The following is a 57,671-nucleotide window of genomic DNA, read 5'->3' as shown; positions in this document are numbered from 1 at the left end:
GCTGCTGCACACCTTACCTACCAGCCCCACGCGTGACCACCTGCGTATCTTCCTCAGCGAGGACGAAGGCAAGACCTGGGGCTACTCGCGCGAGCTCTGCCGCGGTGAGGCCGTCTACAGCGAGGTCGTCATCCTCGAGGACGGCACACTAGGGATCATCAGCGAGGAGAATGATCGTCCCGGCTTCGACATCTACTTCACCCGCGTCTCCCTCGACTGGATCCGCAAGGGCAAGAAGCACCAGCGCTAGCCCTCCCCCACATCTCTTACCTCTAGGGAGGCGCGCCGTGCATCACCTACACGGCGCGCCTCTCCCTTTTGCCGACAAGTAAGCGCAGGGCGCCTCGGAGCCTAGCCTTACTTCTCGGCAAAAGTCGTATCGCTCCCTTGAGGCTAGCCAAGGACAGCCGTCACATCGCTCCCTCGCCTAGGCCTCAAGCATCCTCCTCAGCGCTCCAGCAGCTAAGGAGCCCCCTCCTCCGCACAGCGCGCCTCTCGTTCCTTGGGGCTCCTCCCAGACCAGAGGACCGTATTCAACTATAGTATCCCCTGTATCCTATGACGAACGAACGCATCAAGCGCTACCTCCTCCCCGAGAGCGAGCTGCCGCGCCAATAGTACAACATCCTCGCGGAGCTCCCCAATAAGCCCCTGCCTCCCCTACACCCTGCCACCAAGCAGCCCCTCAAGGCCGAGGACCTCTACTCCATCTTCGCCGAGGAGCTCTGCCGCCAGGAGTGCAATGATACCGACGCCTGGATCGACATCCCCGAGGAGGTGCGCGAGCGCTACAAGAACTATCGCTGCACCCCGCTTGTGCGTGCCTACGCCCTAGAGGAGGCCCTCGGGACGCCCGCGCACATCTACTTCAAGAACGAGAGCGTCAGCCCCGTAGGCTCGCACAAGCTGAACTCCGCCCTGCCCCAGGCCTACTACTGCCGCCAGGAGGGCGTCAAAAACGTCACCACCGAGACGGGTGCGGGGCAGTGGGGGACAGCGCTGTCCTACGCTGCGAGCGTCTTCGGGCTGGAGGCCGCAGTCTATCAGGTCAAGATCAGCTACGAGCAGAAGCCCTACCGCCGCAGCATCATGCAGACCTTCGGCGCCCAGGTCACGCCCTCGCCCTCCATGTCTACCCGCGCGGGCAAGGACATCCTCACCACGCAGCCCCATCATCAGGGCTCGCTCGGGACAGCGATCTCCGAGGCCATCGAGCTAGCACGCACGACGCCCGACTGCAAGTACACGCTCGGCTCGGTACTCAACCACGTGACGCTCCACCAGACGGTCATCGGGCTCGAGGCCGAGAAGCAGATGGCCCTCGCAGGCGAAGATCCCGATATCCTCATCGGCTGCTTCGGCGGCGGATCGAACTTCGGTGGCCTTTGCTTCCCTTTCCTCCGCCACGAGCTCCGAGGAGGCCAGCGCCGCCGCTACATCGCAGCCGAGCCCGCCTCCTGCCCCAAGCTGACAAAGGGCAAGTTCGCCTACGACTTCGGCGACGAGGCGGGCTACACGCCGCTGCTACCGATGTACACGCTGGGACACGACTTCAAGCCCGCCAACATCCATGCGGGCGGACTGCGCTACCACGGTGCTGGCGTCATCGTCTCGCAGCTCCTGCGCGATGGCTATGTCGAGGCGGTGGACATCCCCTAGATCGAGAGCTTCGAGGCGGGGATACTCTTCGCCAAGACCGAGGGCATTATTCCCGCCCCCGAGAGCTGCCATGCTATAGCGGTGGCGATCCGTGAGGCGAAGAAGTGCACCGAGACGGGGGAGGCGAAGGTCATCCTCTTCAACCTCTCCAGTCATGGGCTCATCGACATGGCTGCCTACGACAAGTACCTCTCGGGCGACCTGGTGAACTACACCCTTCAGGACGAAGAGATCGCCAAGGGGCTGGAGCCCCTCGACTAGCCTCCACAGCTAATCCACTCTAGCTAGGCGCCCAAGGCACTACTTCGCTAGCTCTAGGGAGCCAAGCCAGCTCAAGCAAATAGCCCCAGCACCGAGTCGCGGTGCTGGGGCTATTTGCCTTAGTGTGCGGTCGCAGCCGCAGGGAGGGGCTAGAGCGTCTGGAGGACGAAGCTCAGCTCAATCTCGTCGTTGATGAACTTATCGCCGAGGCCAGTGAAGAAGCTCTTGGAGCCGTACTTCACGTTCCAGTCTGCGCGGTTGATGCGGAAGGTCTGGCTGGTGAAGCTGTACTTGCCCGTAGCGGCGTCACGCTGGATGGAGGCTACGGGGATGGTGATGTTCTTCGTCACATCCTTGAGCGTCAGGTTACCCTTGAGCTCCTTGATGTCGGCGATCTTGAGCCCTTCGGCGGGGACGTTCGTCAGCTCGAACTTAGCCTCGGGGTACTTCGCCACGTCGAAGAAGTCCTCACCCTCGAGGTGTGCCTTCAGCTTGTCGCCACCTTCCTCGGCCTTGAGGTCTTCGACGATGATACCGTTCATCTTGATGGTGACGTAGCCGCCATGCAGCACATCATCCTTGATATCCAGCTGGCCCGCGCTGATGGGGAGCTTACCGTAGTGCTCTCCGCCGGGCTTGAAGCCCTTCCAGGAAAGGGCCGAGGCCGTAGAGTCTACCGCCAGAGACTCCGCTGCTACATCGCTGACTGCAGCTGCTTCGCTAGCTGCTACACTTCCCTCACCCTTGCTGCTGCCAGAGCAGGAGGCAAGGCTGAGCCCTAGCGCAAAGATCCCGGCCAGGGCAATCGTCTGATACTTCATATTCCTTATATCCTTGTGATGCTGTGGTGCGGACAGCGCCCGCACCGATACCAATTCTTAGGCGTCCCGTTCTTGGGGCGGTGAATAAGTAACCCCTTTCCCTTGCCTTTTGTTTTGCCGAAGGGCTCAGGACAAGCAGCGTAGCGCTTGGTCGCGTTGCCTTGATCCCTTGCCCACGCCTCACAGCCCTCTGCCCTCGGGATCACGAAGAAGTCCACTTCCTCCAGTCTCCTAGGCTCCCAAGCGAAGCGCGGCTATAGACGGAGGCACTCTGAGGGATACCAGTCAGCCCGCTGAGGGACGTCCGTCACGAGGCTGAGGGATATCCCTCGGAGAAGCGGGATAAGGCGGAGAGCTTACGCCGAAGCCTTTTCCCCGCCCGCGGAGACTGCCCGCCCTAGCCTCCGAAGCCTCAGCGCTGGCTGATCCTCGGGAAAGGGCAAGGCGCTAGCTTCCTTAGCACTAAAGCAAAGAAGAGCTGCATCCTTCCCGCCCCCGCCCAAGGAGCTTAGCAGCGGGGAGTCTAGCCGCTAGCTCCCTCAGGGATAGCTAGGCACAGACGAAGCGAGGGCACAGAGGGGCGCTACAGCTGAGCCTATAATACAGCGTCCGCCCCTCCCTAGCCGAGGCTAAGGGAGAGGCGGACACTCTGTGCACCTATGGGGTGGCGAGGATATGCTATCTCTGGGGTCTAGCTGAGGAAGCTCAAGAGGATACCCGCGGCGACGGCCGAACCGATGACCCCAGCTACGTTGGGCCCCATGGCGTGCATGAGGAGGTAGTTGGTCGGGTCATACTCGAGGCCCAGCGTCTGCGAGATGCGCGCCGAGTCGGGCACTGCCGAGACCCCGGCATTCCCGATAAGCGGGTTGATCCTATTCTCTGGCTTGAGGAATAGGTTGAAGAGCTTCACAAAGAGGACTCCGCAGCAGGTGGCCACGACGAAGGAGAAGGCTCCGAGTCCGAAGATCAGCACCGAATTCCCCGTGAGGAACTCTGTAGCCTGCGTCGAGGCCCCGACCGTCACCCCCAGGAGGATGGTCACGGTGTCGATGAGCGGCCCCTTAGCCGTATCTGCCAGGCGCTTGGTGACGCCGCTCTCACGTAGCAGGTTCCCGAAGAAGAGCATCCCTAGAAGAGGGAGCGCCGGTGGGACGAGCATCGTGGTGAGCAGCAGTCCTGCGATGGGGAAGATGATCTTCTCCGTCTGCGAGACCTGGCGGGGGCGCTTCATACGCATGACGCGCTCCTTGGAGGTCGTCAGTAGACGCATGAAGGGGGGCTGGATCACCGGTACGAGGGCCATGTAGGAGTAGGCCGAGACAGCAATCGCGCCGAGTAGGTGGGGCGCTAGGCGGTTGGAGAGGAAGATAGCCGTAGGGCCATCAGCCCCGCCGATGATGCCTATAGCACCAGCCTCTGGGGGAGTAAAGCCCAGTGCCAGAGCTGTCATGTAGGCGGCGAAGATACCAGCCTGCGCAGCAGCCCCGACGAGCATGAGCTTCGGGTTCGAGATGAGCGCGGTGAAGTCGGTCATGGCGCCGATCCCCAGGAAGATCAAGGGCGGATACCAGCCCTGTCGTACTCCCTGGTAGAGGATATTCAGCACCGAACCTTCCTCGTAGATACCTACCTGCATCCCCTGCTGCATCGGGATATTACCGATGAGCATGCCGAAGCCAATGGGGATGAGCAGGAGGGGCTCGAACTCGTATTTAATCGCCAAGAAGATGAAGAGCAGCCCCACCAAGATCATGATGAGGTGGCCCATCGTTGCATTCGCCATTCCCGTGAAGGAATAGAACGTCTGCATATTCTCGACTAAGAAGCCCCAGAAGGACATAGTACTAGCCTATGATGACGATGTCCGAGCCTTCGAGGATGTTGTCCCCCTTGGCTACCTTGATCGCCGTGATGACGCCATCGCACTCAGCGTTGATGTTGTTCTCCATCTTCATAGCCTCGAGGATAGCGACGGTCTGGCCTGCCTTGACGCTGTCACCTACAGCTACCTTGATGTCGAGGATGACACCAGGCAGGGGCGACTGTACGGGCGTACCCTTACCAGCAGGTGCAGCAGGCTCAGCAGCGGGTGCTGGAGCAGCGGCAGGAGCGATGGGCTGGGGCGCGGGGGCAGCAGCTGGAGCAGGTGCAGCAGCCGGAGCGGCTGCGGGTGCTGCGGCAGGCTTAGCTGCGGGGCGAGCCACTGGGGCGCTGAAGCCCTCGTCGAGGATGTCTACCTTGTAGGAGACCCCGTTCACTTCGACAGCAGCGGTCGTACCGTCGATATCGATGATGGCTACGCTGTAGTCGTTGCCGTTGATCTTATACTTGTACTCTTTCATGAGGATGCGTTATTTGTTGGTGTGGTATATCTGTACTATCGAGTAGGCAGCACACGCATGGTGTGCGCCTTGGAGCTCCAGGCCGAGGGGACGCTGCTACGCTTGTAGGTCAGCACGTAGGACTCTTGGTCGTGATTGTGCTTACCCAGCTCCTCATGCAGAGCATAGGAGATAGCGGCGAAGACCTCGGAGAGATTCTTTTCCTGCTGCATAATGCGGGGTTTCGATTAGTGATTATAGCGTTGTAGCCCCTGGATGCGCGCATTCCACTGCGTAGGTCGGCGGCGGATGGTCAGGACGTAGCTCTCGTGGTCGTGCTGGGACTCGCGCTCGCTAGCCAGTGCCATAGCTATGGCGGCAGCTAGCTCACCCGAGGGTACCGCACTCGCTGCGCGGAGGGCGAGCGAGATGGCCACTAGAGCCTCTGGACTGGGCTTCGCTGCTCCAGAAGTGGCGGGGCTACCAGCGGCAGCCTGCGCTACGGGAGCTGTACCCTTGCCTCTGGTGAAGAGGCGGCCTAGGTACTTGAAGACCAGCACGAGCATCGTGAGGGCGAGGAAGACGACGAGGACGGCCGTGAGGGTCATGATGAGCCCTGCAGGATCCTGCTCTTGCAGGGTCTGCACCTTCGCGGAGAGCGGGGCGGTCTCGGCCGCCCACAGGCTATCCGCGGCGGCTGCTCCGAGGAGCAGGCCAGCGGACAGTGTGTATCTGCGTAGGGTATTCATGCTGCGGTAGAGCTTGAATGAGGACACGGCTGCGTCTCCAGCGCTAGACTAGAGAGGCAGGTTGTCGTGCTTCTTGGCAGGATTGATCTGCTTCTTGGTACGCAGCTGCTCGAGGGCGCGGATAATGCGGAAGCGCGTGTTGCGTGGCTCGATGACATCATCCATGAAGCCGTAGGAGGCAGCGTTGTAGGGGTTGGCGAAGGCCTTGCGGTATTCCTCTTCCTTCTGTGCAGCAGCCTCGGCGGGGTTCTCAGAGGCGGCTACTTCCTTGGCGAAGATGACCTCTACAGCACCTGCAGGGCCCATCACAGCGATCTCAGCCGAGGGCCAAGCGAGGTTGACATCCGAGCGGAGGTGCTTGGAGCTCATGACGATGTAGGCACCACCATAGGCCTTACGCAGCGTGACGGTGATCTTGGGCACCGTAGCCTCACCGTAGGCGTAGAGCAGCTTAGCACCGTGGACGATGACCCCATTGTACTCCTGACCCGTACCAGGGAGGAAGCCTGGGACGTCGACGAGCGTAACCAGAGGGATGTTGAAGGCGTCACAGAAGCGGACGAAGCGGGCAGCCTTACGCGATGCGTTGCTGTCCAGCGCGCCGGCCATGACCATGGGCTGGTTGGCTACGATACCGACGCTCTGACCGTTGAAGCGAGCGAAGCCGATGATGATGTTCTTGGCGTAGTCCTTGTGGATCTCGAGGAACTCACCGTTATCGACGATCGTGCCGATGACGTCATACATGTTGTAGCCGCGGTTGGGCTGGTCGGGGATGATGGTGTTGAGGACATCATCGACGCGGTCTACAGCGTCCGTGGGCTCTACGCAGGGAGCCTCCTCCATATTGTTCTGAGGGATGAAGGAGAGCAGGTGACGGATGAGGCGGATCCCCTCCTCTTCGTTGTCGACAGCGAAGTGAGCGACACCACTCTTGGAGGCGTGTACACTAGCACCACCGAGCTGCTCCTGCGTCACATCCTCGCCCGTGACGGTCTTGACGACCTTAGGCCCGGTGAGGAACATGTAGCTCGTGCCCTTGCTCATGATGTTGAAGTCCGTCAGAGCAGGCGAGTAGACGGCACCCCCAGCACAGGGACCGAAGATAGCGGAGATCTGAGGGATGACACCCGAGGCCAGGATATTGTTCTGGAAGATGTTCCCGTAGCCGCTCAGGGCGTTGATCCCCTCCTGGATACGAGCACCACCCGAGTCATTCAGACCGATGACAGGGGCACCCATGCGCATGGCCAGCTCCATGACCTTACAGATCTTGGAAGCGAGCATCTCAGAGAGGGCACCGCCGAAGACCGTGAAGTCCTGAGCGAAGACATAGACCAGACGACCATCGATCGTACCCGAGCCCGTGACGACACCGTCGCCGAGGAACTTCGTCTTGTCGATACCGAAGTTGGTAGAGCGGTGCAGGACGAAGGTATCGATCTCGTCGAAGCTGCCTTCGTCCAGGAGCATAGCGATACGCTCACGTGCGGTGAACTTGCCCTTCTGATGCTGGCTGTCGATTCGCTTCTGACCGCCACCGAGGTGCGCCTGGGCACGGAGCTGGATCAGCTCCTTGATTTTCTCTAACTGAACACTCATATTGATTAGCTTTTAGACTATTGCTTGTCTAGGTAGTTTGATGGGAAGTCCCGCCGCGGATCCTCTAGGCGCTCAGCCTAGGCCCCCGACAGCGAGAGGGACACAAGCGAGGATGGGATGACAGTAGCCTGTATGGTACTACTATCATCCCATCCTCATCAGATGCTTACTTGACGTCGCGGCTATCGCATAGCTCGGTCAGGACGCCCAGCGTGCTCTTGGGGTGAAGGAAGCCGATATTGAGCCCCTCAGCGCCCTTGCGCGACTGCTTGTCGATGAGCTGTACCCCCTTGTCGCCCAGCTCCTGGAGTGCCTCGTCGGTATTGGGCACGGCGAAGGCGATATGGTGGATCCCCTCGCCGCGCTTCTCGATGAACTTAGCGATCGTGCTCTCAGGCGAGGTAGCCTCGAGGAGCTCGATCTTCGTCTGACCGACCTTGAAGAAAGCCGTCTTGACCTTCTGGTCAGCGACTTCCTCAATGTTATAGCACTTCAGCCCTAGGAGACCTTCGTAGTAGGGCAGGGAGGCCTCGATGCTCTTGACAGCAATACCGAGGTGTTCGATGTGTGTAAGGTTCATAAGCTATCTGTGATGCTTTGAATAATGTTGGTGCGGGGGACGCTCCCCCGCCTGTTCCTACTGCAAATGTAAGAATATATCTCTAATCCCGGGCCATGCTCCGCACCCGAGCCTATCGAGGGCCTGCGGGCAGCCTACTCCCTAGCCTCTCGGGGTCGCGCTCAGCGAGGCCTCGCGCCGAGCTGAGCCCCAAGAGGGACGAAGCTGCAAGCTAAGGGGGAGCGGGAAAAGTAATATAAGAAACGGAGCTGAGGGCTATCAGTCAGCGCGCTGAGGGATAAGGGGGACGGCGAAAAGTAATATAAGAACTCTCGGCGCCCCCATAGGCGCAGCGTGCTGAGCTACAGCTCGCGCCTTGCCGAGGGCTCGGTTGGGGCGCGGGGAGGCCTTATGCTCCCCTTCCCGAGGGTATGCTACGTAGACAGCGAAGCCCAACTCCCCCACCCCCTCAGCGCTCCGAGAGCAGTGCGGGAGCGGCAGTCGCGAAGCAAGCGCAGTAGCTGGAGGAGGTACCTTCGGAGGCCGCTCGGAGCCGCTCCCTATACATTATTATATAGCCCCTCGCCCGAGGGGGTGTGGAGGCTCAGCAAGCGGGAGCAGGGCAGGCGGAGGAGGCTGGCAGTGGGATATTACGTAGAAAACGGCTATTTTTGTGGGCGTTATACCCCTATCCGCACAGGACCCAAAGGAATCAGATAACAATTATATAAGTAAACAGACACGATGCAAAACAAAGGATTTGTGACCTTCGTCACAGCGAGCTTGGCTTTGATCTGTGCCTTCTACCTATCCTTCTCCTTCGTAACGAACCATTACGACAAAAAGGCGGAGCAGATGGGTGAGGCTGCGGGCAAGGCCTACCTCGACTCGATGGCCAACGAGAAGGTCTACTTCGGCTACACCCTCAAGGAGGTGCGTCAGCAGCAGATCGGTCTTGGGCTTGACCTCAAGGGCGGGATGAACGTCATCCTCAAGCTCAACGCTGCCGATCTAGTGAAGAATCTCGCTGGTAATCCAGAGGACCCCAACTTCGCGAAGGCACTCGATGCTGCCTCCAAGAGTCCCTCACAGAGCAACTACATCGACCAATTCGTCACTGAGTACAAGCGACTCAGCCCCGGGGCTAACCTCGCCGTCCTCTTCGGCTCGGGCGACCTACGCGATCAGATCAACCCCTCCACGAGCGAGGCTAAGGTCATCGAGCTGCTCAAGGAGAAGTACAACAGTGCTGTCGAGGCCTCGTTCAACGTCCTACGTGTACGTATCGACCGCTTCGGGGTCGTAGCGCCCAACCTGCAGCGCCTCGAGGGCCAGGGCCGCATCCTCGTCGAGCTCCCTGGGGTCAAGGAGCCCGAGCGTGTACGCGAGCTCCTGCAGCGCAGCGCCAACCTCCAGTTCTGGCGCACCTACACCATCGAGGAGGTGGGCAACGACCTAATGGGTCTGAGCGATCGCCTACTAGCCCTCGGTGCTCCCGCACCTGCTGCAGCCCCCGCCGACAGCCTCGCCGCTGACTCCACGCGCCAGCATGTAGCTACGGCACTGGCCGCTGCTGTACCTGCCCACATCGACACGCTGGCCAAGTACCTGCAGATCGGTGGCCGTGGTGGCGCTACTGTCGCTATCGCCAACGACCGCGACCGCAGCAAGATCGACTCCCTGCTGGCCCTGGCGACAGAGCACAAGCTCCTACCCGAGGACCTCAAGCTCATGTGGGGTGCTAAGGCTATCGAAGACCCCACGACGGGTAAGGCTACCAGCCTCTACGAGCTCTACGCTATCCGCACCAACCGCAGCGGCAAGCCCGACCTCTCGGGGGATGTCGTCGTCAGCGCTAAGGCCGACGTAGACCACCAGCAGATCGGCAGCGCTCAGCCCCACGTCTCCATGACGATGAACCAGGAGGGCGCTCAGATCTGGGCACGCCTCACGAAGGAGAATAAGTACCGCTGCATCGCCATCGTCCTCGACGGTGTCGTCTACTCCGCCCCCAGCATCCGTGACGAGATCACGGGCGGGCAGTCCTCCATCTCGGGGAACTTCACCATCGAGGAGGCAACCGACCTGGCGAACGTGCTGAACTCGGGCAAGATGGAGACCACCATCGTCATCGAGCAGGAGAACGTCGTAGGGCCTACCCTCGGTCGTGCCTCCATCCAGGCTGGGATCATCTCCTTCGCCATCGCTCTGGTACTGCTGATGGTCTACATGTGCCTGGCCTATGGCTTCATCCCCGGGATGATCGCCAACCTCGCCCTCGTCGTCAATAGCTTCTTCACCCTCGGGATCCTGGCTTCCTTCAACGCCGTCCTGACCCTCTCGGGGATTGCCGGTCTTGTCCTGACCCTCGGGATGGCGGTGGACGCCAACGTGCTCATCAACGAGCGCATCAAGGAGGAGCTACGCAAGGGCAAGGGCATGACGCGCGCCATCGCCGACGGCTATGGCAATGCCTTCAGCGCTATCTTCGACTCCAACCTCACGTCCATCATCACGGGCGTAGTCCTCTTCTACTTCGGCTCGGGCCCCATCCGCGGCTTCGCCACGACGCTCATCATCGGCCTGGTAGCCTCCTTCATCACGGCGGTCTTCCTCACGCGTATGGCCTTCGAGGCGCTGGATAAGCACCACAAGCTGGACAAGGTGACCTACACGACAGCCATGACGCGCAATCTGCTGGTCGACCCCAAGTTCAACTTCCTCGGGGCACGCATCAAGGGCTACATCCTGCCTGCAGTGCTGCTCATCGCTGGGCTCATCGGCTACTTCAGCGTAGGGCTCAATCAGGGGATCGAGTTCTCGGGCGGACGTAACTACATCATCAAGTTCGACCAGAAGGTAGACAACCAGCAGGTCCGTGAGCGTCTGGCTCCCGTCCTCGACGGTAAGCTCGTCCTCACCGCCATTGGTACCGAGGGCAACGAGGTACGCGTCTCGACGAACTACCTCATCGAGAACTCGGGCGACCAGGTAGAGCAGGAGCTCGTATCCAAGCTCTACGAAGGGCTCAACGGCTTCTATAAGGTCAAGCCCAGCCAGGCAGACTTCGCCACCGAGTACATCGTCAGCTCGCAGAAGGTCAGCGCTAGCATGTCCTCCGACATCACGCAGGGTGCCATCATCGCCGTCTGCCTCGCGCTGCTCTTCATGGCCGTGTACATCCTGATCCGCTTCCGCAACGTAGCCTTCTCGATTGGGGCCTTCGCCTCGGTCACGGTCACGACGCTGCTCATCATCGCTGTGTACGCGCTGCTGTGGAAGGTAATGCCCTTCACCATGGAGGTAGACCAGAACTTCATCGCCGCCCTACTGGCCGTCATCGGCTATGCGATCAATGACGTGGTGATCGTCTTCGACCGTATCCGCGAGGAGCTGGGTCTGCGTCCGCAGGCAGAGCGCTTCGAGGTGATCAACGGCGCGCTGAACTCGACGCTCTCCCGTACGCTGAATACCTCCTTCACGACCTTCCTCGTGATGATCATCGTCTTCGGCTTCGGTGGTGCCTCGATGCGTAGCTTCACCTTCACCATCCTCCTCGGGATCGTCTTCGGTACCTACTGCACGCTCTTCGTCGCTACGCCGATCGCCTACGAGCTGCTCAAGCGCCGCAGCGCCAAGGCAGCAGTCAAGGCCTAGTCCTCCCGCCTCGGGCTCGCCCCTAGCGTAGCTCATGAGCCAGACGCCCCCAGCATCCGCCGATGGATGCTGGGGGCGTCTAGCTTTTTTGCTACCTTTGCTGAGCTGTAGCGAGGGGAGAGTCTCCCCCCACTGCAGCACCCCAAGGAACGCACATACATACCACACTCAGCAGAGCTCGCCCACCCACACGCGACAACCTTTCTCTTAATTACATATACACCCTATGAAACGTGGCATCTACCACTGTACGCTAGCCCTACTGCTAGCACTACTCCCTGCCCTCCCCAGCTGCAAGGCGCAGACCGAACTCGAGGAGACCAGCCTCACCGTCTCGACCACGACGCTCAGCTTCGCCAGCACAGCCTCCGAGCAGAGCATCTCCGTACAGACGAGCGCCGAGAGCTGGTCCTACCTCTCCCCACAGGAATTCTCTTGGTTCACCCTCGAGCAGAGCGGATCGCAGCTCAAGGTCAAGGTCAAGGCCAATACCGAGGCACGCGAGCGCACGGGCGTCATCGCCATCAGCTCGGGCGGACAGCAGCGCCGCGTGCTGGTCAAGCAGGCTGCCGCTGAGGCGACACTGACAGCCGAGCTCAACCGCATAGAGCTCCCCCAGGAGGGCGGCACGCGCACCATTCTCCTCACCAGCAACGGCGAGGCCATCAAGGCCGAGCTCGCCACCGCGAGCAACTGGCTGAGCATCCTCGAGGTGAGCCCCACCAAGCTCGTCCTCCAGGCGAGCCCCAACAAGGAGCAGGCTGCCCGCTCGGCCAAGATCAACCTCAGCCTCGGCAAGAGTCTACGTGAGCTAGAGGTCGTCCAGCAGGGTACCCTATCCTACTACCTTCCCCTAGAGATCTACCCCGCCCCCCTACACCAGATACTTAATTATGAACGCGCGCGCGGGAGTGTCCTCGCCAGCGTCGCGACGGATCAGCAGCAGGGGCGCACGGTCTACCACTTCCTCTCGACCAATCCGCAGATCGCCTCCATCGACTACAGCTTCCAGACCAAGCACCAGCACAGCTACTACACGGCCACCATCACGAGCCAGCACCCCGAGCTCTACAAGGGTAATGCGGCCTTCGCCAGCTACCTCAGCGCCCAGGGCTTCACGAAGCAGGGCGAGAAGAAGCAGGACAACATCCTGATCGAAGTCTACAGCAAGGACAAGGGCTCCTACGCCCTGCAGGTAGTCTACACGCCCACTGCTGTCACCCTCACCTTCCAGTACCTGAGCACGCAGCGCCAGAGCTACGCCACCTTCAAGACACTCCCGATGCAGCTGCAGCTCACCCGCCTCGGGAACCGCAAGATGAATATCCTCGGAGCAGCACGCAGCGAGATCGCTACCTACGAAGGTGGCCTGCAGAGCACGCTGGACAAGAATCTCGGCGTCGCCATCTATGACCGCTACTACGTCAAGCAGAGCATCGACGGCGAGTTCGTCCGCGGCTACTTCTTCTACGCAGCAGGCGGTGACATCCCCGCAGGCGACCCCCACATCGACCACATCACGGCCGTGCAGGGACTCTACGAGCAGACGAGCCTAGGCTTCTACCTTGATGACTTCGGCGAGTACCACCTGACGCAGGAGTTCACCAAGCTGCTCAGCGATGCAGGCTACAAGTACCAGTACCGCCTCCAGGGAGGGCAGCAGTTCTTCTACAACAGCAGCAAGAAGACGGCCCTCTTCGCCTCCATCACCACCCTCGACGGGGTCAAGTACGTCCTTCAGATCCAGGCCGCGCTCCTCTAGCGCGGCCCTGGCTCTGCATCGCCTTGTACCCTCCAATCAGTCGGTAACAGATGAACAAAGCATTCCTTAGCCTCACGCTACTCTCGCTCCTCAGCCTAGGGGCCTGCCAGCGTGAGCTTGATACCCCTCAGACAGCCCAGGCGCCGCAGCCCGAGCAGCTCGCTGCCCCCAATGGCAGCACCGCCACGAGCGGCCTACCCACAGCGGGCGCCGAGCCTGGCAAGCTCTATATCCGCGTCCGTCAGGGCTCGCAGCGCCTCTTCCGCGACTTTGCCTTCCAGCAGACCGCAGCCAGTAGCGCCCGTGCCCTGCAGGCGCTCCCCGAGCAGATGGCACGCAGCCTGCGTAGCATCTCCACGGAGACCCTACAGCCCGTCTTCCCCATAGACCCACGCTTCGAGAAGCGTATGCGCCGTGCGGGGCTAGACCGCTGGTACGTCGTGCACTTCGACCAGAAGCAGGAGCTACGCAGTGCCATGCGCACGCTCAGCGCCGTGCCCGAGATCGAGTACACCGAGCCCGTATACCCTATGACACGTCCCGCGGGCAAGGCTATCCCCACGGATCTGCCCGTAGCCCGACGTGCCTCGGCCGACGACATGCCCTACAATGACCCGCTCCTCTCTGACCAGTGGCACTATCATAATGTAGGGAAGTACCACGGCTCCATCGCAGGGGCAGACATCGACCTCTTCAAGGCCTGGAAGGTCGAGACGGGCAAGCCCAAGGTCATCGTCTCTATCGTCGACGGAGGGATAGACCTGACCCACCCCGACCTCGTGGACAACCTTTACGTCAACGAAGAGGAAAAGAACGGCAAGCCAGGGGTCGACGATGACCAGAACGGATACATCGATGACATCCACGGCTACAACTTCATCAAGGACGATGCCACCATCTACCCAGACAAAGAGTCCCACGGCACGCACGTAGCGGGGACGGTCGCTGCCCGCACGGGCAACGGCATCGGCGTCTCGGGCATCGCTGGGGGCAACGGTACGCCAGGCTCTGGCGTGCGCATCATGAGCTGCCAGATCTTCGGCGCCGAGAAGGAGAACGGCGACTCGCCCGCAGCCATCGTCTACGGCGCCAACAACGGTGCAGTGATCAGCCAGAACTCCTGGGGCTACCCCTACAAGGCACAGATCACCGCCATCCCCAAGGTCATTCAGGACGCCGTGGACTACTTCATCAAGTACGCGGGCTGCGATGATGACGGCAATCAGCTCCCCGAGTCCCCGATGAAGGGGGGCGTCGTGATCTTCGCCGCGGGCAATGATGGGATGGACTACTACTCCTACCCCGCAGCCTACGATGCTATCATCGCCGTCTCCTCGATGGCGCCCAACTGGACTGCGGCCTACTACAGCAACCGCGGTGACTGGGTCGACATCATGGCCCCAGGGGGGGACCTCAACTTCCCCAACGGACAAGTCCTCAGCACGCTCTCCAAGCAGATCACGGGCAAGGAGTACGGCTACATGCAGGGTACATCCATGGCTTGCCCCCACGTCTCAGGCATTGCAGCGCTCATCGTCTCGCACTTCGGCGGGCCAGGCTTCACGGCCGAGCAGTGCAAGGAGCGCCTGCTGGGATCACTGAAGTTCAAGAACATCGACGCTGCCAACCCCAAGTATGCCCGCCGTCTTGGCCGTGGCTACATCGATGCCTCGGCCGTCTTCGCGACCAACCAGCACAAGGCTCCGCAGCGCGTCTCCGCTATCCAGGCCGAGCACATCTCCTTCTCCACGGCCGACCTCTCCTGGGAGGCTGTACGCGACGAGGACGACCGTGTGGCTAGCTCCTATAAGGTCTACTTCGCCGACCAGCAGCTCACGGTGGCCAACGCCACGAGCCACCTAGTGAGCGAGATCAATGCTGCGGGCATCGAGGCAGGCAGCAAGGTCTTCTACCCCGTCGCAGGGCTGAAGGAGGACACCGAATACCACGTAGCGGTCGAGGCCATAGACCGCTGGGGTCAGAGCTCAGGCCTGAGCTTCGCCCGCTTCAAGACGAAGAAGAACACCCCTCCCTCCATCAAGTTTACCCCCGAGCGCCCGCTCCGCGTCTCTGCCCTAGAGAGGCGCACCTTCCACGTGCAGGTCACCGACCCCGACCATCAGAAGGTGAGCATCCAGCTCAGCGGTGAGCAGCGCGGTGTCAGCTACCAGCAGGAGGGCGATCTGGTGACCTTCACCCTGCGCGCCATAGCCCCCCTAGGCAAGCACGAGCTGCTGCTGACGGCGGTGGATGAGCTGGGGGCCAAGAGCGAGCTACGTATCCCCTTCGAGGTCTACGAGTACCATGCCCCGACCTTCAGCGCCTCCCTCGGCAGCCAGATCGTAGGGCTGAGTAAGTCCCGCAGCCTCGACGTGACGACGGCACTCAGCTACGATAAGGAGAGCCCCCTGAGCTTCAAGGCACACAGCGCCGACGGCAAGGTCGCCTCCGCCAGCATCTCGCCCGAGGGACGCCTGACGATCCACGGCAAGCAGAAGGGCGTGACGAGCGTCATCCTCGAGGTCTCAGACGGCATCAGCCAGCCCATCACGACGACCCTGCCCCTACGTGTCGTGAGCGACACCGAGGCCATCGTCTACTCGGTCTACCCACTCCCCGCGACGACGGAGCTCAATATCGCCCTCGACCCCACGATCAATGAGGCACAGGTAGAGCTACGGAGCCTCCTCGGCGTCCAGGTGCTGGAGAAGACCTTCCAGACCAAGGGCAGCGGCGCCATCCGCATCCTCACGCGTCGCCTCACCCCAGGCAGCTACACCCTGCACGTACGCACCGCCAAGGGCAAGTACACGCAGGCCTTCGTCAAGAACTAAGCCTTCCCTCACAGCATGATTATCCCTACCAAGCGTCTCCTCCTCGGAGCGCTCCTCGGCCTCACTGCTCTGCCGCTGACGGCACAGAAGGTCAAGCAGGTGCGTACCCTGCCGCTGCTCGAGCTCAGCACGGACGCTCGTAGTGCCGCCCTCGGCGGTAGCCACTACGGCGAGGCCAGCAGCTCGCTCCTCTACACCAATCCCACCAGCCTCCTCTACGGCTCCTCCCAGTTCCGCGGCAGTGCCTCGGCTCGCCTCATGGGCAAGCTCGAGGGCGCCGAAGGCTCGCTGCAGCTCTATCAGGCTACGGCGGGGCTGCGCCTCGGGGAGCGTCACGGCCTCTTCGCTGGCTTCCGCTACCTCGGCGGTCTCCAGTACGAGGTGGTGAACGGCCAGGAGCAGAGTAAGGGCACGCTCTCTCCCTATGACTACAGCCTCGACCTAGGCTACGCCCTGCGTCTGGGGCGCCTCTCGGCCTACGCCACCGCAGGCTACGTGCAGAGCGAGCTCGGCGACCACTCCGCCAGCACAGCCACCTTCGGCCTCGGCGCCTTCTACCGCAGCCACGCCGAAGAGCCGAGCCAAGGCTTCAGCTACCTCATCGGGGCAAAGGCACAGAACATGAGCCTGGGCTTCAAGTATGCCAAGCACGAGCGCCGCGAGCTCTACGCTCCCGTCTTCGTCGGTGCGGGGGGCGAACTGCACTACGGCCTCAGCGCGGAGCACCGCCTAAGCCTCAGTGCGGGCGCCGACGTCTTCACCTACCCCGTCAATAGCTCCTCGGTAGCCCTGCACTTCGGCGGCGAATACAGCTTCCGCCGTATGCTCGCCGCCCGCGTAGGCTATCAGTACGACACGAACGGCCTGCAGGGCTTCAGCCTCGGCCTGGGCTACCACGGCCGCCGCTTCCAGCTCGACGGCGCCTACCTAGCCCCAAGCACGAGCGGCGCCAATAGCTCCCTCCTCTTCACGGCGGGCATCTCCCTCTAGCCCTAGGGCAAGCACAGCCCCCTTACTAAAGGGTGAGCGCCGAGCCTTCCAAGCACGCAGCGCCCCCAGCCTCCCTGAGCGGAGACTGGGGGCGCTGTCTTTTTCTCCCTTCTGCAAGTTCGGCTTATCCTGAAGCCAGCACCCCGCTTGCGCCGCCTCAAACCCTCTTCCACCGCGTGCTAGGACTTTCCCTACCTTACCCCAGCTCCCGCCTCCGAACCTCGACCAAGCAGCCCCCAAAGGCACCCCCAGCAAAGTCTTCCCGCGCTCCCCCTTAGCCCTCAGCTCGCTGACCGATATCCCTCACGGCTCTGACAGGTGTCCCTCAGCTCCCTCACTGCTATCCCTCAGCCCGATCCGCCTTAGGGCTTAGCTTCATGCGTATTATCCCCGAGCTAGACCAAGACACGCGGCTGGCACCACCTTAAACTAGAGTCACGACCCTGCCAAGCAAAGGACGCCCGCGCACGAGGCTATAAAGAGCAGGCATACGGAGCCCATGAGGACGGCCTGAAGCGCGGAGCGGAGGCCGAGGCGGGCGAGAGCTGTGCGTGGCCTTTTCCTTAGCTTTAGGTCGAATAAGGAATAAATAGTACTTTTGCAGCTACATATTATCAAGACAAGAAGACTTAATCCACAAAACGACAGCAACAAATGTACTGGACCCTAGAACTAGCCTCCAAGCTAGAGGACGCACCGTGGCCTGCCAGCCGTGACGAACTCATAGACTACGCCCAGCGCTCTGGCGCACCCATCGAGGTCATCGAGAACCTCCAGGAGATGGAGGACGAGGGCGAGCTCTACGAGTCCATCGAGGACATCTGGCCTGACTACCCGAGCAAGGAAGACTTCTTCTTCGACGAAGAGGAATACTAGACTCCGCTCGCTCCCTATCTCTTAGGAGCAGGCTACGGACGCCCTCTAGGATCCCTAGAGCTAGGGCTCCGTATCCTGCTCCTACTCATTACTGCAGTCATCGACGATGAAGCGATCAGCAAGCCTTCTCCCCGCCGCCGGCCTCACGCTAGCGCTCCTACTCGGGGCCTGCGGCTCCCTCAGCCCCAGTGCCAGCCGCCCCTCTGAGGGGCGCGCCCAGCTCGTCTCCTGGAGTGAGCCCGCACCCGCAGGGATGCTCCTCATTCCCCGAGGGCACGTATTGATGGGACGCGCCGAGGCCGACAGCCTCTGGGGCGAACCGGCGCAGAGCCGAGGCATCTCGGTGGAGGCCTTCTGGATGGACCGCACTGAGGTGACCAATGCCGCCTACCGCGAGTTCGTCCACTGGGTACGTGACTCCATCCTGCGCGAGCGCCTGGCGGACCCTGCCTACGGCGGAGACGAGCGCTATCGGATCACTGAGGATCGCTATGGCGAGCCCGTACGGCCGCATCTGGACTGGTCGCGCCCGCTGCCCAGCGAGCGCCGAGCCACGGAGGAGGAGCTACGCGCCCTGCGTAGCCTCTACTATACCGACCCCGTGACGGGCGAGCGCCGCCTCGACCCGCGGCAGCTCAACTACCGCTATGAGCGCTACGACCGCCACGCCGCCACCCTCTACCGCGACCGACTGCACCGCGCCCAGACGCACACCGCCTGGGACCGCAACCCTACGGAGCGCCCCATCATCAGCAAGGATACGGCCTACCTCGATGCCTCAGGACGTATCGTGCGCGAGACGCTGACACGCCCCCTCAGCAGCGAATACGACTTCGTCAGCACCTACATCATCCCCGTGCTGCCGGACGAGACTGTCTGGGTCAAGGACTTCCCCGAGGCACGCAATGAGGGCTACAGCAAGAAGTACTTCGAGCACGCGGGCTACGATCAGTACCCCGTGGTAGGCGTCAGCTGGGAGCAGGCTACAGCCTACTGTGCCTGGCGTACTGCGATGACGCTACGCACGCTGCGCCTCCCCGAGGGGCAGACGCTCGAGGAGTATCGACTACCGACGGAGGCCGAATGGGAATACGCCGCCCAGCTCGACAAGGAGTGGGGCAAGCATGGCGTGCGCCAAGCCAAGGGTAAGGTCTGCTTCGTGGGCAACTTCAAGCCTGGCGAGGGCGACTACACCGCCGACCGTCACCTCATCACCGCGCCTGTGGCCTCCTACGCGCCCAACGCCTTCGGCCTCTACGACATGGCGGGCAACGTCGCCGAGTGGACGAGCACCAGCTGGAGCGCCTCGGGCCTCCTACAGACCAGCGACGTCAACCCCGAGCTACGCCGCAGCGTGAGCTACAGCGACCCGCTGGAGCGCACGCTCAAGGTGCTCAAGGGCGGCTCGTGGAAGGATATCGCGCGCTTCATCCAATCGAGCGACCGCAGTCCCGCAGCACAGACCGCCCAGCATGCCTACATAGGCTTCCGCTGCGTGCGCTCCGCCATCACCTTCGGCAAATAAGCCTCTGCCATGTCCCTCAGCCCACAGCCCAGCCCTCGCGGATCTCGTCTTAGCCGCTGGCTCACCTCGCCCCGCGGCCAGCTCCTGCTGCACCGCAGCTATTCCTGGGGCGCTGCGCTGGTGATCCTCGGCGCGCTCTTCAAGATCCTCGAGCTCCCCTACGCCGATGGACTGCTGCTGGTGAGCATGCTCACCGAGTGCCTCATCTTCATCCTCTCGGGCTTCGATAGTCCCGAGCAGGCAGAGACTACCAGCTCCAAGGCTGGCGCTAGCGAGCCCTCCTTCGCAAGCGCCCAGCTGCAGCAGAGCCTCGAGGCCCTAAGCAAGAGTATCGAGCAGCTGAGCCAGCAGCTAGCCACTTCGCCCAGCCTTCACACGAGCCGCCCTGAGGGCGAAGGGCTTGGCAGCAGCCTCAGCCCCGCAGGCTACCAGGAGGAGCTGAAGCAGCTCACCGAGCGCGTGCAGCAGCTACGCCTCGTCTACGAGACCAGCCTACAGGGGAGCAGCGAATTCCAGCGGCAGAATGAGCGGCTCGTCGCCCAGCTCATCCAGCTCAACGAGCTCTATGCCCGCATGATCCACAGCCTCTCGGTGAGTGCAGGCATCCCGAAGCCTTAGCCGCACGCACGCGCCTTAGCTCTCCTCCCTCACGCCTCTCCCCGCATCCCCTAGTCCCATCCCTCAGCTCCCCAGCTATGATCCTCGGCGGCAGCCATCCCTATAGGCAGCGCATGATCAACCTCATGTACCTGGTCTTCATCGCACTTCTGGCGATGAAGGTCTCGCCGCGGAAGGAGAAGCAGCCCGCCAAGGCCGAGGAACAGTCCGAGGCCGCAAAGCAGGGGGCACAGACGTCGCAGCCCGCCGCCCAGCCCTACACGAGGCCGCAGCTCGAGGCGCTCATCCTCCCCCCTCAAGGCCCCATCATCACGGGCGTCCCTACCCGAGGGCGGCTTGTCCTCGCCCTCAGAGACAGCAGCCTACACCCCGAGCTACAGCTGGGGACAACAGCTACCCCACTCGACGCTGCGGGCACCCTCAGCCTTCCGACCTCGCGCACAGGCCGTATCCAGCTCGCGGGGCGGGTCCTCGTGACCCACCCCGACGGCCGCCGCGAGCAGCTCCCCTGGCACACCGACTACGAGGTACTCGCCCCGCAGCTTAGCCTCTCCCCCACCCTCACACAGGTCGTCTACGCGGGCATAGACAATCCCCTAGAGCTCGCCGCCGCAGGGCTCAGTGCCGAGTCCCTCGTGCTCACCGCTAGGAGCGGCGGGACGCTCCGCCCGCTGGGGGCAGGACGCTGGAGTGCGCGGCCTACGCTCGGGGCGGAGGAGCTTCGCCTCGCGATCGCGCAGCGCCTCCCCGACGGTGGGCTGCGCCCCCTAGGCGAGCGCAGCCTCAGGATACGCCCCCTGCCCGACCCGCTTCCCTACCTCCAGCTCGGGGATCAGCGCTTCCGTGGCGGGCGCATCAGCCGCAGCGCTCTGCTCGCGGCGGCTCAGGTGCAGGCCGCGCTGGACGATGTCCTCCTCGACGTCCGCTACAGCGTCGAGCGCTTCCAGCTCATCGCCTTCGACGCGCTGGGCAATGCCCTCCCCGAGGTGAGCAGCGGCAGCCGCTTCAGCGAGCGCCAGCTACAGCTCATCCGCGAGACGCCACGCGGGCGCCGTCTCTACATCAGCGAGATCATCGCCCGCGGTCCCGATGGCCTCGACCGACGCCTCCCCTCGCTGGAGCTGATCCTCCACTAATAGCCCTCCCCTAGCCTATGAAATCCCTCCTACTCCTCACGATACTCGCTAGCCTTGCCCCCCTAGGACTCTCTGCACAGCAGCCCACAGGCCGCAGTCCCGAGCTACGCAAGCAGCCTGCAGCCCAGCCTCAGCGTGCCCTCCCCCCAAGCCTTGGGGCGCAGCAGTCCACGAGCGCGCGACCCGCTACAGGCCTTGCCTGGCGCCGAGGGATCTACCGCCAGCTGGAGCTCACCCAGCCGGCCAATACGCCCCTCTATGCGGAGGGCGAGGACGGGCAGAGCCTCTTCGACCTCATCATCCAGCTTTACCTCGAGGGCAAGATCAAGGGCTACACCTACGGCACGGGCCGTGAGCGCCTCGACGCTGCCCACGTACTCGAGCCGCGGGACTTCCTCGAGCGCTTCCGCATCCCCTATACCGAGGTCGCCGCTGGAGGGAAGCCCCGCTACCAGGTGCTCCCTGCCGACCTCCCCACGAGCCAGGTACGCAGCTATTACCTCAAGGAGCAGCACAGCCTCGACCGCGCCACGACGAGCTACCGACGCGAGGTAGAGCTGCTCTGCCCCATCCTCGAGACTATGGGCGACTACGGGACGGCGCCGATGCCGCTCTTCTGGCTGCGCTACAGCGAGCTCGTCCCTTACCTTCGCCAGCGCCCCACGGCACTGATGCCGGGGGGTAGCCCCGATGCGGGGACGCTAGAGGATTACTTCACCCTCGGCCTCTACCGCGGAGAGATCATCAAGGCCGACCACGACCCGCTCCTCCTCGAGCGGGCGAAGAGCCCCGAGGAGCGCGCTGCCCTCCGTCAGTGCCTCGAGGACGAACTGCAGCAGCTGCGCCGCCAGCTCTCCGTCCCCGATAGCCTCCGCTACCTCCCACCCAAGGCTAAGAGCACCAAGGCAGGGCGTCGCTAGGCCCTCACCTTAGCCACTCCCATCCTAGCCTCTAGGCACAGCTCCCACATCACCACGCTCGTATCTACAGCAGCCCTCCCCTGGTCCTCACAGCGGGAAGGAAGGATACAGAAAGGCCCTCGCCTCACAGCCTACTCCCTAGTGGAGCAGCTGTGAGGCGAGGGCCTTCTAGCTGTGCGCGAGGCAGGAGCACTAGCGCTTCATGGCGCGGTCCATCTCGCGGCGGTCGTCCTTCTCTCGCAGCGAGGCACGCTTGTCGTAGAGCTTCTTACCGCGGGCAGGGGCTATGACGACCTTCGCCAGGCCTCGCTCATTGATGAAGATCTTCGTAGCGATGATGGTGACGCCAGGCGTCTGGGCGTAGTCGGCGAGCTTGCGCAGCTCCTTCTTGTTGAGCAGCAGCTTGCGGTCGCGCCGCGCCGCATGGTTGTTGTACGAGCCGTAGAAGTACTCGCTGATATTCGCATTGTGCAGCCAGAGCTCGCCGCCATGGAAGTGGCAGAAGGAGTCTACGAGGCTGGCCTTACCGAGGCGTAGGGACTTGATCTCCGTCCCGACGAGGACGATGCCCGCCGTGTAGAGGTCGAGCAGCTCGTAGTCGAAGGTGGCGCGCTTATTCTGTATCTGCACACTGCGCGGTGCTTTGGGTTTCGTTGCCATAGGGGTAAAGGGTCGTTACTGTGGAGCCTTGCGCCAGAGGGAGAAGGAGATGAAGACGAAGAGGATATTGGGGAGCCAGGCTGCCAGCCAGGGCGCCATGATGCCCACAGTGGCGAACTGCCCCGTCAGCGTCGTCAAGAGAATGTAGCCGAAGCAGAGCGCGAAGCCGATGACGAGGTTGATCCCGAGGCCGTTCTTCATCTTCTTAGCCGAGAGGACGGCGCCGATGAAGGTGAGGATGAAGGCTGAGAAGATAGCCGCATAGCGCTTGTGCAGCTCGAGCTCGAAGATGCGCGTATTGCTCGCCCCGCGCTCGCGCTGGCGCTCCACATAGCGCGAGATCTGGTCGTTGCGCATCTTCAGCGCGTCCTTATCGTTGACGAGGAAGTCCGTGGGGCGTATCCTGAGGTTGGTATCGAGGTCGTAGCCCACGGTGTCGATGGCCTTCAGCCCTGGGAAGCGGCGGATATGGAAGGAGGGCATGTGCCAGCTGTCCCCACCCGAGTAGGAGGCCTCCTCGGCCGTGAGGCGGGAGACGAGCTTCTGCCCCTTGAACTCGTCGACGGCTAGCGAATAGGCCACCTGGCTCTGGCTCTCGTAGCTGTTGATATAGAGGTAGACGTCCTTGTCGATGGCGATCTGGATGTTGCTCGTGTACTTAGCGGAGCGGCTCTTGATGTACTCCTGCTCGAAGGCCAGACGCACCTCATTACCCGAGGGGATGATGAAGCCATTGAGCACATAGGTCGCCAGCGCGATCACCGCAGCCGAGACCATGTAGGGCCGGAGCAGGCGGCGGAAGCTCATCCCACTAGCCAGCATCGCCACGATCTCCGTATTGGCCGCCATGTTGGAGGTAAAGAAGATGACGGAGATGAAGACGAAGAGGGGGCTGAACATATTCGCATAGAAGGGAATGAAGTTCAGGTAGTAGTGGAAGACGATCTTGTAGAGCGGCACCTCAGGCTTGAGGAAGTCCGAGATCTTCTCATTGACGTCGAAGACCACCGCAATCGATAGGATGAGCGCGATGGAGAGGATATAAGTGGAGAGGAAGGTACGGATGAGGTAGCGGTCCGTGCGGCCGAGCCAGGGGCGGTATGCCTTCTTGGGTGCGGCGGGCTGGGCCTCCTCAGCGGCGGGCTCTGGGCTGTTGCCGGGCTGGAGGCTGGGCTGCTCCTCGGGAACTTCGTCGTGGGGCTTCATCGTGGGGACTGAGCTAGCAGGGAGCCTTCCACCCCTAGAGGCGGTGGTTCATCTGACGCACCATCTGCTCCTTCCAGGGGAGGAAATCCCCCTCGAGGATATGACGGCGGGCCTCACGCACGAGGCGGAGGTAGAAGGCGAGGTTGTGGATCGAGGCGATCTGCAGGCCGAGGATCTCGTCGGCACGGATCAGGTGGTGCAGATAGGCCAGGCTGTACTGGCTGTCCACGAAGGACCAGCCCTCCTCGTCAATGGGGGAGAACTCGCGTGCCCACTTAGCATTGCGGATGTTGATCGTACCGCGGCTGGTGAAGAGCTGGCCGTTGCGCCCGTTGCGCGTGGGCATGATGCAGTCGAACATGTCCACCCCGCGGGCGATGTTCTCCAGCAGATTGATCGGCGTCCCCACGCCCATCAGGTAGCGGGGCCGATCCTTGGGGAGTATGCTATTGGTCAGCTCGACCATCTCGTACATCTTCTCCGTGGGCTCACCGACAGCGAGCCCGCCGATGGCATTCCCCTCAGCGCCGAGGCTAGCGACGAACTCTGCCGCCCGCGTGCGCAGCTCGGGGTAGACGCAGCCCTGCACGATGGGGAAGAGGCTCTGGTGGTAGCCGTAGAGGGGGTCGGTCTCCTCGACACGCTGCACGCAGCGCCGTAGCCAGCGCTCCGTCAGCTCCAGCGACTGACGCGCGTAGCGGTAGTCGGCGTCCCCTGGGCAGCACTCGTCGAAGGCCATGATGATATCCGCCCCGATGACGCGCTCGATGTCCATCACCCGCTCGGGGGTGAAGAGGTGGCGCGAGCCGTCGATGTGCGAGCGGAAGGTCACGCCCTCCTCCGTGATCTTGCGGCGATGCGCGAGGCTGAAGACCTGATAGCCTCCGCTGTCGGTGAGGATGGAGCCCGACCAGCTGTTGAACTTATGCAGTCCCCCAGCCTCACGCAGCGTCTCGAGCCCGGGACGCAGGTAGAGGTGATAGGTATTCCCCAGGATGATCTGTGCCTGGATGTCCTCGCGGAGCTCCGTCATGTGGACGGCCTTCACAGAGCCGACGGTGCCGACGGGCATGAAGATAGGCGTAAGGATCTCTCCGTGGTCTGTCTCGATGCGGCCAGCTCGTGCTGAGGTCTGGGCGCAGGTCTTATGTAGTTCGAATTTGAGCATATGGATAGCCCCTAGCATCCCTCTAAGGCCGCACTAGGTGTGCTATGATGCTAGGATGTGCAAAGATACGAAGATATGCGCAAAGCCCCTCGCCGCCGAGGCAGCGAGGGGCTTCGTGTCTTGTACCGTGAGGGGAGGAAGGGCTAGAGCGCCGCGGTCTTGGTGCGCAGCCAGGCGGCCTCCTCGGGACTCAGCAGAGGCTGCAGCGTCTGGTAGACACGCTCCTGATAGGCATTGTACCACGCCAGTTCCTCGGCTGTCAGCAGGCTCTTGTCCACCAGCTGGTTATCCAGGAAGCAGATGGTCACCGTCTCGAAGCCGAAGAAGCGGCCGAACTCGGTCTCCTCACGCAGCTCCGTGACCACGAGGTTCTCGATGCGGATCCCGTACTTGCCCGAGCGGTAGATCCCAGGCTCGTTGCTGGTGATCATCCCGAGCTGCAGCTCCGTGGGGTTGACCTCGGTACGGATGTTCTGCGGCCCCTCGTGCACGTTGAGGAAGTAGCCGACGCCGTGGCCCGTGCCGTGGCCGTAGTTGAGCCCACGATCCCAGAGCGCCTTGCGCGCCAGGATGTCGATCTGGCTGCCACGCGTGCCCTCGGGGTACTTCGCCAGCGCAATCTGGATGTGCCCCTTCAGCACGAGCGTGTAGTCCGTGCGCAGCTCGGTGCTAGGAGTGCTGAGGGCGATGGTGCGGGTGATGTCGGTCGTACCGTCGAGGTACTGGCCGCCACTGTCGAGCAGCAGCACGCCCTCGGCCTTGACACGTGCCGAGGTCTCGGGATCGGCATGGTAGTGCACGATGGCGCCATTGCCCTGATAGCCGCAGATGGTGGCGAAGCTGTCGCCGTAGAAGCGCTCGCCATGGGCACGATACTCATTGAGACGCACGTCCAGCTCGTGCTCGGTGTAGGTCTCGCCACGGGCCAGCGCCTCCTCGAGCCACTTGAAGAAGCGCGTCAGCGCTACCCCATCGCGAGCCATGACGCGACGCAGGTTCGACAGCTCGGTCTCGTTCTTGATCGCCTTGAGCTGCGTGAGGACCGAGACGCCCGAGACGCGACGGCAGTGCGCAGGGATCTGGGAGGCTAGGCGGTAGGTGATACGCTTGGGGTCTACCAAGAGGCGCACCTCAGCTCCGAGGCCAGCGACGAAGCTGTCGATCGCCGTGTAGTCAAGGATGCGCACGCCATTGGCCGTCAGGTCAGCACGCACCTCATCGGTGACCTTCTCGGGGAGGGTGAAGAGCACGGCATCATCGGCGCCGATATAGCCGAAGCCCACGCCTACGGGATTGTAGGCCACGTCGTAGCCGCGGATGTTGAAGACCCAGGCCAGCTCGTCGATCATGGTCACGATGGTAGCATTGGCCCCCTGTGCCTTCAGGCGACTGCGTACCTCAGCAATGCGCTCGGCGGCGGTACGGCCTGCATACTGGGCGGGATGGAGGAAGAGGGGCTTGGAGGGGATGCCGGGGCGATCCTGCCATACACGATCCAGCAGGTCCGTATCGAGGCGGTAGCTGATGCCGTAGACCTCGAGCTGATGGCGCGTGTCCTCAGCCTCCGCCAGCGACAGGCAGATGCCATCGGCACCAACGACGGCGCCTGCACCGAGCTCCTCGGCGAGGAAGCCCTCGATGCTGGGCGTCCCTGGGACCCCCATCTTGTAGAGCTCGATCGTACTGCCCTCGAGCTGAGCTGCCCCCTGGAGGAAGTAGCGGGAGTCGGTCCACAGCCCCGCCTTGTCTAGCGTGACGACGACGGTACCCGCCGAGCCATTGAAGCCGCTGATCCAGCTTCGACCCTGCCAGCGCGAGGGGGTGTACTCGCTGAGGTGGGCATCTGAGGAGGTGATGATGTAGGCGGAGAGTCCCTCAGCCTTCATCGCTTGACGTAGGAGTGCTAGGCGCTCTTTGATTGAACTCATAGGTCAATGATATTTAGGGTTAGTGTTTCTTTAGCTTGATATAGGAGCTGGGCTAGGCCTAGGGGCTAAGCCTGATGCTCGGGCCGCAGGAGGTCGTTGACCTCCTTGACGGGGTTGAAGGTCTCCAGAGGCACCTCCACGAAGGCGGTATTCCAGTCGTGCATGGCGCCATTCCACAGCCCGGGACGCTCCAGGGCCAGGAGCTCTCGGCCTGCCTGGCTCTTGTGGGCGATGAAGGCGGTCTTGGGATTGACGTAGCGCTCTAGGTCGAAGGGCTTGCCCTGCCAGTCGCGCAGCGAGCAGACGAGGTCTACGGGATTGAAGTACTGCCCAGCCTCGAAGAACTGGCGCTGCCCTGGGTCGGCCATATTGATCTGGCTGCTCTCGAGGATCTGCAGCGAGCTGCTGCCGTCGGTCTCGCGGATGACGAAGGGTCCCCCGCCGGGCTCACCCTCATTGCGTACCATACCGCAGACACGGATGGGGCGGTTCAGCTTCTCACGCAGCCAGGGTGCCAGCGACTCATCGTCCAGCACCTCGGGCAGGCGGATGCCGAAGACGTCGCGCATGAAGGCGCTCATCTCATCCAGCTGGCTGTGGCTCACCTTGCCCTTATCCAGCTGACGCAGGTAGCCGAAGACCTGATCGCGGATGGCGACGAGGACGCCCCCGAGGTACTTCTTGTATATAACCGTCGGGCCCTTATATAGGTCGAGGACGACGTTGTCGATATTCTTGATGAAGACGATGTCGGCATCCAGCGCATTGAGGTTGCGGATCAGCGAGCCGTGCCCCCCAGGGCGGAAGAGCAGGCTACCATCCTCGCGACGAAAGAGTCCCCCCTCAGGCGTCAGCGCCAGCGTATCGGTCGCGGGCTCCTGCTGGCTGAAGCTTACCAGATAGCGCACGCTGTAGTGCTCTTCGTAGCAGTCCTTGACGCGCGCCACGAGGCTCTCGAAGTCACGCTGATGCTCGGGGGAGATGGTGAAGTGCAGGTGCACCTGCCCGCGGCTATCGCGAGCGTAGAGGGCGCCCTCGACGAAGTGCTCCTCTAGGGCCGTACGCTCGACCTTGTCGTAGCGGTGGAAGACGAGCAGCCCCTTAGGCTTGCTGCCGTAGCCCAGCCCCTTCGGCAGGAGCAGCGTCTCCACTACAGCCTTATAGTCGCCCTGTGCTAGGAGCTTGGGGATGCTCTTCCAGTGGTTACGCAGGCAGGCCTCATTGAGCAGCTCGTAGAAGGCAAAGTGGTGCAGCTCGTCAAAGAAGCGGCGCTCGGCCTCGGTACGCGGCTCGCTGTAGTCGGCGTCGAGGAAGGTGAAGAGCATCTTGAACATACGCGAGGCAGCGCCCGAGGCGGGTACCATCTTATATACCGAGGCGTCCTCGCGCTCTAGGTAGCGCTCCCAGAGGCTCATGTAGCGCTCCTCCTGACTGGGCTCATTGCTGATGATGCCGTCCTCGAGGGAGGCTGAGGCGAGGATCTCTAGGTAGGGGAAGCCCTGACGGATGTCCTCTACCTGCTGGGTGGCCTCCTCAAGGCTGATGCCTCGGCGCTGCAGTTCCTCGAGGTCCTGGGCGGTAAATAGTTCCTGCTCCATAGTGGTCGTGCGTGTATGGTGATCTCCTATAGTGATGTCGGGCAGCAGGCCGCGTGCGGGCTACCGCTCTCGTGTCGTAAAGTTAGCGAATACCCGTGGAACTACCGCACGAGCGTCCCAAGGGCTCAGCCGACGAAGCCCACAGCCACCCCCGCCCCTTGCCCCTGCTGCGAGCAGCTGGGCTCAGCGGAAGCAGTGCCAGCAAGGCCTCCCCTACCTTCCCAGCGCGCTGAGGCCGCAGGCGACAGCCAAGGCCTCCTTCCTAGGCTCTAGGGGCTAAGGAGCGAGCAAGCCCCAGCGGGGCGATGTCCCCAAAGGGGTCGGGGCTCCGCCTCTCCTAGCCTAAGCCTCCCTGACTGATATCCCTCACCCGGCTGCCTGATATCCCTCACGGCGCTGAGGGACGTCCCCCAGCGAGCTGACGGATATCCCTCAGCGCCCTCGGGGGCTAGGTCGGACGAAGGCAGGGGCCAGGGGACGTCTCAGATACATAAAGCACGAGCGCCCGAAGCAGCTAGGCTACTTCGGGCGCTCACGTCGTACTTGAGGAATCTAGCAGCGGGGCGCTACTGAGCTGCGTAGAGGTAGAACCACGTCTTCTCGTCCTTGACGCTGGAGAGCTTGTAGTAGGTCGTACCCTCCGTATCAGTCAGCGTCTCCACCTTGTAGGGAGCACGGGAGCGTAGGCGGGAGATCCAGTAGTCGGCCGTTCCAGCGTACCAGTACCAGAAGGTCGTCTCGTTGCCGTCACGCGTCAGGATGTCCAGCTGCGTCGGGTCACTGCCCACGGGGACAAAGTCCGCCTCGTAGGAGAGACGCGTGTAGCTGCCGTCCGAATGCTCGAAGATGGGCATCGTGATGAAGCTCGTCACCTGGGTATCGTTGCCCACGAGGCCTTGCTTCTGATCCGCCTCGGTATTCACCCCGAGGTAGCAGCGCGCACTCATACGCGCCTGACGGCTGCGGTAGAGGGCTGCATTGACCTGGGTGAAGTAGCTGACGATCGTCGGGGAGGCATAGCCCGTCGTGAGGTAGAGGACATAGCTCTTGGTCGCAAGCTCCAGAGGCGCCGACACCAGCGAGGTCGTGACATCCCCCTCGAGGGAGGTGACGCTCGTACCGTCGCTCGAGAGGCGGAAGCCCGAGATCGTGACCCCACCGATGGTAATAGGCTCGTAGAAGCGCAGGCCCTCGGGGGTGTAGGCAAAGGCCATCTGCTGCCGACTCGTGCTCGTCCCTTCGCCTGGGAGGACGAACTCCAGCTGGCGGTAAGTCGGGTGCAGACGTAGCTCTACCTTGCCTGCCGTGCCGATCGTGACGGGTACGAGGCCCTTGCCCTGGAACTTCTGCGCCATAGCCTGCAGGGCAGCGATCTCCGTCTTGGGATCGGTCGTCATGGGCACGAGGCTCATGAGGTTGCGGTACTTGCGCCCCTGTAGCAGGATGCTATCGCCACGGGTGCCCATCAGCAGCAGCTCGAAGTCGCCCCCGCGAGCATTGCGGAAGTATTCGGTCGAGGTACTGAAGTGGTGCAGGATATTGCTACGCGTGTCGAAGGCCAGCGTCGGCATATCGATATTGCGCACGGCGTAGGTGGAGTTGGTGGAGGCCGTCGAGAGCTCCGAGAGGGCGGTAACGCGTCCGTCCTTGAACTGCACGTACATCGAGTAGCCCCCATAGGCGCGCTTCGCGTCGGGGTAATAGGTCAGGCGCCAGTAGCCCTGATGCCCCTCGAGGCTAGCGACCGTCTCCGAGATCGCCTGCTGGGTACGCACGGCAGCCTCGGGGAGCTTGTCCAGATCACTCGAGCTGGTGCAGGAGCTCATCCAGAGGAGGGAGCCCGCCGTGAGGGCTAGGATCTTCTTGTAGTTCATTGCTGTGTCGTGGATGAGGTCATAGTGGTGAAGTCCTGCCGCGCGAAGTCAGGGTAGCGCTTCTGTAGCTGAGCGCGGAGCTTGTCCATATCGAGGCCCCAGGTATTGAGCATGTAGTCCTTGATGATGCGGATCTTCTGCTCGATGATGGAGCGCCCCGAGCGGGAGCGCCCCTCAGGGATGACGTCGGCCGAGACGAGCCTAGCCTCCCACTCCTCTGCGCTCATGATGACATAGTTCCCGAAGAGCTCGGCGAAGTCCTCGTGCGGCTCCTGGCTGGCGTAGTTGGTGATGAAGCCGTACTCGATGGACTTCTTACCCTCACGCGTCCAGCCCGAGATCCAGTCCGCCTGTCGGTAGTCTAGCGAGGTGATCTTGTCGAAGTCCGTCGTGGGCTCGACACGCTGGTGGAAGGTGTGCGCGGCCTCGTGGTACATCGTGCGGAGATAGACGTCCTTGAGGCGGTCGAGGTAGGCCGAGTTCTGCCCGTCCAGCCAGTTCTTCCACTGATCGTACTCCGACTGCACCGAGCTGTCCGTCTCCAGCACCTTCTTCAGACTATCCATCGTATGGTAGTAGTTGCCCAGCGAGGGGAAGTCGAAGCTATTGATGTTCATGAAGATGATCTTGATCCCGTTGACCGTCGAGGCACGTGTGTTGGAGTTGCTAGGCGGTGGGTTGTAGGCCAGGAGCCCCGTGAGGACGAAGGCCTGAGGCGTGAAGCGGCGCACGAAGTCCACCCCCATCACCTCGGTGTAGGGCTCGAGGAAGAGGTACTTCAGGACGTTGACGAACTGGAGGCTATTCTGCTCGTTGGCGGGCGAGGTTACCCAGTTGCGCCCGATCTCACTCTCGGTATAGCGATAGTAGATCTGTATGTTGTAGGGCGAGGTGATCTCGCGCTCGATGTACTCATCCATAGCCGTGCGGCTGGAGGCAGGGCTGAGTACGGAGCCCGAGGTAATATCTGCATCCACCTTGCGGCAGCTGCCGAGGGCCATCAGGAGCGAGCCGAGGGCCCACAGGGAGGCGTTCCTTAGAGTCATATGCATAGTGTGGTGCGCTCCGTAGAGCGAGCGGGGGATTTACTTAGTGCGGGGCGTAGGCTCCATGCCAGCGTTACGGACGTTCTGCGGGATCTGGAAGGTCGTGTGCTCATCCCAGGAGGAGAGGGTCTTGGCGACGGTGAACTTGGCACGATCCTTGGCATCATGGACGAAGCGGAAGACCTCGATCCCGTAGCGGCGGATGTCGAACCAGCGGAGTCCCTCGTGGGCTGTGGCCACACGGCGACACTGCAGCAGGTGCTGCAGGAGCATCAGCTGATCCTCTCCCCCATCGAGGGTGAAGGCTGGGTGCAGCTGCTTCTTGATCGTCGGGTTGGTCGCTGTGCTATAGTCGAGCGCCTTGTAGAAGGCGATGATCTCGTCCTTGGTGAAGGTCTTCTTCGTCGTGTTGAGGTAGGCGGAGCTCCAGGTGTTGAGGTCGGCTACAGCGGCATCGTACTGCTTCTGGATGATCTCGGCCTCGGCGCGCACCAGCAGGGTCTCCTCGGCCGTGAAGGGGACGCAGAGCGTCTTGTCCTTGTTGCTGGCGTAGTAGGGGTACTTCGACTGGTTGATGACGTCACGGTAGTTGTACGAGGACGAGACGAAGGGCACCTGCCAGTAGTCGGCCTGTGCCGTCGTCGAGCTGCGCCAGATGTTCTCCCCGAGGAAGACCTCCTCAGCCACGCGGTGCGTCATGGAGAAGCGCTTCATATTGGCGTAGGAGAAGTTCGAGACCGCCCCTGAGGTCACGGGCAAGAGGAGGAAGTTCGCCGCGACCGTCTCTCTCGTGTAGAGCTTGGCATAGGCATCCTCGGTCTTCGCGCCGACGATGGCCGCGTCCTGGAACTCGGACCAGCGGCGGGGGCTCTTACCATCGAGGGCCGTCGTAGCATGCTCGATCGCCTTGTCCCACTTCTCGTAGAAGAGGTAGAAGCGTGCGGCGAAGGCCTCGGCCGCAGCCTTGTTGAAGTGGTAGATCTTCTGGCTGTAGAAGCTGTCCGAGATGAGCGGGAGCCCCTCGGTGAGGTCCTTGTCGATGGCGGCATATACCTCGGCGACGGTATTGCGCGTGTACTTGGGGTCGAGCGTCTCCTCGGGCGCAGTCATGTAGGGCACACCTAGGTCCTTGGCGCTGGTACTGCTGTTGTAGTGCTTACCGAAGAGGTTCACGAGGACGAAGTGCGAGTAGGCGCGAATCACGAGGGCCTCTCCCTTGGCTGCCGCTAGGTCGCTGCCGCCGCCCAAGGCGTCGATGGCCTTCAGCGCAGCATTGGCGTGCTGTATGGAGAGGTAGTGGGCGCTCCACAGCGCACGCAGGCCGTCGGAGCTGCCGTACTCGGGGCCGTCGTTCCAATAGGCTAGGTCGTAGGTGAACTTGGTGAAGTGCGGGTTGTCCGTCCCGTAGTCGTCGAGGTTGTCCGTAGACATCTCGCAGGCGTAGGCGTAGGAGGTCAGTGGGTAGGCATTGACCAGGATGCGGCGTATCTTGTCGGGGCTGGTCAGGAGCACACGTTCGTCGGGCTGCTCATCCAGGAGCTTGTTGCAAGATCCCAGCACCAGGGGAGCGACGAGAGCCACAAGGGGCACGAAGAGTCTATTCATCCTATTCATCATAAGGCTATCTCGTGGGGCTTAGAGTCCGACACGCAGGGTTAGGATCAGCTTGCGCGGGGCAGTGACCGAGGAGCTGTACATGTACTCGGGGTCGTCGCCACGTAGGCGGGCATCCGAGTAGAGGAGCATGAGGTTCTGCGCCTGCAGCTTGAGGGAGAGGTTCTTCAGCGGGGTGCGACGCAGCAGCGCCTTGGAGACGGTGTACTCGAGCGAGATCTCCTTGAGGCGGACGAAGTCGGTGCTGACGATACGCGTCGTGGAGGCGCTGTAGGCATAGTAGCCATTGATCAGGTTATCCGCGCCGTACTGGTCGAAGGCATAGCTAGTCGGGAGACGAGGGATGTCGGTATACGCCTCGTCGCCAGGCTTCTTCCAGCGCTGCGTCAGCTCACGGGGGAAGGCCGAGTAGTCATCGGTATTGGTGATGCTGCGCAGGCGGGTGACGGCGCCGAACTGGTAGTTGATATTCGCCGAGAGCGAGAAGTTCTTGTAGCGGAAGGTATTGGTCAGCGTCCCTACGTCCGTCGGGTCGAGCGTCCCGCTGTACTTGAGGAAGTCGATGTCGCTACTGGAGAAGTTGAAGTCGCCCAGTGTCTCCACCCCACGCTCATTATAGAAGCGCGGCATCCCCTCATTGGTCAGCCCGAGGAAGGGAATAGAGAAGACCGAGGACAGGGGATAGCCCTCGTAGGAGAAGCCCGAGCCCGAGATCATCGTGCGCACCGTGGGGTTGCTCAGCAGCGAGGTGATCTTATTCGTCTTATGCAGGTAGGAGAAGCCCGTCGTCCAGCTGAAGTCCTTGAGCTTGAGATTAACCGTCGAGAGGGTGAACTGTAGGCCTGAGGACTGCAGCTCAGCTACGTTACCACTCTTCTGCGCTACCCCACCGACCGACTGCGTATAGATGGGCCCGACGAGGTCATAGCTGCGACGGCGGTAGGCGTCGATCTCGGCAGAAATCCGTCCCTTGAAGAGGCCGAAGCCGAGACGTGCCCCGTAGGTCAGGGTTTTCTCGTAGGTCAGGTCGTGGTTCGCGAGGTTGTGGAAGGCTAGGCCGATCTCCTTGGAGCTCGGGCGCCAGGGGATGCTGGGATAGATCTCCTCGAGCGAGTTGGTCTCTGAAGGGTTATCCGCGACCATCCCCACATAGGTCTTGAGGCGCAGCGAGGAGAGGGGACGGAGGTGGCGGAAGAAGTGCTCGCGGTCGACACCCCAGGTCAGCTCCACATTCCACGTCGGGAGCCAGCGCACGTAGCGCGAGGGGCCGAAGCGGTTGCTGGCGTCGAAGCGCAGCAGCGCATCGACGGAGTAGCGACCAGCGAAGGAGTAGCTGGCGCGCGTCAGCATCCCGATGTTGTTATTGACCTTGTTGCGTATCGTGTAGTAGTCCTTCCCCTTCTCGTAGAGGCGCTGGATGGCATCGGGGATGTAGTAGGAGTGATAGCCGAGGTCGTAGAGGACGCCGTAGTTGATGTTCCAGTTGTTCTGCACCGTGCCTTGGTTCAGCTCCACGCCCGCGGAGGCTAGGATATTGTGCTGGCCGAAGCTCTGGTGGTAGTCGAGGTCGAGCTTGAAGCTATTGATATAGTTCTGCACGATGCGACTCTCCCGTATCCCGCCCTCAGGGAGTACAGAGTAGGGCAGAGCATAGGGGTCGTTGGGGTCGGTACGCAGGTTCTTATTGCTATTGCGTATGTTGGTCGTCTGCATGGCGCGCATGCTACGCGCTAGGACAGAGTGCTCGGTATTGTCGTTGAAGGTCGTGGTACTCGTGTACTTGATGTCGGTGACGAAGGTCGCACGCAGCTGCTTGAGGATATCCCAGGTCGCTGTCCCCTGGATGCCGAGGTAGCCTAGGGTCTTGGTGCGGCGGCTCTCGCGCAGCTCGTCGAAGATGTTATAGGGGACGTAGTCCTTGGTATAGTTCTCGTGGGGCAGCAGTGCGCGGCTGGTGCTATTGGCGTACTTGACGGCCGAGGTCAAGGGGTCCTCAGAGGTCGTGTACTCGCCGATGAGGTTGAGCCCGAGCTTGAGCGTCGGCAGGAGCTTATAGTCGGCACTGATGTTACCCGAATAGGTATTAGCTCGGCTGGCGATCGTCCAGCCTGGGTCGACGCGTGTGGTGAGGGAGGCGAAGAGGTTCGTCTTACTCGTCCCGCCGTTGAAGCTCAGTGTATGGTTGTGGACGATGCTATTGCGGTAGAGCTCCTTGAACCAATTGGTATTGGCGTGCTCGGCAGCACGGAAGTAGGCCAGACGCGAAGCCTCATCGTTCGTCAGGCGTGGCTTGCCCGAGGCGTCGAGCTCGTTGAAGAGCTGGTACATACGCCCGACGAGCCCCTGGTCCTTGTTCGTCTCCAGTGTGTGTATGGGGTACATCCCACCGTCGAGCAGATCCTGGATGAGCGCCACGTGCTGCTGGGAGTTCATGACGTTGAGATCGTTGTAGGTCGGGATGGGGCGGTACATGAACTCCCCTCGATAGCTAAGGGAGGAGACCCCTGCAGCACCCGACTTGGTGGTGATCTCTACGACCCCAGCGATCCCGCGCGGGCCGTAGCTGGAGGTCTCAGAGGAGGTGGTGAGGATACGTACAGAGGCGATGTTGTCGACGCTCAGCCCGGGGACGATGCCCGCAGCTACTTGTTTGGGGTCAGCGCCAGAGAAGGACTCGAGGCTGCCGTAGTCGCTGCCGAGGACGACGCCATTGAGCACCCACAGCGGCCGCGCCTTACCTGTGATGGAGGTCGCGCCACGGCTCGAAGTCGAGAGGATGACCTCGTCCTTGCCCTCGCCCTGATGTACGGCCGTGCTATCGCTCTTGGCCTTATCCTTGTCTGGGGTAGGCAGCGTGAGCACCACATCGAGCTGTGGCTGGGTCGCTACTAAGGTCTTGAGGACCTTGCCATCGAGGATGAACTGGAGGGTCTGGCCTGCCTCGAGCTCGAGGACATATAGTCCCTGCTCGGTGGTCACCATACTACGACCGGTCTCCTTCACAACGACTTGGACCTTGGGGAGCACCGCCTTCGAAGCATTGGTAACGCGCCCTGTGACCAAGATTTTCTGCGCCGAGGCCGCGCCTCCGCTGAGGAGGAGCGCTAGGGCCAGCGCTGAGAGTCTTGTCTTCATATACTCTGTAGATATCGATTGTACTCGCGAAGATACTATTTTTACCCTAGACCATGGACCCCGCGAGTGGCGGCATTTAATTACGTTTTTAAGGAGATCCGCCCTCACCACCGCCCTGTAGCAAGCTCCCCCAAGAAACCAAGGCCAGCCTCTCACCCCGAGGAGCTGGCCTTATTCTTTAGCTGAAGGGAAGGGGCACCGCCGCGCCTCCACCCGCGTGGGAAGCAGGCGCACAGCACGGAGCAGCATCTGCAATAAGCGTCCCGAGGCAAGCACGCTAGGGAAGCGCCCCACTGAGGGCTACGCCGTGCCCCAGCCGCTTGAATAGCTCGTGAGGCTAGTCCGCCGCCTATGCCCGCACGGCACTCCTTATATATTAAGGTATGCTTCGCCCCGCATCTTGACACACCCGCGGCTTCTCCGCCCCCTTTCCTTGAATAAGCTCGCCCTACCCAAGCCTACTCGCCTCAGAGCAGCCTAACAGCAGCCAAGACGCCGCGGGCAACACGAAGTCGCCACCCACAAGGACGAGGCTCAAGGCAAAGCCCCAGCAAGGCGATAGCCTTATCCCAGCGAAGCACCACCCTTGCCTCAGCTCCGCGAGGGATACCCCTCAGCCCGCTGACTGCTATCCCTCACGCGCACCACTGACGGCACTCAGCCTCCCGACTGATGTCCCTCAGCACGGCCTCCCCTTATCCCGCACCTCGTGAGAGTTTGCCCAGCCCTTGACTTATCCTAAGAAAGGAGCATGGGTGCGGGCGACATGTGGGCTCAGCCCTAGCCTATTACGCGCGGCGGTGAGGAGGGTGCAGGCAAACTTCGGGAGGAAATCTGAGGCAGATTTTGGACGGTTTTTTGGCCAATTCAAAAAAAGGTCTTATCTTTGCAGCGCAAACGGGGCAGGAAGCCGCCCCCGAGCAATTGAAATCATAACGCGGAAGTAGCTCAGTTGGTAGAGCATAACCTTGCCAAGGTTAGGGTCGCGGGTTCGAGTCCCGTCTTCCGCTCAACTAAGGTTTCCATAGTTTTGATGTGTATTTGTTTGATGAGGCATTCTGAGATTCGATAGTAATCTTGGGATGTTTCTTCTTTTATACCCTAGCCCTCGCTCCCCCGCGAGCCCCAGCCACCTCACTACGTACACGCATGATCCTTTGCATCGCCGAGAAGCCCAGTGTGGCACGTGACATCGCCAATATCCTAGGCGCGACCCACCGCGAGGGGACGCAGGGCCTCGGATACATGGAGGGCAACGGCTACGCAGTGACCTGGACCTTCGGCCACCTCTGCACGCTCAAGGAGCCCCACGACTACCACCCCTCCTGGCGCGCCTGGAGCCTCGGCGTCCTGCCGATGATCCCCGAGCGCTTCGGCATCAAGCCCATAGAGATCGACCACTACAAGCGTCAGCTCGAGATCATCGAGCGCCTGGTCGGCCAGGCCACGGAGGTCATCAACTGCGGCGATGCGGGCCAAGAGGGTGAGCTCATCCAGCGCTGGGTACTGCAGCGCGCAGGCTGTAGCGTGCCCGTCAAGCGTCTATGGATCTCCTCCCTCACGGACGAGGCCATACGCGAGGGCTTCGCCCGCCTGCACGACGCAGAGGACTACCAGTCCCTCTACGAGGCAGGCCTGGCGCGCGCCATCGGCGACTGGCTGCTGGGGATGAACGCCACGCGCCTCTACACCCTGCGCTACGGCGGCCGCGAGCGCAAGCAGCCCCTCTCCATCGGCCGCGTACAAACCCCCACCCTAGCCCTCATCGTCGAGCGCCAGCAGGAGATCGAGCACTTCGTCCCCGAGACCTACTGGGAGCTCAAGACCCGCTACCGCGAGACGCTCTTCTCCGCAGACAAGGGGCGCTACAGCGATAGAGCCAAAGCACAGGCTGCGTTAGAGAGCATACAGGGCAAGGAGCTGGAGATCACCTCAGTGAAGAAGAAGGACGGGAAGGAGCTGCCGCCTCGCCTCTTCGACCTGACGAGCCTACAGGTGAGCTGCAACCGCAAGTTCGCCATGAGCGCCGAGGAGACGCTGGCCACCGCCCAGAGCCTCTATGAGAAGAAGCTGCTGACCTACCCGCGCGTCGACACCACCTACCTCAGCGAAGACATCTACCCCAAGGTCGCGGGCATCCTGCGCGACCTCGTGACGCCCTATCCCCAGCTGGTCGCCCCGCTGCTGAGCGGCGCGCCGATACGTAAGAGCAAGAAGACCTTCGACAACGCCAAGGTCACCGACCACCACGCCATCATCCCCACAGGGCAGCGCGCCCAGGGGCTCACGGAGCGCGAGCAGCGCGTCTACGACCTCGTGGCGCGTCACTTCATCGCGGCCTTCTACCCCGACTGCCTCATCAGCACGACCAGCGTCGAGGCCCAGGTAGAGCGGATCAAGTTCAAGGTCTCGGGCAAGGAGATTCTCTCCCCAGGCTGGCGCACGGTCTTCGCAGGCGATGCGGAGGAGGCCGAGGCCAAGGAGGGCAAGGAGGAGAGCGAGGCCGAGGCCACGCTGCTGCCGACCTTCGTCGAGGGCGAGCGCGGCCCCCAGCAGCCCGAGCTCAAGGAGCGCCAGACGCAGCCGCCCAAGTACTACACCGAGGCCACCCTACTGCGCGCCATGGAGACGGCGGGCAAGTTCGTCGAGGACGAGGAGCTGCGCGAGGCCATGAAGGAGAACGGCATAGGCCGCCCCTCCACCCGGGCCAACATCATCGAGACCCTCTTCAAGCGCGGCTACATCGAGAAGGTCAAGCGCAGCCAGATCCACGCCACCGAGACCGGCAAGCAGCTCATAGGGCTCATCAACTACGACCTCCTCAAGAGCGCCGCCCTCACGGGGCAGTGGGAGTACAAGCTCCGACAGATCGAGCGCCGCGAGCTGGAGCCCCGCTGCTTCATCGAGGAGCTCAAGGAGATGCTCCGCCAGCTGACCCTATCCGTCCTACAGCCCGAGCCATCCGCTGCACCCTCGGCCGCAGCTCAGCCTCAGCCCTCCGCCGCTGCGGATAGCCCCGTAGCTGATCCCCGCGACACAGGCCTCCACTGCCCCCGCTGCGGTGCGGGCACGCTACTACGTGGCCGTAGCGCCTTCGGCTGCTCGGCCTACAGCTCGGGCTGCAGCTACCGCATCCCCTTCGCCACCTGCCCCGAGGCGAGCAGCCCCGAGGAGCTCCAGGCCTACCTAGAGCAGGAGGCACGTGAGGCAACGGACAGCGTGCCCGAGTCCCTCTTCTAGGCACTGCCGAGCCGAGGCCAGCGCCTAGGCCTCGGGCAATGTAGGCAAATGCGTATCTTTGCGCTCATAGAGTATAAGCCCTGCTGCGTCTAGCCCGCCCCTCGGGTGCAGCCTAGCGCAGCAGGTACTATATATATAGGATATAGATGAAGGAAAAGATAAAATTAGGGCTGTGGCTGGCCTTCGGGCTGGCCTGGCTCGGGATCTTCGGCGGTATCTTCGCCATCTCGATGGGCTGGATAGGCTACCTGCCGCCCATCGAGCAGCTGCAGAACCCGATCGACAAGTACGCCTCGCAGATCCTGGCGTCCAATGGGGAGGTCATCGGCACCTTCGCCCACAGCGGCACCAACCGCACCCTCGTCGACTACAAGGACCTATCCCCTGAGCTCGTCAAGGCGCTCATCGCCACCGAGGACGTACGCTTCGAGGAGCACTCGGGCATAGACTTCAGGAGTCTGGCACGCGCTATCTTCAAGACTGGGATCCTGCAGCAGAAGAGCGCTGGCGGTGGGAGCACCATCTCCCAGCAGCTGGCCAAGATGCTCTACTCCCCACCGAGCTCCAACTTCTTCACCCGTATGATGAAGAAGCCCGTGGAGTGGGTCATCGCCGCCAAGCTGGAGCGCTACTACACCAAGAGCGAGATCTTGGCGATGTACCTCAATCAGTTCGACTTCCTCTACAACGCTGTGGGCATACGTAGCGCCGCCTTTACCTACTTCGGCAAGACGCCTGCGGAGCTCAACGTACAGGAGGCTGCCGTGCTCGTGGGCATGTGCAAGAACCCCACGATCTACAACCCCGTCCTGCGCCCCAATAGTCCCCTGCCGCTGGAGCGACGCAATACCGTCTTCCAGCAGATGCAGAAGGCAGGCTACCTGACAAGCGCCGAGGTCGACTCCCTCTCCCGCCTGCCGATACAGATCTCCTTCCACCGCGTCGACCACAAGCAGGGCATCGCACCTTACTTCCGCGAGCATCTGCGCAAGATCATGATGGCCGACAAGCCCGAGCGCAGCGACTACGCCTCCTGGCAGTACGACCGCTACCGCGACGACAGCATCCAGTGGGAGAAGAATCCCCTCTTCGGCTGGTGCAACAAGAACCGCAAGAAGGACGGCTCCCCCTACAATATCGACACCGACGGGCTGAAGATCTACACGACGATCTCCCCCGAGATGCAGCGCTACGCCGAGGAGGCTATGCGCGAGCACCTAGCGGACAATCTCCAGCCCGCACTGACTCGTGAGCGTCTGGCGCGTGGCGGCGATCCCTTCAGCACGAGCCTGACGCAGCAGCAGCGCGACGATATCCTGCGCCGCGCCATGAAGCAGTCCGACCGCTGGAAGCTCAATAAGGAGGACGGGCTGTCGGACGAGGAGATCCTCGCCCAGTTCCGCCGCAAGACTAAGATGCAGGTATGGTCGTGGAATGGTCTCCGCGATACGGTGATGACGCCCATCGACTCCATCCGCTACATGAAGGGCATCCTCCGCTCGGGCTTCATGGCGATGAACCCGCACAACGGACACGTGCTGGCCTACGTCGGGGGGATCAACTTCGGGCAGTTCCAGTACGACATGATCTCGGACGGACGCCGCCAGACGGGCTCGATCATCAAGCCCTACCTCTACTCCCTCACCATGGCCAACGGCTATTCGCCCTGTGACCAAGTGCTGCACGTACAGAAGAGCTACAAGCTCGAGAACGGCCAGTACTGGACGCCGCGCAATACCAACCACCGCCGCGTCGGTGAGATGGTCTCCATCCAGTGGGGGCTGCAGAACTCGGACAACTGGGTGACGGCCGAGCTGATGAGCCGCACCTCGACCAAGGAGTTCAAGCGTCTCTTGGAGAGCTTCGGCCTACGTGGCCCCATCGAGGAGGCTATGGCGATGTCCCTCGGGACGCCTGAGGCGACCGTCGGCGAGATGGTCTCGGGCTATACGACCTTCGTCAACGACGGCGTGCGCGTCGATCCGCTGATGGTCACGCAGATTGAGGATATGAATGGCAACATCGTGGCCACCTTCGCCCCACAGACGACCGAGGTCCTCGACCTCGACGCGGCGAGCAAGATGCTCTACATGCTCCAGAGCGTCGTCGCGGGTGGTACGGCGAGCCGCCTACGCTATGCCTTCGGCCTGGATATGCCCCTAGGGGGGAAGACGGGTACGACGCAGAACAACAGCGACACCTGGTTCGTGGGCTTCACACCCGACCTCGTGGCAGGCTGCTGGGTAGGCGGCGAAGAGCGCAGCGTCCGCTTCAACTCGATGAACTTCGGTCAAGGTGCCGCCGCTGCGCTTCCAATCTTCGGCCGCTTCCTCAAGAAGGTCTACAGCGACAAGTCGCTGGGCTACCTGACGGGTATCCCCTTCCGCATGCCGCAGGGCTTCTCCCCCTGTGGAGGCAACACGCAGGAGGCTGAGGCCGTCGAGGTCTTCGAGGGCGAAGGCGAGGGCAGCAGCTCCGACATACCTCCCGTAGAGTAGCCCCCGCCGCTCACAGACTTACTCCGCCTCACGTCCCGCCTAGAGGCGCCACTACCCGCAGCCACTTCCTCAGCTCGAGGGAGTGGCTGCTGTCGTATTGGGGGCTAGGTAAGGGAAGCCCACGCCCTGCCTTGAAGCCGCGGAAAGAGCTTCCTCCGATCTTGGTCTAAGGCTCAAGGTAAGCGCCCCTTAGCCTTACCCTAAGCCAGCACAAGTAAAGACAAGAAGCCACGCCCAAGGCCACCCAGCGAACAAGTCCGCAGAGGCACAGTGCGGCAGCGGCCTTACTCGAGCACCCTTGAGGGCTATCCCTCGCCAGCCTCACTGATAGCCCTCAGCCCCACCACGGATGCCCCTCAGCGGCCTGACTGATATCCCTCAGCACCCCTTACCCTATCCTCCAAGTGCGCCCCCTGCCTCTCGCCCCTCCACCGAGTAGCTAGGCGGAGGTAAACACGAGGGCGACACGCAGTCTCTGCGCTGCGTGGGCTGGCAGCAGCCTGCTAGTTTTCGTATCTTTGCAAGACATTGTAGCTATTATGAACATCGTACGCGCAGAAGACTATCATGTCCCCGTGATGCTCCAGGAGTGTCTCGAGGGGATGCAGCTAAGGCCTGAGGGCTGCTACGTGGATGTGACCTTCGGAGGCGGAGGACACTCGCGGGCTATACTGAAGGAGCTCCAGGGGGCAGGGATGCTCTACTCCTTCGACCAAGACCCTGACGCTGCAGCGCGTGCTCCCCAGCAGCCTTGCTTCACCTTCATCGCCAGCAATTTCCGCCACCTCGCCCGCTTCATGGACTACTACGACCGACTGGAACAGGTGGACGCTATCCTTGCGGATCTCGGCGTGTCCTCGCATCACTTCGACGCGATGGAGCGTGGCTTCAGCTTCAGGGACGAGACGCCCCTGCTGGATATGCGCATGAATAATAGGGCTGGCCTCAGTGCCCGTGACCTCCTGAATAGCTACGAGGAGGAGCAGCTGGCCGACGTCCTCTACCGCTACGGCGAGCTCAAGCAGAGCCGCAGCCTAGCCAAGCTCATCGTCAAGGCGCGCTCTGTCGCCCCGCTGCAGACGGTCGGCGATCTCATCGCTGCCCTACGCCCGGCCCTGCGCCCCGACCAAGAGAAGAAGCTGCTGGCTTGCATCTTCCAGGCCCTGCGCATCGAGGTCAACGGCGAGCTCAAGGCCCTCGAGGAGCTCCTCGAGGCTTCGCTCCGCGTGCTACGCCCCGGCGGTCGCCTCGTCGTGATGACCTACCACTCGCTGGAGGATCGCATCGTGAAGAACTTCCTCAAGGGGACGGACGACTCGGCCGAGGCACAGATCTACGGCACCGCCCGTAGCGCCTGGCGCCTCATCACCCGCAAGCCCCTCGTAGCCTCCGCCGAAGAGCTGGAGCGCAACCCCCGCTCCCGCAGCGCCAAGCTACGCATAGCCGAACGTATCCGCTAAGCCCACCCCGATCCCCGATGAACGCTACCGCCCAGCCCAGCAGCGACGAGCGCGACCAGATGCGCGCCCCCTACCTCCAGGAGCATGAGCCCTCCCTAGAGGAGTCCCTTGACGACGCCGCCGACCGCCTCTCTGGTGAAGAGGACGAGGCCGACGGCGAGATCCCCAGCTCGGGCTGGGAGACCCTCGAGGGCAACCTACTGGCACATCCGCGGGCTCGCTACTGGCTCAAGGTGGCAGGCTTCTACCTCATCTGCGGTATCGCCTGCGTCCTATGGACCTACCACTTCAGCAGCCAGACGCAGCAGCTCGACCGCCTAGAGCGCCAGCTCAAGGATATACGCTTCCGCTCGCTCTTCATCTCCTCCGAGCTCATCAAGAGCACCCACATCGACAACATCACCCAGCGCGTGACGGACTACCAGCTGCCGCTCGTACCCGCCACCAAGCCGCCCTATCAGCTCATTGACTCGGGACAGTTCCCAGTCCCCAGCCCCGAGGCGAAGTAGCCCCCTCCCCGCAGTACACTATGTGGTCCAAAGTCCTCATCTTCCTCCAGCAGCTCATCCAGCTACTCCGCAACCTGCGCGCCTGGCTCTGGGCTAGGCTCAGCCCGCTACTTGCCCGCCTGCTCGCCCCCTTCTGCCGCTACGAGGTAGAGACGCTCAAGGGGCGCCGTCTCGTCTGGGACTTCTATCCCATCGTGATGGCGGGCTTCACCCTGCTCTTCGTCGGGATCATCATCTACGTGATCCGCTTCTCCTACTCCAGCGAGGGAGCACGCTACCGAGCTGCTGCTGAGCGTGTGCAGCGTGAGAAGCGTGTGCAGGATCTCCCCCTGCGCGGCTCCATCCTCGCCTGCGACGAGCGCCCTGTGGCCGTCACGACCCCCGTATATCGCCTGGGGCTGGACTTCCTCTCTGAGCCGCTCAAGGTGCTCTACGCGCCCCTGCCCACGGGCAAGACACACCAGGACTCCCTCGAGCGTGCCAAGTACTACGCCACACGGCAGGAGCTCGACTACGGACTGGATCGCCTAGCGGTACTCATCGACAGCATCTACGACCTCAAAGCGCATGGCCTCACCCGTCAGCAGCTCAAGGCGCGCTGGCGCAAAGGGCTAGAGCAGCGTAAGCGTGGTCTACCCGTCATCAATCTGGACGTCAGCTACCAGCAGTACCAGATCCTGATGGCCTCCTCCCCCTTCGCGCCGAAGATCATCAAGAACAAGCGCGTCCCCAGCCTCCTCTCCAAGATGATCATCAGCACCGAGCGTACCAAGCGTATCTACCCTTTCGGTTCGCTCGCCTACCGCACCATCGGCCAGCTGCAGCCCTCGGGGGAGAACAATATCTCCAAGGGTAAGAGCGGCCTGGAGCTCCGCTACGACTACCTCCTGCGTGGCCGTATCGGCTCGGCACGACGCGTCTACTACGGCAATAGCTACCGCCGTATCGTCGACGAGCCCGCCCTCGACGGCGCCGACATCGTCACCAACCTCGACATGGACATCCAGAGCATCGTGGAGCACTCCCTACGCGAGCAGCTGCAGCAGCTGGAGGCCGAGAGCGGCACCGTCGTGCTCATGGAGGTCAAGACGGGCAAGATCGTCGCCATCTCCAACCTCGAGCAGGTCAAGCGCAGCCCAGGCACCTACAGCGAGTCGGTCAATATGGCCATGACCAACAAGGCCGAGCCGGGCTCGACCTTCAAGGTTGCCTCCATGATGGTGGCCCTGGACGATGGGATCGTCCGCCCCAATGACACGATAGACGTCGGCAACGGCCTCTGGCCGCATGAGGGCCGCGTCGTGCGTGACCACAACGCTGACAAGGGCGGCTACGGACGTATCTCCGTGGCGCAGACCATCATCAAGTCCAGCAACGTAGGGGTCGCCAAGATCATCGTCAAGGGCTATAAGGACAAGCCCGACGAGTACGTCGAGAAGATCCGCAGGCTCGGCTTCGGCTTCAACTTCCAGAAGGAGGTCGACCTGCAGGGCGTGGAGCGGGCCTCCGTGCGCAAGCGCTCCGACAACCCCAACCGCTGGTACAACACCACGCTGGCGTGGATGTCCTACGGCTACGAGACGCAGATCCCCCCGATCTATACGCTGGCTTTCTTCAACGCCATCGCCAACGGTGGACGCTACATGCGCCCCTACTTCGTCTCCGAGATACGCCGCCGCGACAGCCTCACCCAGCACATCGAGCCCAAGGTGCTCAAGGAGCGCATCTGTAAGCCCGAGACGCTGCAGGCGATCCAGGAGATGCTGCGCCGTGTCGTCACCGAGGGCACGGGGAAGAAGGCGCGCTCGGCCTACGTCGCCATCAGCGGCAAGAGTGGCACGGCTCAGCTCTCGGGCAAGCACGGCTACCGCGACTCGCTGGGGCAGGTGCGCCACCAGGTATCCTTCTGCGCCTACTTCCCCTCCGAGGCACCTCGCTACTCCTGCATCGCCGTGATTCGTGCTCCATCGCCTCGCTACAGCGCAGGTGGGGGGGTAATGGCCGCCCCCATCATCCGCCGCATCGCCGAGAGCCTCGTAGCGCTGGAGAAGCCCCGCCCGCTGGACTCCCTCCCCCGCTCGGCCTCGCCTCTGGCCTATACGCGCCATATCGCCGCAGGCCGCACGGAGCCCCTCCTGGAGCTCCTCGAACAGATGGGACTCCCCGCCCCGCAGCTCGGGGCGAAGGCTCCCGCCTACATCCGCATTGATTCGGCTGCTCGCATCTCGGCGCTGCCACTAGCGGCGCAGGGCATCCCTGACCTCAGGGGCATGAGCGCTATGGACGCCGTCTACCTCCTGCGCAGCCGCGGCTACCGCGTGCAGCTCATCGGGGCGGGGAACGTCACGGGCCAAAGCATCCCAGCAGGTACAGCCGCAGCCCGAGGCAGCGAAATCGTCCTCCAGCTCGGCTACGAGGCCTAGCCCAGCGCCGCCTCTCGCCCTCCGAGCAGCCGTCCTCACTTGCCCTCTCCGAAGGGCCTCACAATAGACAGACCAAGCATCAGATGATACTCTCCCAGCTACTGGCGCACCTCGACTACCGTACGAGCGCCAGCCCCGAGCAACTCGAGACGCTCGAGGTCACTAGCGTCACCGACGACTCCCGCAGCGTCATCCCAGGCAGCCTCTTCGTCGCCCTGCAGGGCGTTCACGTCGATGGCAATAGCTTCATCCCCAAGGCGGTGGAGGCAGGCGCCCGCGTCTGTGTCGTCCAGCAGCTCCCCGCCGAGCAGCTCCCCGGCGTCCTCTACATAGAGGTCGCTTCAACCGCTGAGGCCCTCGGCCTCCTCTCCGCAGCCTGGCACGGCTACCCTGCCGAGCAGCTCCAGGTCATCGGCGTCACGGGGACGAATGGCAAGACGACCATCGCCACCCTCCTCTGGCGCCTCTTCCGCAGCCTCGGCTACAAGGCCGGCCTACTGAGCACCGTGTGCAACTACATCGACGCTGAGCCCGTCCCCTCGACCCACACGACGCCCTCGGCACCGCAGCTGCAGGCGCTCCTGGCGCGTATGCTCGCCGCAGGCTGTACGCACGTCTTCATGGAGGTCAGCTCCCATGCTATGGCGCAGCGCCGCGTAGCGGGGATCCCCTTCCGCGGCGGGATCTTCACGAACCTCACCCGCGATCACCTCGACTACCACGGCAGCGTGCAGGAATACCTCAAGGCCAAGAAGAGCTTCTTCGATGGACTGCCCAAGGGTGCCTTCGCCCTAAGCAATGCCGACGACAAGAACGGCTCCGTGATGCTGCAGAATACTGCCGCTACGCGCTACAGCTACGCCCTGCGCGCCGCTGCCGACTACCGCAGCCGCATCCTCGAGAGCTACCCCTACGGCACGCTCATCGAGCTCGAGGGACAGGAGCTGCTCGTCCAGCTGGTCGGCGAATTTAACGTCTACAACGTCCTGGCCGTCTACGCCGCAGCGCGCCTCCTGGGCCTAGAGCGCAGCGAGGTGCTGGTGGCGCTCAGCCAGCTCACGGCTGTCGACGGGCGCTTCCAGACGCTGCTCTCCCCGCGCGGCTACGTCGCCGTCGTCGACTACGCCCACACGCCCGATGCTCTACTGAATGTGCTCGAGACCATCGAGGAGCTGCGGCCTAAGGGCGCCCGTATCCTCTGCGTCGTCGGCTGTGGCGGTGACCGCGACAAGGGCAAGCGTCCCCAGATGGCTCAGGTAGCCGCCCAGCACTCCGACCGCCTGATCCTCACCTCCGACAATCCCCGCAGTGAGGACCCGCTAGCTATCCTGGCGGATATGAAGGCAGGCCTCAGTCCCGAGGATCTGGCCCATACACTGGTCATCGCCGACCGTGCCGAGGCCATACGCACAGCCACGATGCTCGCCGAGCCCGGGGATATGATCCTCGTCGCGGGCAAGGGGCATGAGACCTATCAGGAGATCGCGGGCGTACGTCATCACTTCGACGACAGAGAGATCCTGCAGGGACAGTTCGCCACCGAAGCATAAGCCACACACCTACTCCTCTAAGCATTTAGCCTATGATTTATCACCTCTTTGCCTACCTCACGAGCCAAGGCTACAGCTCGACGATCGCACGCCTGATGAGCTATGTCTCGGTACGCGTAGGCCTAGCGGTCATCCTCGCACTCCTGATCAGCACCATCTGGGGGGGGCGTATGATCAAGTACCTCCAGCGCAAGCAGATCGGTGAGCTGGTACGTGACCTCGGCCTCGAGGGCGAGCAGCAGAAGAAGGGCACCCCCACCATGGGCGGTATCATCATCCTGCTCTCCATCCTCATCCCCACGCTCCTCTTCGCTCGGCTGGACAACATCTACATCCAGCTGATGATCATCACCACGCTGCTGATGGGGCTGCTGGGCTTCGCCGACGACTATATCAAGGTCTTCAAGAAGGACAAGAACGGCCTGAAGGAGCACTACAAGATCCTCGGGCAGCTGCTCCTCGGGCTCATCGTCGGCGTCACGCTCTACCTCAGCCCCAACGTCGTCATCAAGCGCAATAGCGAGGTCGTCCGTGAGGGGAATGCCCGTGAGATCCGCTTCGAGACCACCGATAGCAAAAGCCTCGAGACGACCATCCCGGGCTTCAAGAACAACAACCTCGACTATGCCGAGCTCATCCCCCTAGGCGATAGCGACACGCGCAAGCTCATCGGCGTGGGTATCTTCATCATCATGACCGTAGGTGTGGTGATGCTCCTCTCCAACGGCGTCAACCTCACCGACGGCGTCGACGGCCTGGCCTCGGGCAGCTCCGCCATCGTGGGGCTCGTCCTCGGCATCCTGGCCTACGTCTCCAGCCACCACGACATGGCGGGCTACCTCAATACGATGTTCATCCCCGGCGCCGAGGAACTGGTGATCTTCGCCGCCACCTTCGTCGGGGCGACCCTCGGCTTCCTCTGGTACAATTCCTACCCTGCGCAGGTCTTCATGGGCGACACGGGCAGCCTGGCCCTCGGGGGGATCATCGGCGTCTTCGCCATCGTCATCCGCAAGGAGCTACTGCTCTTCATCCTCTGCGGGGTCTTCATCGCGGAGTTCGGCTCCTCCTTCATCCAGCGCTTCTACTTCAAGTTCACCCGCCTGACCCGCGGCAAGGGGCAGCGCGTATTCAAGATGGCGCCCCTGCACCACCACTTCCAGCTGCCTGGCGGTGCCGCCACTGAGGCCCTCTGGAAGCGTCCTGTGCAGAAGGTCCCCGAGGCGAAGCTGACGATGCGCTTCTGGCTCATCGGCATCATCCTCGCCGTGCTGACCATCGTCTCGATGAAGATCCGCTAGCCCTCGCACCACGCTATGTATCAGATAGAGGATAAGATCGTCAGCCAGGACATCTTCGACGTGCTCTTCGCCTGCGACTACGCCAAGTGCAAGGGCATCTGCTGCGTCGAGGGCGACAGCGGGGCTCCGCTGGAGGCGGGCGAACGGGAGCAGCTGGAGCGCTACCTGCCCGAGGTCAAGCACCTCCTCTCGCCCGCGGCGCTCGCCGTCATCGAGGCTCAGGGCGTCAGCTACCTCGATGAGGACGGCGACGAGGTGACCTCCATCGTGGGCGGCAAGGACTGCGTCTTCACCACCTACGACGCCGAGGGCAACTGTCAATGTGCCTTCGAGAAGGTCTACTACGAGGGCAAGACCGACTGGATCAAGCCCATCAGCTGCCAGCTCTACCCCATCCGCCTGACCAAGTACCGCGACTTCACCGCCGTCAACTACCACAAGTGGTCGGTCTGCAAGTGTGCCCTCAAGCGCGGCAAGAGCCTTGGCCTGCCCGTCTACCGCTTCCTCGAGGGGCCGCTGGTGCGCGCCTTCGGCCGCGAATGGTACCAGCAGCTCGAGGAGGTCGCCGCCCTCATCAAGGAGGAGCAGATGGGCGACTAGCCGCAGGCAGCGATCGCTCGGCACGCGACCAAGCACTACCTACAGATCAAGCCCCACTGGGTGAGCACCTCAATCGAGGAGCCTTCCCAGTGGGGCTTGCCCTTGCCTCCGTCCTGCTGCGCAGGCCGAAGGGAGCGCGGTCCAAGCAGCCCCGCCGCGGGACGACCGTCCTGCCCGAGCGCCGCGAGACTTATCCCTCAGCGCACTGACGGATATCCCTGACGCCCCTGACTGCCGTCCCTCAGCGCCTTGACTGATGTTCCTCAGCAACCCTCCACCTATACCAGCACCCCGCCGAGCCCGATACCGCCCCTCGATCACCTAAAGTTGGGGCGAGAGCTACGGTCGCCCCGATCATCTGAAGCAAGAATAGGAGCATATCCCTTGGTGGACTAGCAAGGGATAGGACAGACTAATTAGCTGGCCTTACTTGCGACCAGCCACAGCAAATAGGAGAAGCCCCAACGGGGCGCCCCTTTCAAAGCCCAGGGTGCGCAGCCCTGCAAGGGCGACCAAACCCTGGGTAGTCAGGGGCAATAAGGATAAAGCCCTACAGGGGCGATCCACAAGACGATCGTGGCGACGAAGAAGGACGACGACAGTAGCCATAAAGGGCTAGCCCCACCAGGGAGACTCCTCACGCGAGGAGCGTCCCTGGTGGGGCTGGCTCTTTACTTCAACCTCGCTCGAGGAAACTAGCGTGCTAGCTCTCGTAGCCCTCGGCGAGCCTCAAGACATCGCCAAAGACGCCGCGCGCCGTGACCACAGCCCCTGCGCCCGCGCCCTGAATGACGATGGGCTGGCTGCCGTAGCTCTCCGTGTAGATCTCGAAGCAGCTATCCGCGCCACGTACCCTCCCTAGGGGCGAATCGCGCCGAACACGCCTCAGGCCTGCCGACAGATGTGCCTCACCCCGCTGGCCATCCCAGACGATGTCGCCGACGTAGCGCAACACTTCGTCCGGGGCGCAGGCGGCACGCTCGGCCTCAATAGCCTGCTCCAGCTCCTCGAAGCGCTGCCAGAAGTCCTCTAGGCTCAGCTCCCCGAGGGCCTCGGGCACGGGATTAACCCAGTCGACATCCCCTAGCTCGGCCGCTACATCCAGCTCTCGGACGAGGATGAGCACCTTGCGTGCCACATCCTCCCCACTGAGGTCCTCACGCGGGTCGGGCTCGGTGAGCCCCAGGCGCGCCGACTCCTCGACGACCGCCCGCAGCGTGAGGCTGGGATCCTCCCCGAGGCGGTTGAAGATATAGCTGAGGCTCCCCGAGAAAAGCCCGTGGATGCGGGTGATCTGCTCGCCCGCCAGGTGCAGCAGCTTGAGGTTGTCGATCAGCGGGAGGCCCGCGCCGACATTCGTCTCATAGCGATAGCTGCGGCGGTGCAGCTGCAGGGTCTGTCGAAGATAGAGGTAGTCGGCGTAGGGGGCGATGTTGGAGCGCTTGTTGGAGGAGACGATATCGAAGCCGTAGCTAGCGAAGAAGGGATAGAGGGAGGCAATGTAGCTAGAGGCCGTGTTGTCCACGAGGATCATGTTCTCCAGCGCATGGCTCTGTCCGTAGTCTACGAGCTGCTCCTCTAGGAGGCCCTCCTGCGCACACTCCTCGAGGCGCTCCTCCCAGCCCAGGCCTATGCCCTCAGCGTCGAGGAGCAGGTGGCGCGAGTCGGCGATGGCGAAGATCCTCAGGTCGATATGCTTCTGCTCCCTGAGCTGCTCGCGCTGCTCGATGAGCTGCCCAATGAGCGCACCGCCGACGGTGCCGTGGCCGATGATGGCCAGGTGGACGCGCTTCGGACGCTCGAAGAGCTCACCGTGGATGACCTTGAGCGCCTTCGCCCGCTCCTGCTCCGTCACCACGAGGCAGAGGGTATTGTCAGGCACCGTATTGCTCAGCAGGATGGGCAGCACCCTATTGCGTACCAGCGCACGGTAGGGGCGGTCGAACTCCAGCAGGTTCAGCCCGATGATGGCAACCACCGCCAACCCCTTCTCGGCATAGATACGCGTCGTGCGCCCCTCGATGAGGTCCTGGCGGAACTCCGTCTTCAGCGCCTCCACCGCACGATCTGCGTCCCCCTCTGCCACGACGATGGCCGTGCCGCGCTCCGTAGAGCCCTGCGATACCAGCCCCGCACTGACATCGGCGTCACGCAGCGCGCCGAAGATACGTGCATCGACCCCCGAATGCCCCAGCATATTGCGCCCCTCGAAGTGGATGAGCGCTCGGCGCGACTGCGAGGCTAGAGCGCGGACCACCTTGCGGCGTGGCTGCGAGGTCACCAGCGTACCTCCCGTGCCGCTGCCGTAGCAGAAGGTACTGAGCACACGCAGCGGGATGTCCTTAGCCTGCAGTGGCTCGATGGTCTTGGTGTGAAGGATCTCGGCGCCGAATTGTGCCAGCTCGGCGGCGTCGCCATAGGAGAGCTCGTCGATACGGCGCACCTCGGGGACGAGCTCGGGATTGGCCGTATAGATGCCATCGACATGGGTATAGTTCTCCATCAGCGAGGCGTCGAGGAAGTTCGCCAGCAGGGCGGCGCTGTAGTTGCTGCCGTTGCGTCCCAGCGTCGTACGTAGCCCCGCAGCATCCCGAGCGATGAAGCCCGTGACGATGGGGATAGCCCCCTCGGGCAGGCGGCCGAAGAGCTCGACGCAGCGCCCACGGGAGCGCTCTAGGTCGACGGCTGCAGCACCGTATTGGCTATCGGTAACGAAGAAGTCCCCCGCGTCGATGGCGCGGGCATCGTAGCCCTGCCGTCCCAGCAGGTGCGCCAGGTACTGCACCGAGAGCAGTTCGCCGTAGCTGACGAGCTCGTCCCTAAGGCGTGCGCTGCACTCGCGGACAAGGGCGATGCCCGTCAGGAGCTGCGACAGCCGCTGCCGCTCGGGGTAGAAGGCCAGCGCCGTCCCCGCCACCTGGTGCTCCCAGAAGCGCTCCAGCGCCGCGGCAAAGTCCTCCCCGCGTACGGCCTGATCAATCAGTGCCAGCAGCGCATCCGTGCTGCCCCCACGCGCCGAGACCACGACCACAGGCCGCTCTCCACGCTGGTAGCTGTCGATGATGATCTCTTGGACCCGTGCTATACCAGCACCATTATCGAGGGACTTACCCCCGAACTTCAATACCTTCATAAGCTAGCGAGCGAAATAAGGGCGGAGCAGAGCGTTGAGCTGCTCGTACTCCATGAGGAAGGCGTCATGGCCGTGGATCGAGTGGATGACGTCGAGCGTCACCCCCGGCCGCAGCGCAGCGAGCGTGCGGTAGGTCGCCTCGGCGCGGTCATGCGTGAAGAGTAGATCGCTGTCGATCGAGACGATATGGATGTTCGAGGCGATGCGCGCCAGCTCGGCAGCCTCCTGGCAGACGCCGATGCTGTAGGTCAGGTAGGTCATCACCCCATAGGCGGAGAGGAGGAAGCGCTCCTTGAGGCGGTCGCCGTGATAGCGTAGCCAGCTCTCTACCTTGTAGCAGCTGCCCTCCTCATCCAGCTGGCTGGCGAAGCGCGCATTGAGCGACTGCGGCGTGCGGTAGCAGGCCATAGCATGAATGCGTGCGTCCCTCAGCGGGTCGGAGGAGTTGGCCAGGATCTGCCGCTGGATGAGCGTCTGCGTCAGCAGCCAGTCCGAGGCACGCCAGTCCGAGGCGATCGGGACAATGTGCCGCGCCAGATGTGGACGCAGGTAGGCCAGCTGCCAGGTCAGCGCCCCGCCCATAGAGCCGCCTACGATGGCGTAGAGCTCGGCGATCCCCAGTGCCTCGAGGCCCTGCAGGATGAGGCGGGCGACATCCAGGAGCGTGAAGCGCTCGGGATCCTCGCACAGCTCACCGTCGTAGCCGTTGCCCGGGATGTTGAAGGCGAGGATGGTGTACACCTCGGGAGAGATCGCCCCCTCGGGACTGACGAGGCGATTCCACCAGCCCTGCTCCCCCGCTACGGACGAATTGCCCGTGAGGGCGTGGTTGACCAGCACGATGGGGGCTGTCCCCAGTGCTGGCCCAGCGAGCTCGTAGCTCAGGCGCAGCACGGGGTGCAGCTCTCCACGCTCGGAGCGGTAGTCCCTGATCTCTAGGTAGCTAAGCATGCGCTCCTGATGCCGCCAGAGCCTGCTTGATATCGGCCTTGAGGTCCTCGACATCCTCCAGCCCGATGGAGAGGCGTACCAGCTCGGGGCTCACCCCTGCGCTCTGCTGCTGCTCGGGGCTCAGCTGGCGGTGTGTCGTGCTACTGGGGTGGATGATGAGCGACTTCGTATCGCCGAGGTTGGCCACGATGCGGAAGATCTTCGTACTATCGACGAAGGCCTTGGCAGGCTCGTAGCCGCCCTTGAGCCCGAAGGTGATGATGGCACCGAAGCCCCCCTTGAGATAGCGGCTGCAGATCTCGTGGGAGCTATCTGTCTCCAGCCCAGGGTAGTGGATCCACTCCACCTCAGGCTGCTCCTGCAGCCAGCGGGCGATCTTGAGCGCGCTGGCCGAGACCTCGCGGATGCGCAGGGCGAGCGTCTCCAGTCCCTGCAGGACGAGGAAGCTATTGGTCGGGCTGATGCAGCCCCCGAGGTCGCGTAGCCCCTCGACACGAGCCCGTGCGATGAAGGCGGCAGGGCCGAAGGCCTCACTGTAGACGAGCCCGTGATAGCCGGGGCTGGGCTCGGTGAAGTCGGGGAACTTACCATTCGTCCAGTCGAACTTCCCCGAGTCGATGACCGCACCGCCCATCGCGGTACCGTTGCCACAGAAGTACTTCGTCAGCGAATAGATGACGATATCCGCCCCGTGCTCGATGGGCTTGAAGAGGATAGGCGTCAGTGTGTTATCCACCACCAGCGGCAGGCCATGTGCGTGGGCGATGTCCGCCACGGCACGGATGTCGACAAAGTCTAGCTTAGGGTTCCCCAGCGTCTCGGTATAGACCAGCCTAGTCGTGGGCAGGATGGCTGCCTCGAAGGCCTTGGGGTCACTGGCATCGACGAAGGACGTCGTGATCCCGAGGCGAGGGAGCGTGACACTCAGCAGATTGTACGTCCCCCCATAGACGCTGGAGGAGGCGACGATATGATCTCCCGCACGCAGCAGCGTGAGGATGGTCGTGGAGATGGCGCTCATACCACAGGCGGTAGCGATCGCCCCGACCCCGCCTTCGATAGCTGCCAAGCGCTGCTCCAGTACGTCGGTCGTGGGATTATTGAGGCGCGTATAGAGGTAGCTGGCCTCTGCGAGGTCGAAGACACGAGCCGCGTGGTCGCAGCTCTCGAAGGTGAAGGCATTGCCCTGATAGATGGGTACGGAGGTAGTGCCGAGGTTCTGGGAGGGCTCGAAGCCTGCGTGTAGTGCTTCTGTCGTAGCGTTCGTCGTCATTGTCGTCTGTGATTAGGAGGGGTGAATAAGCTAGGTCTATATAAGCAGACAGGCCGCTGCCACTCTGATGTGTGCAACGGCCTGTCGGTATATCTCTAGGAGGAGCAGTGCTAGGAGCGCTCGGGGTACACGACAGCCGATGCAGACATCATCTGCATCATCATCATGTACATCGTAGCCTTCATCTTAGTTCTTGTCCTTTTTGTCTGCTATCTATACGGCAAAGGTAGTATAAAATTTGTAAAGAACAAATCCGCACGCGCCGCCCCTCCGTCCCCAGCTCGCTCTCCCCTAAGGCAAGCCCTCCCGCTCCCCTCCTCAGCGCCCTCCTCCCCTTCAAGCTACGCCGCCTAGCCCAATCCACGCTTAGCGAGCCCGCCCAGCACAGACCGCAAAGGCGCAAGACGAAAAGCACAAGGCGGAAAGCCAAGGAGACAAAAGCTACGATAAGAAGAGCAAGCGGATACCAAGCTAAGGATACAAGCGTGGCAGCCCTGTCCGAGCCCCGCGAGGGCTAGCCCTCAGCCTCCTGACTGATATCCCTCAGACACCCCTCCCCTATACTCGCCTAGCGCTACAGCTTACTCGACCCTCTGCCTCAGCTAAGGACAGGGCAAGCCGAGCGCTGTCCTGCAGCGCACGAAAGCAAGCCACTTCATAAAGCCTGCACCGAGCCCCGCATTCTTCTTCTAGAATGCACTTCAGCCGCTGGCTAGCCTTAGAGAAGGTAGCGCTGCTTCAACTCCTTGGCATACTGCTCAATACCAGGATAGATATACGAGTCCGTTATCCCGAGATTTGCCAGCTCCTTACGAATCGTATCCTTCTTATCACTCGGGATAATGAACTTCCGCTTGATCCACTCCTCTGGCACCTTAGGCCCCTTCCTCTTGTGTACATATAATGGTCCCCAAGACCCATCCTCCTCCTGCTGTGAATATAGCCCTAAGCCGAACAGTAAGAAGGCGCCTGATTGATTCGTAATACGTTGGTTGCCATACTTGGCCTTAACTAAGAAGATACTCACCAAATCGTAAGGCTGAATCAAAGGCTGGAAATGAGGTTTCTCCCCCCTGATTTGGTGGAGCAAGCCAGCAGCCTTCGCCTGTTCATTGAAGGCTTGCAGATATGAAGCTTGCCAAGAAGACCATGAAGTCTTCAATAGGATGCGTCGCCAAAGCTCATCTAACCAAGAATCAACTCCCTTATATGGATCCTTACTGCTGAAATAAGCTGGTGACAGGGGTTCTCCTGATGCCATGAGCTTGGCCAAATACTTATTCCGAATACTATTTACATCCGGGAGAGGCAGCCCAGAATAAAAAAGTAGCATAAATTGGCCTATACACAGCGCCTCATGCAGACAGCACTTTTCCAAGTCCTCGGGGGGTAGCTCATCACTTAAAGCGCCATAAAAAGACCCTTCCGAAGCAGGGCCAAGATAGAGAAAGAAGAATAAGTCCTTAGACGCACACTTTGCTAGGTTAGCCAACACGGAGACTGTGTCGCTATCATAATGCTTAACCTTTTGCTCTGATACTGCTAAGTGATAGACGGCCCCATCAGCAGGATGGGGCGTAGCCTCGTCACAAGCAAAATACAAGGCTACAAGCGGGTTCATCGTCACATCGAGGAGGCGAGTAGGCAGGCCGTAATGCTGCATCTGCACCAAATGATCTAAGGCAGATCGGCATTCAGAGAAGCTCTGCGGCTCATGCGCGACCATATCCCGAAATAGCCGATGCTCCACTTCAGGGCCATCAGGTGTCCTCAAGATCGAGGGTATGAGCTCCCAACCCTCGTCCGCATGACCTCTATAAAAGGTCTCGGTATCTTCTTCTCTATCAAGCCCTGCAAGCCGTGCCACAAACTCAGCGGCTGACTTCACGACGATCTCCTTTGCCTCGGAGGGAGCTGTAGGGCTGCTGCTAGCAACTTCGGTATCCATATTCATGGGGATGAGGATTAAGTCTTAGGGACTTTACTTAGTGTCAGTGCGTATAAAAGATAAGGGCGGTAACAGCACTCGCTACTACCGCCCTGTGAGGTGAGAACATTGATATGACAGCAGAAGGTAGCACGCGCGCTAAAGGTCCAAAACCTAACACATCTATACGTACATACTACACTAACTATACTAAAGCCCATTTTCAGAACTCCAGAAAGGAGGTGTTCCAGCCGCACCTTCCGGTACGGCTACCTTGTTACGAC

Annotated in this window: 38 protein-coding genes, 1 tRNA gene and 1 pseudogene (1 of these 40 running past the window's edge); 20 read left to right on the top strand and 20 right to left on the bottom strand. The window is 62.1% G+C overall.

Annotated features, from left to right (window positions below; translation table 11 throughout):
- Positions 1-250, top strand: the 3' portion of a protein-coding gene (locus Q0248_RS06290) for an exo-alpha-sialidase (RefSeq protein WP_299320815.1). It extends 2,045 nt beyond the left edge of the window; 250 of the gene's 2,295 nt are visible here — the last part of the coding sequence; its start codon lies off the left edge, out of view; the stop codon is at positions 248-250.
- A gap of 374 nt (positions 251-624) precedes the next feature.
- A pseudogene (locus tag Q0248_RS06285) lies at positions 625-1,920 on the top strand (TrpB-like pyridoxal phosphate-dependent enzyme).
- Between the two features lie 149 nt (positions 1,921-2,069).
- Here Q0248_RS06285 and Q0248_RS06280 read toward each other — a convergent pair.
- From Q0248_RS06280 to mce, 7 genes are all read right to left on the bottom strand, one after another.
- Positions 2,070-2,741: a YceI family protein gene (locus tag Q0248_RS06280; RefSeq protein ID WP_299320813.1), complete on the bottom strand. Its 672-nt coding sequence runs from the start codon at positions 2,739-2,741 to the stop codon at positions 2,070-2,072.
- Positions 2,742-3,432: 691 nt separating this feature from the next.
- Positions 3,433-4,584: a sodium ion-translocating decarboxylase subunit beta gene (locus Q0248_RS06275; RefSeq protein WP_299320811.1), complete on the bottom strand. Its 1,152-nt coding sequence runs from the start codon at positions 4,582-4,584 to the stop codon at positions 3,433-3,435.
- A 4-nt stretch (positions 4,585-4,588) separates the two neighbouring features.
- Positions 4,589-5,086, bottom strand: a complete 498-nt coding sequence (locus tag Q0248_RS06270; RefSeq protein WP_299320810.1) for an acetyl-CoA carboxylase biotin carboxyl carrier protein subunit — start codon at positions 5,084-5,086, stop codon at positions 4,589-4,591.
- A 35-nt stretch (positions 5,087-5,121) separates the two neighbouring features.
- The gene (locus Q0248_RS06265) at positions 5,122-5,298 is read right to left on the bottom strand and encodes a hypothetical protein (RefSeq protein ID WP_211788094.1); all 177 of its coding nucleotides are present in this window, start codon (positions 5,296-5,298) and stop codon (positions 5,122-5,124) included.
- Positions 5,299-5,313: 15 nt separating this feature from the next.
- Positions 5,314-5,841 (bottom strand): OadG family protein, encoded by a 528-nt coding sequence (locus tag Q0248_RS06260; RefSeq protein WP_299320807.1) that lies wholly within the window; start codon positions 5,839-5,841, stop codon positions 5,314-5,316.
- 21 nt (positions 5,842-5,862) lie between these two features.
- Positions 5,863-7,416, bottom strand: coding sequence for an acyl-CoA carboxylase subunit beta (locus Q0248_RS06255; protein ID WP_299320806.1), 1,554 nt, complete (start codon positions 7,414-7,416; stop codon positions 5,863-5,865).
- A gap of 166 nt (positions 7,417-7,582) precedes the next feature.
- A complete protein-coding gene (gene mce / locus Q0248_RS06250) occupies positions 7,583-7,996 on the bottom strand; it encodes a methylmalonyl-CoA epimerase (RefSeq protein ID WP_211788097.1) in 414 nt (137 codons plus the stop codon).
- 723 nt (positions 7,997-8,719) lie between these two features.
- Here mce and secDF point away from each other — a divergent pair.
- The 9 genes from secDF (at position 8,720) to Q0248_RS06205 (ending at position 22,293) form a co-directional block, all read left to right on the top strand.
- Positions 8,720-11,632, top strand: coding sequence for a protein translocase subunit SecDF (gene secDF, locus Q0248_RS06245; RefSeq protein WP_299320803.1), 2,913 nt, complete (start codon positions 8,720-8,722; stop codon positions 11,630-11,632).
- Positions 11,633-11,858: 226 nt separating this feature from the next.
- A complete protein-coding gene (locus Q0248_RS06240) occupies positions 11,859-13,394 on the top strand; it encodes a BACON domain-containing protein (RefSeq protein WP_299320802.1) in 1,536 nt (511 codons plus the stop codon).
- Between the two features lie 50 nt (positions 13,395-13,444).
- Positions 13,445-16,228 carry a S8 family serine peptidase gene (locus tag Q0248_RS06235; protein WP_299320800.1) on the top strand — a complete coding sequence of 928 codons (2,784 nt, stop codon included), beginning with the start codon at positions 13,445-13,447 and terminating at the stop codon, positions 16,226-16,228.
- A 15-nt stretch (positions 16,229-16,243) separates the two neighbouring features.
- On the top strand, positions 16,244-17,218 hold the full coding sequence (locus tag Q0248_RS06230) for a PorV/PorQ family protein (protein WP_299320798.1): 975 nt from the start codon (positions 16,244-16,246) through the stop codon (positions 17,216-17,218).
- 654 nt (positions 17,219-17,872) lie between these two features.
- On the top strand, positions 17,873-18,094 hold the full coding sequence (locus Q0248_RS06225; RefSeq protein WP_005467333.1) for a DUF2795 domain-containing protein: 222 nt from the start codon (positions 17,873-17,875) through the stop codon (positions 18,092-18,094).
- A 106-nt stretch (positions 18,095-18,200) separates the two neighbouring features.
- Positions 18,201-19,619, top strand: coding sequence for an SUMF1/EgtB/PvdO family nonheme iron enzyme (locus Q0248_RS06220; protein WP_299320796.1), 1,419 nt, complete (start codon positions 18,201-18,203; stop codon positions 19,617-19,619).
- Between the two features lie 9 nt (positions 19,620-19,628).
- A complete protein-coding gene (locus Q0248_RS06215) occupies positions 19,629-20,237 on the top strand; it encodes a hypothetical protein (protein WP_299320794.1) in 609 nt (202 codons plus the stop codon).
- A gap of 77 nt (positions 20,238-20,314) precedes the next feature.
- Positions 20,315-21,373, top strand: coding sequence for a GldM family protein (locus tag Q0248_RS06210; RefSeq protein ID WP_299320792.1), 1,059 nt, complete (start codon positions 20,315-20,317; stop codon positions 21,371-21,373).
- Positions 21,374-21,390: 17 nt separating this feature from the next.
- Complete coding sequence (locus Q0248_RS06205; RefSeq protein ID WP_299320791.1) at positions 21,391-22,293, top strand: hypothetical protein; 903 nt, start codon at positions 21,391-21,393, stop codon at positions 22,291-22,293.
- A 192-nt stretch (positions 22,294-22,485) separates the two neighbouring features.
- On the opposite strand, the gene smpB is transcribed toward Q0248_RS06205, so the two are convergent.
- The 9 genes from smpB to Q0248_RS06160 all read right to left on the bottom strand — a co-directional run bounded on the left by smpB (position 22,486) and on the right by Q0248_RS06160 (position 36,522).
- On the bottom strand, positions 22,486-22,953 hold the full coding sequence (gene smpB / locus Q0248_RS06200; protein WP_211788109.1) for an SsrA-binding protein SmpB: 468 nt from the start codon (positions 22,951-22,953) through the stop codon (positions 22,486-22,488).
- 15 nt (positions 22,954-22,968) lie between these two features.
- Complete coding sequence (locus Q0248_RS06195) at positions 22,969-24,159, bottom strand: LptF/LptG family permease (RefSeq protein ID WP_299320788.1); 1,191 nt, start codon at positions 24,157-24,159, stop codon at positions 22,969-22,971.
- Between the two features lie 34 nt (positions 24,160-24,193).
- Complete coding sequence (gene tgt, locus Q0248_RS06190; RefSeq protein WP_299320787.1) at positions 24,194-25,327, bottom strand: tRNA guanosine(34) transglycosylase Tgt; 1,134 nt, start codon at positions 25,325-25,327, stop codon at positions 24,194-24,196.
- 143 nt (positions 25,328-25,470) lie between these two features.
- Positions 25,471-27,255 (bottom strand): aminopeptidase P family protein, encoded by a 1,785-nt coding sequence (locus Q0248_RS06185; protein WP_299320785.1) that lies wholly within the window; start codon positions 27,253-27,255, stop codon positions 25,471-25,473.
- Between the two features lie 65 nt (positions 27,256-27,320).
- Positions 27,321-28,853 (bottom strand): DUF4301 family protein, encoded by a 1,533-nt coding sequence (locus Q0248_RS06180; RefSeq protein WP_299320783.1) that lies wholly within the window; start codon positions 28,851-28,853, stop codon positions 27,321-27,323.
- A gap of 566 nt (positions 28,854-29,419) precedes the next feature.
- On the bottom strand, positions 29,420-30,727 hold the full coding sequence (locus Q0248_RS06175; RefSeq protein WP_299320782.1) for a DUF4302 domain-containing protein: 1,308 nt from the start codon (positions 30,725-30,727) through the stop codon (positions 29,420-29,422).
- The gene (locus Q0248_RS06170; RefSeq protein WP_299320780.1) at positions 30,724-31,773 is read right to left on the bottom strand and encodes a substrate import-associated zinc metallohydrolase lipoprotein; all 1,050 of its coding nucleotides are present in this window, start codon (positions 31,771-31,773) and stop codon (positions 30,724-30,726) included. The genes Q0248_RS06175 and Q0248_RS06170 overlap by 4 nt, the downstream gene beginning before the upstream one ends.
- Positions 31,774-31,812: 39 nt before the next feature.
- Positions 31,813-33,378: a RagB/SusD family nutrient uptake outer membrane protein gene (locus Q0248_RS06165; RefSeq protein WP_299320778.1), complete on the bottom strand. Its 1,566-nt coding sequence runs from the start codon at positions 33,376-33,378 to the stop codon at positions 31,813-31,815.
- Between the two features lie 30 nt (positions 33,379-33,408).
- Positions 33,409-36,522: a SusC/RagA family protein gene (locus Q0248_RS06160; RefSeq protein ID WP_299320776.1), complete on the bottom strand. Its 3,114-nt coding sequence runs from the start codon at positions 36,520-36,522 to the stop codon at positions 33,409-33,411.
- Positions 36,523-37,459: 937 nt separating this feature from the next.
- Between Q0248_RS06160 and Q0248_RS06155 the strand changes: the two genes are divergently transcribed.
- The 9 genes from Q0248_RS06155 (at position 37,460) to Q0248_RS06115 (ending at position 50,103) form a co-directional block, all read left to right on the top strand.
- Positions 37,460-37,532 (top strand) — tRNA-Gly (locus Q0248_RS06155).
- Positions 37,533-37,671: 139 nt separating this feature from the next.
- Positions 37,672-39,762, top strand: a complete 2,091-nt coding sequence (locus Q0248_RS06150) for a DNA topoisomerase 3 (RefSeq protein WP_299320775.1) — start codon at positions 37,672-37,674, stop codon at positions 39,760-39,762.
- A 146-nt stretch (positions 39,763-39,908) separates the two neighbouring features.
- The gene (locus Q0248_RS06145; RefSeq protein ID WP_299320774.1) at positions 39,909-42,260 is read left to right on the top strand and encodes a transglycosylase domain-containing protein; all 2,352 of its coding nucleotides are present in this window, start codon (positions 39,909-39,911) and stop codon (positions 42,258-42,260) included.
- A gap of 539 nt (positions 42,261-42,799) precedes the next feature.
- Positions 42,800-43,720, top strand: coding sequence for a 16S rRNA (cytosine(1402)-N(4))-methyltransferase RsmH (rsmH, locus tag Q0248_RS06140; protein WP_299320772.1), 921 nt, complete (start codon positions 42,800-42,802; stop codon positions 43,718-43,720).
- Positions 43,721-43,737: 17 nt separating this feature from the next.
- A complete protein-coding gene (locus Q0248_RS06135; RefSeq protein WP_299320770.1) occupies positions 43,738-44,229 on the top strand; it encodes an FtsL-like putative cell division protein in 492 nt (163 codons plus the stop codon).
- 20 nt (positions 44,230-44,249) lie between these two features.
- Positions 44,250-46,652, top strand: coding sequence for a penicillin-binding protein (locus tag Q0248_RS06130; RefSeq protein WP_299320768.1), 2,403 nt, complete (start codon positions 44,250-44,252; stop codon positions 46,650-46,652).
- 83 nt (positions 46,653-46,735) lie between these two features.
- A complete protein-coding gene (locus tag Q0248_RS06125) occupies positions 46,736-48,202 on the top strand; it encodes a UDP-N-acetylmuramoyl-L-alanyl-D-glutamate--2,6-diaminopimelate ligase (protein WP_299320767.1) in 1,467 nt (488 codons plus the stop codon).
- A 32-nt stretch (positions 48,203-48,234) separates the two neighbouring features.
- Positions 48,235-49,503 carry a phospho-N-acetylmuramoyl-pentapeptide-transferase gene (mraY, locus tag Q0248_RS06120; protein ID WP_299320765.1) on the top strand — a complete coding sequence of 423 codons (1,269 nt, stop codon included), beginning with the start codon at positions 48,235-48,237 and terminating at the stop codon, positions 49,501-49,503.
- Positions 49,504-49,518: 15 nt separating this feature from the next.
- Positions 49,519-50,103 (top strand): DUF3109 family protein, encoded by a 585-nt coding sequence (locus tag Q0248_RS06115; RefSeq protein ID WP_299320763.1) that lies wholly within the window; start codon positions 49,519-49,521, stop codon positions 50,101-50,103.
- A 703-nt stretch (positions 50,104-50,806) separates the two neighbouring features.
- On the opposite strand, the gene Q0248_RS06110 is transcribed toward Q0248_RS06115, so the two are convergent.
- The 4 genes from Q0248_RS06110 to Q0248_RS06095 all read right to left on the bottom strand — a co-directional run bounded on the left by Q0248_RS06110 (position 50,807) and on the right by Q0248_RS06095 (position 57,408).
- A complete protein-coding gene (locus tag Q0248_RS06110; RefSeq protein WP_299320761.1) occupies positions 50,807-53,236 on the bottom strand; it encodes an aspartate kinase in 2,430 nt (809 codons plus the stop codon).
- 3 nt (positions 53,237-53,239) lie between these two features.
- The gene (locus tag Q0248_RS06105; protein ID WP_299320760.1) at positions 53,240-54,187 is read right to left on the bottom strand and encodes an alpha/beta fold hydrolase; all 948 of its coding nucleotides are present in this window, start codon (positions 54,185-54,187) and stop codon (positions 53,240-53,242) included.
- Positions 54,180-55,460: an O-acetylhomoserine aminocarboxypropyltransferase/cysteine synthase family protein gene (locus Q0248_RS06100; protein WP_299320758.1), complete on the bottom strand. Its 1,281-nt coding sequence runs from the start codon at positions 55,458-55,460 to the stop codon at positions 54,180-54,182. The genes Q0248_RS06105 and Q0248_RS06100 overlap by 8 nt, the downstream gene beginning before the upstream one ends.
- A 718-nt stretch (positions 55,461-56,178) precedes the next feature.
- Positions 56,179-57,408: an FRG domain-containing protein gene (locus Q0248_RS06095; RefSeq protein ID WP_299320757.1), complete on the bottom strand. Its 1,230-nt coding sequence runs from the start codon at positions 57,406-57,408 to the stop codon at positions 56,179-56,181.
- Positions 57,409-57,671 lie beyond the last annotated feature (263 nt).

The organism is uncultured Porphyromonas sp., from assembly GCF_938046015.1.
GTDB lineage: Bacteria > Bacteroidota > Bacteroidia > Bacteroidales > Porphyromonadaceae > Porphyromonas.
This window is presented reverse-complemented; position numbering and strand designations above follow the sequence as displayed.

Coding starts and splice junctions, on each gene's coding strand:
- Q0248_RS06280 (WP_299320813.1), bottom strand. CDS start 2,741: ATGAAGTATCAGACGATTGCCCTGGCCGGGATCTTTGCGCTAGGGCTC.
- Q0248_RS06275 (WP_299320811.1), bottom strand. CDS start 4,584: ATGTCCTTCTGGGGCTTCTTAGTCGAGAATATGCAGACGTTCTATTCC.
- Q0248_RS06270 (WP_299320810.1), bottom strand. CDS start 5,086: ATGAAAGAGTACAAGTATAAGATCAACGGCAACGACTACAGCGTAGCC.
- Q0248_RS06265 (WP_211788094.1), bottom strand. CDS start 5,298: ATGCAGCAGGAAAAGAATCTCTCCGAGGTCTTCGCCGCTATCTCCTAT.
- Q0248_RS06255 (WP_299320806.1), bottom strand. CDS start 7,416: ATGAGTGTTCAGTTAGAGAAAATCAAGGAGCTGATCCAGCTCCGTGCC.
- mce (WP_211788097.1), bottom strand. CDS start 7,996: ATGAACCTTACACACATCGAACACCTCGGTATTGCTGTCAAGAGCATC.
- secDF (WP_299320803.1), top strand. CDS start 8,720: ATGCAAAACAAAGGATTTGTGACCTTCGTCACAGCGAGCTTGGCTTTG.
- Q0248_RS06240 (WP_299320802.1), top strand. CDS start 11,859: ATGAAACGTGGCATCTACCACTGTACGCTAGCCCTACTGCTAGCACTA.
- Q0248_RS06235 (WP_299320800.1), top strand. CDS start 13,445: ATGAACAAAGCATTCCTTAGCCTCACGCTACTCTCGCTCCTCAGCCTA.
- Q0248_RS06230 (WP_299320798.1), top strand. CDS start 16,244: ATGATTATCCCTACCAAGCGTCTCCTCCTCGGAGCGCTCCTCGGCCTC.
- Q0248_RS06225 (WP_005467333.1), top strand. CDS start 17,873: ATGTACTGGACCCTAGAACTAGCCTCCAAGCTAGAGGACGCACCGTGG.
- Q0248_RS06220 (WP_299320796.1), top strand. CDS start 18,201: ATGAAGCGATCAGCAAGCCTTCTCCCCGCCGCCGGCCTCACGCTAGCG.
- Q0248_RS06215 (WP_299320794.1), top strand. CDS start 19,629: ATGTCCCTCAGCCCACAGCCCAGCCCTCGCGGATCTCGTCTTAGCCGC.
- Q0248_RS06210 (WP_299320792.1), top strand. CDS start 20,315: ATGATCCTCGGCGGCAGCCATCCCTATAGGCAGCGCATGATCAACCTC.
- Q0248_RS06205 (WP_299320791.1), top strand. CDS start 21,391: ATGAAATCCCTCCTACTCCTCACGATACTCGCTAGCCTTGCCCCCCTA.
- smpB (WP_211788109.1), bottom strand. CDS start 22,953: ATGGCAACGAAACCCAAAGCACCGCGCAGTGTGCAGATACAGAATAAG.
- Q0248_RS06195 (WP_299320788.1), bottom strand. CDS start 24,159: ATGAAGCCCCACGACGAAGTTCCCGAGGAGCAGCCCAGCCTCCAGCCC.
- tgt (WP_299320787.1), bottom strand. CDS start 25,327: ATGCTCAAATTCGAACTACATAAGACCTGCGCCCAGACCTCAGCACGA.
- Q0248_RS06185 (WP_299320785.1), bottom strand. CDS start 27,255: ATGAGTTCAATCAAAGAGCGCCTAGCACTCCTACGTCAAGCGATGAAG.
- Q0248_RS06180 (WP_299320783.1), bottom strand. CDS start 28,853: ATGGAGCAGGAACTATTTACCGCCCAGGACCTCGAGGAACTGCAGCGC.
- Q0248_RS06175 (WP_299320782.1), bottom strand. CDS start 30,727: ATGAACTACAAGAAGATCCTAGCCCTCACGGCGGGCTCCCTCCTCTGG.
- Q0248_RS06170 (WP_299320780.1), bottom strand. CDS start 31,773: ATGACTCTAAGGAACGCCTCCCTGTGGGCCCTCGGCTCGCTCCTGATG.
- Q0248_RS06165 (WP_299320778.1), bottom strand. CDS start 33,378: ATGAATAGACTCTTCGTGCCCCTTGTGGCTCTCGTCGCTCCCCTGGTG.
- Q0248_RS06160 (WP_299320776.1), bottom strand. CDS start 36,522: ATGAAGACAAGACTCTCAGCGCTGGCCCTAGCGCTCCTCCTCAGCGGA.
- Q0248_RS06150 (WP_299320775.1), top strand. CDS start 37,672: ATGATCCTTTGCATCGCCGAGAAGCCCAGTGTGGCACGTGACATCGCC.
- Q0248_RS06145 (WP_299320774.1), top strand. CDS start 39,909: ATGAAGGAAAAGATAAAATTAGGGCTGTGGCTGGCCTTCGGGCTGGCC.
- rsmH (WP_299320772.1), top strand. CDS start 42,800: ATGAACATCGTACGCGCAGAAGACTATCATGTCCCCGTGATGCTCCAG.
- Q0248_RS06135 (WP_299320770.1), top strand. CDS start 43,738: ATGAACGCTACCGCCCAGCCCAGCAGCGACGAGCGCGACCAGATGCGC.
- Q0248_RS06130 (WP_299320768.1), top strand. CDS start 44,250: ATGTGGTCCAAAGTCCTCATCTTCCTCCAGCAGCTCATCCAGCTACTC.
- Q0248_RS06125 (WP_299320767.1), top strand. CDS start 46,736: ATGATACTCTCCCAGCTACTGGCGCACCTCGACTACCGTACGAGCGCC.
- mraY (WP_299320765.1), top strand. CDS start 48,235: ATGATTTATCACCTCTTTGCCTACCTCACGAGCCAAGGCTACAGCTCG.
- Q0248_RS06115 (WP_299320763.1), top strand. CDS start 49,519: ATGTATCAGATAGAGGATAAGATCGTCAGCCAGGACATCTTCGACGTG.
- Q0248_RS06110 (WP_299320761.1), bottom strand. CDS start 53,236: ATGAAGGTATTGAAGTTCGGGGGTAAGTCCCTCGATAATGGTGCTGGT.
- Q0248_RS06105 (WP_299320760.1), bottom strand. CDS start 54,187: ATGCTTAGCTACCTAGAGATCAGGGACTACCGCTCCGAGCGTGGAGAG.
- Q0248_RS06100 (WP_299320758.1), bottom strand. CDS start 55,460: ATGACGACGAACGCTACGACAGAAGCACTACACGCAGGCTTCGAGCCC.
- Q0248_RS06095 (WP_299320757.1), bottom strand. CDS start 57,408: ATGGATACCGAAGTTGCTAGCAGCAGCCCTACAGCTCCCTCCGAGGCA.